This window comes from Sellimonas sp. (assembly GCF_047234585.1).
Classification (GTDB): domain Bacteria; phylum Bacillota; class Clostridia; order Lachnospirales; family Lachnospiraceae; genus Sellimonas; species Sellimonas caecigallum.
On sequence record NZ_JBKSWG010000007.1, the window covers coordinates 1 to 57671 of the forward strand.

Annotated in this window: 46 protein-coding genes (1 of these 46 running past the window's edge); 42 read left to right on the forward strand and 4 right to left on the reverse strand. The window is 43.5% G+C overall.

All coding sequences use genetic code 11. The features are described 5' to 3' along the window. Window positions 1-4: 4 nt before the first annotated feature. The 19 genes from ACLROL_RS04010 to ACLROL_RS04100 all read left to right on the forward strand — a co-directional run bounded on the left by ACLROL_RS04010 (window position 5) and on the right by ACLROL_RS04100 (window position 23245). Entirely contained in the window at window positions 5-871 is an 867-nt protein-coding gene (locus ACLROL_RS04010) for a VirB6/TrbL-like conjugal transfer protein, CD1112 family (protein ID WP_204907636.1), read from the forward strand. Between the two features lie 18 nt (window positions 872-889). Next, window positions 890-1324 carry a PrgI family protein gene (locus tag ACLROL_RS04015; protein ID WP_413067376.1) on the forward strand — a complete coding sequence of 145 codons (435 nt, stop codon included), beginning with the start codon at window positions 890-892 and terminating at the stop codon, window positions 1322-1324. Then, window positions 1284-3671 carry a VirB4-like conjugal transfer ATPase, CD1110 family gene (locus tag ACLROL_RS04020; RefSeq protein ID WP_413067377.1) on the forward strand — a complete coding sequence of 796 codons (2388 nt, stop codon included), beginning with the start codon at window positions 1284-1286 and terminating at the stop codon, window positions 3669-3671. Before ACLROL_RS04015 ends, ACLROL_RS04020 begins: the two co-directional genes overlap by 41 nt. A 3-nt stretch (window positions 3672-3674) precedes the next feature. After that, complete coding sequence (locus ACLROL_RS04025) at window positions 3675-5426, forward strand: C40 family peptidase (protein ID WP_413067378.1); 1752 nt, start codon at window positions 3675-3677, stop codon at window positions 5424-5426. 20 nt (window positions 5427-5446) lie between these two features. After that, the gene (locus ACLROL_RS04030; RefSeq protein ID WP_204907632.1) at window positions 5447-5704 is read left to right on the forward strand and encodes a DUF4315 family protein; all 258 of its coding nucleotides are present in this window, start codon (window positions 5447-5449) and stop codon (window positions 5702-5704) included. Next, on the forward strand, window positions 5694-6395 hold the full coding sequence (locus tag ACLROL_RS04035) for a DUF4366 domain-containing protein (protein WP_413067379.1): 702 nt from the start codon (window positions 5694-5696) through the stop codon (window positions 6393-6395). The genes ACLROL_RS04030 and ACLROL_RS04035 overlap by 11 nt, the downstream gene beginning before the upstream one ends. A gap of 165 nt (window positions 6396-6560) precedes the next feature. Continuing rightward, complete coding sequence (locus ACLROL_RS04040; RefSeq protein WP_413067380.1) at window positions 6561-7607, forward strand: Fic family protein; 1047 nt, start codon at window positions 6561-6563, stop codon at window positions 7605-7607. 296 nt (window positions 7608-7903) lie between these two features. Then, window positions 7904-8704, forward strand: coding sequence for a MerR family transcriptional regulator (locus ACLROL_RS04045; RefSeq protein WP_413067381.1), 801 nt, complete (start codon window positions 7904-7906; stop codon window positions 8702-8704). After that, on the forward strand, window positions 8697-9038 hold the full coding sequence (locus ACLROL_RS04050; protein WP_413067382.1) for a hypothetical protein: 342 nt from the start codon (window positions 8697-8699) through the stop codon (window positions 9036-9038). The genes ACLROL_RS04045 and ACLROL_RS04050 overlap by 8 nt, the downstream gene beginning before the upstream one ends. Before the next feature lie 268 nt (window positions 9039-9306). Further along, window positions 9307-9570 (forward strand): hypothetical protein, encoded by a 264-nt coding sequence (locus ACLROL_RS04055; protein ID WP_413067383.1) that lies wholly within the window; start codon window positions 9307-9309, stop codon window positions 9568-9570. 70 nt (window positions 9571-9640) lie between these two features. After that, window positions 9641-11719: a DNA topoisomerase 3 gene (locus tag ACLROL_RS04060; RefSeq protein ID WP_413067384.1), complete on the forward strand. Its 2079-nt coding sequence runs from the start codon at window positions 9641-9643 to the stop codon at window positions 11717-11719. Continuing rightward, window positions 11716-12315, forward strand: a complete 600-nt coding sequence (locus ACLROL_RS04065) for an LPD16 domain-containing protein (protein ID WP_413067385.1) — start codon at window positions 11716-11718, stop codon at window positions 12313-12315. Before ACLROL_RS04060 ends, ACLROL_RS04065 begins: the two co-directional genes overlap by 4 nt. Window positions 12316-12326: 11 nt before the next feature. Further along, window positions 12327-12929 (forward strand): YodL domain-containing protein, encoded by a 603-nt coding sequence (locus tag ACLROL_RS04070; protein WP_413067386.1) that lies wholly within the window; start codon window positions 12327-12329, stop codon window positions 12927-12929. Further along, on the forward strand, window positions 12929-13135 hold the full coding sequence (locus tag ACLROL_RS04075; protein ID WP_204907626.1) for a transposon-transfer assisting family protein: 207 nt from the start codon (window positions 12929-12931) through the stop codon (window positions 13133-13135). Before ACLROL_RS04070 ends, ACLROL_RS04075 begins: the two co-directional genes overlap by 1 nt. Window positions 13136-13938: 803 nt before the next feature. Then, entirely contained in the window at window positions 13939-14277 is a 339-nt protein-coding gene (locus ACLROL_RS04080) for a TnpV protein (protein WP_243424686.1), read from the forward strand. Between the two features lie 731 nt (window positions 14278-15008). After that, the gene (locus ACLROL_RS04085) at window positions 15009-21047 is read left to right on the forward strand and encodes an SNF2-related protein (protein WP_413067397.1); all 6039 of its coding nucleotides are present in this window, start codon (window positions 15009-15011) and stop codon (window positions 21045-21047) included. Then, window positions 21047-21379 carry a plasmid mobilization protein gene (locus ACLROL_RS04090; protein ID WP_204907622.1) on the forward strand — a complete coding sequence of 111 codons (333 nt, stop codon included), beginning with the start codon at window positions 21047-21049 and terminating at the stop codon, window positions 21377-21379. Before ACLROL_RS04085 ends, ACLROL_RS04090 begins: the two co-directional genes overlap by 1 nt. A gap of 109 nt (window positions 21380-21488) precedes the next feature. Further along, complete coding sequence (locus ACLROL_RS04095) at window positions 21489-21794, forward strand: hypothetical protein (protein ID WP_204907621.1); 306 nt, start codon at window positions 21489-21491, stop codon at window positions 21792-21794. Between the two features lie 56 nt (window positions 21795-21850). Further along, window positions 21851-23245 (forward strand): relaxase/mobilization nuclease domain-containing protein, encoded by a 1395-nt coding sequence (locus ACLROL_RS04100; protein ID WP_204907620.1) that lies wholly within the window; start codon window positions 21851-21853, stop codon window positions 23243-23245. Window positions 23246-23335: 90 nt separating this feature from the next. Here ACLROL_RS04100 and ACLROL_RS04105 read toward each other — a convergent pair whose 3' ends face one another. After that, window positions 23336-23872, reverse strand: coding sequence for a hypothetical protein (locus ACLROL_RS04105; RefSeq protein ID WP_204907619.1), 537 nt, complete (start codon window positions 23870-23872; stop codon window positions 23336-23338). Between the two features lie 207 nt (window positions 23873-24079). Here ACLROL_RS04105 and ACLROL_RS04110 point away from each other — a divergent pair, with 207 nt between their 5' ends. The 8 genes from ACLROL_RS04110 to ACLROL_RS04145 all read left to right on the forward strand — a co-directional run bounded on the left by ACLROL_RS04110 (window position 24080) and on the right by ACLROL_RS04145 (window position 40567). Further along, window positions 24080-24403 carry a helix-turn-helix domain-containing protein gene (locus tag ACLROL_RS04110; protein WP_204907618.1) on the forward strand — a complete coding sequence of 108 codons (324 nt, stop codon included), beginning with the start codon at window positions 24080-24082 and terminating at the stop codon, window positions 24401-24403. 373 nt (window positions 24404-24776) lie between these two features. Continuing rightward, window positions 24777-24971: a helix-turn-helix domain-containing protein gene (locus ACLROL_RS04115; RefSeq protein ID WP_204907617.1), complete on the forward strand. Its 195-nt coding sequence runs from the start codon at window positions 24777-24779 to the stop codon at window positions 24969-24971. Between the two features lie 54 nt (window positions 24972-25025). Beyond that, the gene (locus tag ACLROL_RS04120; RefSeq protein ID WP_204907616.1) at window positions 25026-28448 is read left to right on the forward strand and encodes a hypothetical protein; all 3423 of its coding nucleotides are present in this window, start codon (window positions 25026-25028) and stop codon (window positions 28446-28448) included. Between the two features lie 255 nt (window positions 28449-28703). Next, complete coding sequence (locus ACLROL_RS04125; protein WP_204907615.1) at window positions 28704-31124, forward strand: phosphoadenosine phosphosulfate reductase family protein; 2421 nt, start codon at window positions 28704-28706, stop codon at window positions 31122-31124. Between the two features lie 17 nt (window positions 31125-31141). Next, window positions 31142-35347, forward strand: coding sequence for a hypothetical protein (locus tag ACLROL_RS04130; RefSeq protein ID WP_204907614.1), 4206 nt, complete (start codon window positions 31142-31144; stop codon window positions 35345-35347). Window positions 35348-35358: 11 nt separating this feature from the next. Beyond that, window positions 35359-37692, forward strand: a complete 2334-nt coding sequence (gene pglZ, locus ACLROL_RS04135; RefSeq protein WP_204907613.1) for a BREX-4 system phosphatase PglZ — start codon at window positions 35359-35361, stop codon at window positions 37690-37692. Between the two features lie 22 nt (window positions 37693-37714). Continuing rightward, entirely contained in the window at window positions 37715-39238 is a 1524-nt protein-coding gene (brxL, locus tag ACLROL_RS04140; RefSeq protein ID WP_204907612.1) for a BREX system Lon protease-like protein BrxL, read from the forward strand. 207 nt (window positions 39239-39445) lie between these two features. Continuing rightward, window positions 39446-40567 carry a cysteine desulfurase family protein gene (locus ACLROL_RS04145; RefSeq protein WP_204907611.1) on the forward strand — a complete coding sequence of 374 codons (1122 nt, stop codon included), beginning with the start codon at window positions 39446-39448 and terminating at the stop codon, window positions 40565-40567. A gap of 271 nt (window positions 40568-40838) precedes the next feature. Here ACLROL_RS04145 and ACLROL_RS04150 read toward each other — a convergent pair whose 3' ends face one another. The 3 genes from ACLROL_RS04150 to ACLROL_RS04160 form a co-directional block, all read right to left on the reverse strand. Beyond that, on the reverse strand, window positions 40839-41207 hold the full coding sequence (locus tag ACLROL_RS04150; RefSeq protein ID WP_338042966.1) for a DUF3791 domain-containing protein: 369 nt from the start codon (window positions 41205-41207) through the stop codon (window positions 40839-40841). Window positions 41208-41330: 123 nt separating this feature from the next. Further along, window positions 41331-41885, reverse strand: a complete 555-nt coding sequence (locus ACLROL_RS04155) for an ImmA/IrrE family metallo-endopeptidase (RefSeq protein ID WP_204907610.1) — start codon at window positions 41883-41885, stop codon at window positions 41331-41333. Window positions 41886-41949: 64 nt separating this feature from the next. Then, window positions 41950-42399 (reverse strand): helix-turn-helix domain-containing protein, encoded by a 450-nt coding sequence (locus tag ACLROL_RS04160; RefSeq protein WP_204907609.1) that lies wholly within the window; start codon window positions 42397-42399, stop codon window positions 41950-41952. A 297-nt stretch (window positions 42400-42696) separates the two neighbouring features. Between ACLROL_RS04160 and ACLROL_RS04165 the strand changes: the two genes are divergently transcribed. From ACLROL_RS04165 to ACLROL_RS04235, 15 genes are all read left to right on the forward strand, one after another. Next, the gene (locus ACLROL_RS04165; protein WP_204907608.1) at window positions 42697-43254 is read left to right on the forward strand and encodes a hypothetical protein; all 558 of its coding nucleotides are present in this window, start codon (window positions 42697-42699) and stop codon (window positions 43252-43254) included. Between the two features lie 233 nt (window positions 43255-43487). After that, window positions 43488-43775, forward strand: coding sequence for a helix-turn-helix domain-containing protein (locus tag ACLROL_RS04170; protein ID WP_204907607.1), 288 nt, complete (start codon window positions 43488-43490; stop codon window positions 43773-43775). Window positions 43776-44169: 394 nt separating this feature from the next. Continuing rightward, window positions 44170-44328, forward strand: coding sequence for a hypothetical protein (locus ACLROL_RS04175; RefSeq protein WP_413067387.1), 159 nt, complete (start codon window positions 44170-44172; stop codon window positions 44326-44328). 70 nt (window positions 44329-44398) lie between these two features. Beyond that, window positions 44399-44791, forward strand: coding sequence for a type II toxin-antitoxin system PemK/MazF family toxin (locus tag ACLROL_RS04180; protein ID WP_204907685.1), 393 nt, complete (start codon window positions 44399-44401; stop codon window positions 44789-44791). 89 nt (window positions 44792-44880) lie between these two features. Next, the gene (locus ACLROL_RS04185; RefSeq protein ID WP_204907606.1) at window positions 44881-45096 is read left to right on the forward strand and encodes a DUF6870 family protein; all 216 of its coding nucleotides are present in this window, start codon (window positions 44881-44883) and stop codon (window positions 45094-45096) included. Between the two features lie 150 nt (window positions 45097-45246). Then, window positions 45247-46929: a recombinase family protein gene (locus tag ACLROL_RS04190; protein ID WP_204907605.1), complete on the forward strand. Its 1683-nt coding sequence runs from the start codon at window positions 45247-45249 to the stop codon at window positions 46927-46929. Next, window positions 46930-48636, forward strand: coding sequence for a recombinase family protein (locus ACLROL_RS04195; RefSeq protein ID WP_204907604.1), 1707 nt, complete (start codon window positions 46930-46932; stop codon window positions 48634-48636). It abuts the gene before it with no gap. 1 nt (window position 48637) lies between these two features. Further along, window positions 48638-50194 (forward strand): recombinase family protein, encoded by a 1557-nt coding sequence (locus ACLROL_RS04200; protein ID WP_204907603.1) that lies wholly within the window; start codon window positions 48638-48640, stop codon window positions 50192-50194. A 56-nt stretch (window positions 50195-50250) separates the two neighbouring features. Beyond that, window positions 50251-50880, forward strand: coding sequence for a stage V sporulation T C-terminal domain-containing protein (locus tag ACLROL_RS04205; RefSeq protein WP_413067388.1), 630 nt, complete (start codon window positions 50251-50253; stop codon window positions 50878-50880). 69 nt (window positions 50881-50949) lie between these two features. Continuing rightward, window positions 50950-51318, forward strand: coding sequence for a TIGR04086 family membrane protein (locus ACLROL_RS04210; RefSeq protein WP_087200212.1), 369 nt, complete (start codon window positions 50950-50952; stop codon window positions 51316-51318). Window positions 51319-51399: 81 nt separating this feature from the next. Then, entirely contained in the window at window positions 51400-51543 is a 144-nt protein-coding gene (scfA, locus tag ACLROL_RS04215) for a six-cysteine ranthipeptide SCIFF (protein ID WP_008976445.1), read from the forward strand. A gap of 111 nt (window positions 51544-51654) precedes the next feature. After that, window positions 51655-53064 (forward strand): thioether cross-link-forming SCIFF peptide maturase, encoded by a 1410-nt coding sequence (scfB, locus tag ACLROL_RS04220; RefSeq protein WP_087200300.1) that lies wholly within the window; start codon window positions 51655-51657, stop codon window positions 53062-53064. 25 nt (window positions 53065-53089) lie between these two features. Beyond that, on the forward strand, window positions 53090-55252 hold the full coding sequence (gene secD / locus ACLROL_RS04225) for a protein translocase subunit SecD (RefSeq protein WP_087211865.1): 2163 nt from the start codon (window positions 53090-53092) through the stop codon (window positions 55250-55252). A gap of 58 nt (window positions 55253-55310) precedes the next feature. Further along, window positions 55311-57071: a single-stranded-DNA-specific exonuclease RecJ gene (gene recJ, locus ACLROL_RS04230; RefSeq protein ID WP_087211856.1), complete on the forward strand. Its 1761-nt coding sequence runs from the start codon at window positions 55311-55313 to the stop codon at window positions 57069-57071. Window positions 57072-57193: 122 nt separating this feature from the next. Then, a protein-coding gene (locus ACLROL_RS04235) for a RelA/SpoT family protein (RefSeq protein ID WP_087200217.1) crosses the window boundary here: on the forward strand, window positions 57194-57671 show its beginning. 1841 nt of this gene lie beyond the right edge of the window; the window shows 478 of its 2319 coding nt (coding positions 1-478); it begins with the start codon at window positions 57194-57196; its stop codon lies off the right edge, out of view.

Here is a 57671-nt window from a genome sequence, read left to right on the forward strand (position 1 = left end):
GCCTTTGGACAGCATACTCCAACAGATCACAGACTGGCTGAAAGAAATGCTCATCGGAGCTATTATGGGAAATCTGTCGGGGATGTTTGAGTCCGTCAACAACCAGGTTGGCGAGATAGCAACCTCCGTGGGCAGAACGCCGGAGAGCTTTTCTCCGGAAATTTTTGCTATGGTTCGAAACATCTCCGAATCAGTGATTATTCCCATAGCAGGCTTGATTTTAACCTTCATTGCCTGCTATGAGCTGATTCAGCTGATTATTGACCACAACAATCTGGCAAATTTTGAAACCTGGATTTTCTTCAAATGGATTTTCAAAACTTTCGTTGCGGTCATGTTAATCACGAACACATTCAATATTACAATGGCAGTTTTCGATGTGGCACAACACGTGATAAACGCCAGCGGCGGCATCATAGCCGGTGACACAGCCATAGATGCTTCCGGCTTGGAAGCACTGGAGGAAACACTTCAGGGAATGGATTTGGGTCCGCTGATCGGTTTATTACTGCAATCTTTTGTTGTGCAGATCACGATGTATGCCCTTTCTATCATCATTTTCATTATCGTCTACGGAAGAATGATTGAAATCTATTTAATGGTGAGCCTTGCTCCGATTCCGTTTGCGACCTTTGCGAACCGGGAACAGAATCAGCTTGGACAGAATTATCTCCGTTCACTGCTGGCTCTCGGCTTCCAGGGATTTCTGATTCTGGTCTGCGTCGCTATTTATGCGGTGTTGGTACAGAGCGTAGCATTTTCGGACGATATTATCGCAGATATTTGGGGTGTTATGGGTTACACCGTACTGCTTTGCTTCACTTTGTTTAAAACAGGTACGCTTGCCAAAAGCGTATTCAATGCTCACTGATAGAAGGGAGGTCTTTCTTTGGCAGCATATATCCCCGTTCCTCGTGACCTGACGAGGGTGAAATCTAAGGTGTTCTTTAATCTGACAAAACGACAGCTTATTTGTTTTGGGACAGCGGCGCTCATTGGAGTGCCGTTTTTCTTTCTGCTCAAATCTGCCGGTAATGTCAGTCTGGCGGCGCTGGGCATGATCATCATCATGCTCCCGTTGTTTTTCCTTGCCATGTACGAAAAGGATGGTCAGCCGCTTGAGGTTATTGCACGTCATTTTATTCAGGCGAAATTTGTTCGTCCCAAAATCCGACCGTACAAGACGGATAACTATTACGAAGTGCTGATCCGTCAGTATCAGCTCGAAAAGGAGGTAGAACGAATTGTTTTTCAGAAAGAAAACAAAGGAAAGAGAAATAAAAATGCCCACTCATCTCAGCAGAAAACAGCAGAGAGAAATTAAAGCTGTGATTGAACGGGCGAAAAAGGATAACGGGATTCCGCAGACAGCCCAGCAGTCTATCCCGTTTCAGCGGATGTTTCCGGATGGGATTTGCCGTGTGACAGACAGCTACTACACCAAAACCATTCAGTTTCAGGACATCAACTATCAGCTGGCACAGCAGGAAGATAAAACAGCCATCTTCGATGAATGGTGCAGTTTTCTCAACTTTTTTGACAGCTCCATCCATTTTGAATTGTCCTTCATGAATATGAGTACCGATGCGGAGAGCTTTGAAAAAAGCGTCCGTATCCCATTCAAAAAAGATGACTTTAATTCCGTGCGGGCAGAATACAGCCAGATGCTGAAAAAGCAGCTTTCTCAGGGTAATAATGGTCTGACAAAAACAAAATATCTGACTTTCGGTATCGAAGCAGAGTCCATGCGTCAGGCAAAGCCGAGACTTACTCATATTGAGAATGATTTGCTCAACAATTTCCGCCGGTTGGGAGTCATTGCCAATGCACTGGACGGAAAGGAACGTCTGCGGCTCATGCATTCTATGTTCCACATGGGGGACGACGATAAGTTCTTTTTTGACTGGAAATGGCTGGTGGAATCCGGGCTTTCCGTCAAGGACTTTATTGTTCCCACTGCTTTTGTCTTTAAAAATAACCGCACGTTTCAGATGGGCAGTCTGTACGGCTCCATGTCCTTTCTTTCCATTACGGCATCCGATCTCAGTGACCGGATGCTGGCAGATTTTTTGGATATGGAGTCCAGTCAGATTGTAACCATGCACATCCAGTCGGTAGACCAGACCGCCGCTATCAAAAGTATCAAACGGACAATCACAGAGCTTGACCGCAGTAAAATTGAGGAGCAAAAAAAGGCAGTTCGCTCCGGATATGACATGGATATTCTTCCGAGCGATCTTGCCACCTACGGAAAGGATGCAAAGGCACTCCTGAAAGAGCTGCAAAGCCAGAATGAGCGAATGTTCATGGTGACGTTCCTTGTCATGAATACCGGACGTACAGAGCAGGAACTGGAAAACAATGTGTTTCAGGCTCAGAGCATTGCTCAGAAGCACAACTGCAATCTGCGGCGGCTGGACTTTCAGCAGGAACAGGGAGTGATGAGCAGTCTGCCCCTTGCCCATAACCTGATTGAGATTCGCCGAGGGCTGACTACCAGTTCCGCAGCAATCTTCGTTCCGTTCACCACGCAGGAACTGTTCCAGAGCGACGGCGAAACGCTCTACTATGGTTTGAACGCACTGTCTAACAACCTGATTATGGTGGACAGGAAAAAGCTGAAGAATCCGAATGGATTGATTCTGGGTACTCCTGGTTCCGGTAAGTCCTTCAGTGCAAAGCGTGAAATCACCAATGCCTTTCTGGTAACAGATGATGACGTTATCATCTGCGATCCGGAAGCAGAATATACCGCACTGGTTCAGAAATTCCGGGGACAGGTGGTAAAAATCAGTTCTTCCAGCACCAACTATATCAATCCGATGGATATTAACCTCAATTATTCAGAGGACGATAATCCGGTGGCACTGAAAGCTGATTTTATTCTGTCGCTCTGTGAGCTGATTGTGGGCAGTAAGGACGGTTTACAGCCGGTGGAAAAGACAGTTATTGACCGCTGTGTGCATCAGATTTACCAGCGGTATTTTGATGACCCGAAACCGGAAAATATGCCGATTCTGGAGGATTTGTACAATGCCCTGCTGAAACAGGATGAAAAGGAAGCCCGTCATGTTGCGACTGCACTTGAAATCTATGTCAAAGGCTCCCTTAATGTGTTCAACCACCGGACTAATGTGGATATTCAGAACCGCCTGGTATGCTATGACATCAAAGAATTGGGCAATCAGCTGAAAAAGATTGGTATGCTTGTCGTACAGGATCAGGTCTGGGGACGTGTCACTCAGAACCGCAATGCCGGAAAATCCACCCGGTATTATATTGACGAGTTCCATTTGCTCCTGAAAGAGGAGCAGACTGCAACCTATTCCATTGAAATCTGGAAGAGATTCAGAAAATGGGGTGGCATTCCTACAGGCATTACCCAGAACGTAAAAGACTTGCTTCGCAGTCCGGAAATAGCCAACATTCTGGAAAACTCCGATTTCATCTATATGCTCAATCAGGCAAGCGAGGACAGAGCCATTCTGGCACAGCGTTTGAATATCTCTCCGCATCAGCTTTCTTATGTCACAAACTCCGGTGAAGGAGAAGGGCTTCTGTTTTACGGTAATGTGATTCTGCCGTTTGTTGACCACTTCCCGAAGGATATTGAGCTGTACCGTATCATGACCACAAAATTGTCCGAGGTTTCCAAAGAGAAGGAGGGGTAATTCATGGTGAAACGACCTACCCGCCTTCAATTTACCGAAGATGATCTGTCCAGTGATGCCGTGAAAAAAGCTGCCGGGAAAGCGGATAAAGCCGCAACAAAGGCAGAAAAGGCGGTGGACAGGCTTACTCCTAAGAAGCACCGGAAACTGCGGCAGGAATCGGATATATCTGCTGACCGGACGAAAAAACTGCGATTTGACAAGGCAAAATCAGAAGAAATTCCGCCGAAGCCTTCCGGTATCAAACGGGTTGCAACTCGTGCTCCGGTAGATACGCTGTCTGCTACCGCCCACAAATCCATCTCCAAATATGAGGATGATAATGTGGGCGTACAGGCAGCCCACCAGACGGAACTGGGAGCAGAAACTGCTTATCATGTTGCCAGTCACGCTGCATACAGCCATAAGCTGAAAGCCTATGATAAAGCGGAAAAACTTGTTGGAAAATCTGATAAGGCAAATGTCAACGCTCTGTTTGAAAAGTTCAAAAAAGAGAATCCGGACGCTTCCTCGAATCCCGTTTCCCGCTGGCGGCAAAAGCACAATATCAAAAAGGAATATGCCGCCGCACGAGCCGGGAAAGGCGGAAAAGCCACAGTAAAAGGTGCAGAAAAGACTGCAAAAGGGGCAAAAACGGTAACGCAAAAAATTACAGATTTTTGTGTATCCCATAAAACGACGCTTCTTTGGGTACTGGCACTGGCATTGCTGTTTATGGTGGTGTCCGGAATGTTCTCTGCCTGCTCTACCATGTTCCAGGGCGGCACTCAGGTTGTTCTTGGCACTTCCTTTACTGCGGAAGATGAGGACATTCTGGGCACAGATGAAGATTATACGGCTTTGGAAAATGATTTACGGAGTCAGGCAGATAATATTGAATCCACCCATCCGGGATATGACGAGTACCGTTACTCTCTGGATGAAATCGGGCACAACCCTTATGAGCTTGCGTCATACCTGACGGTCATATTTGAGGACTACACCCGTGAAGAAGTGCAGGCAACATTGCAAAGTCTGTTTGAGCAGCAATATGAACTGACATTGGAGGAAGAAATTGAAATCCGCACACGGACAGAAACCAGAACCGGCACACGAACCCACACTGACCCGGAAACCGGTGAAACATGGGAAGAAGAATATGAGTATGAGGTAGAAGTCGAATACGAGTATTATATTCTCAATGTCACCTTGCGGAATTATGGACTGGGCAATGTGATTCGCTCCGCTGGCTTAACCGAAGATCAGATGGAACGATATGAGCTGTTGCTGGAAACGCTGGGAAATCGCTCCTACCTGTTTGGCGATGACATTTCTTCAGCACCTGGCGGTGGCGGAGAATATACGGATTATGATATTCCAGGGGAAGCTCTGACCGATACCGCATTTGCCAATATGATACGGGAAGCAGAAAAGTATCTGGGCTATCCGTATGTTTGGGGCGGTTCTTCCCCATCCACCAGTTTTGACTGTTCCGGCTTTGTGAGCTGGGTCATCAATAATTGCGGCAACGGCTGGAGCGTTGGCAGACAAACTGCTAACGGACTCAAAAATCTCTGTGACATTATCCCGCCGTCTGAAGCGAAACCTGGTGATCTGGTTTTCTTCCAGGGAACCTACAACACATCGGGAGCTTCTCATGTCGGCATTTATGTAGGCGATGGAATGATGATCCACTGCGGCGATCCGATTTCCTACGCTTCAATTGAAACGAATTATTGGCAGCAGCACTTTTACTGCTTTGGCAGAATCCCGTAAGCTGCCGGAAAGGAGAAGTTATGGGAGCAAAATTAGAAAAGCTTGGTGCGGAGCTTGCAAAAGCACGAAAAAAGAAAGCGGAATGGGATTCCAGGGTAAAGGATTTGGAACGCCGGTATCGTGAAGAGGAGAACTCCGAAATTCATGAGATGGTACACGCCGCCAATCTGACACCTGACCAGCTTTCAGAACTGCTTCGTATGTTTGCAGAAAATGCCGTACCGAAGCCTGAAACCATTCAATCTGTAACAGAGGAGGAAAATGCACATGAAAATTAAATATTTGGGTACTGCCTGTATGGCACTGCTTCTGAGCATTGGGCTGTTTTCTACAACGGCATTTGCCTATTCAGACGCTCCTGCTGAAACCACACAGGAGCAGACGGAGGAAGCAGCAGCCGAGGAAGAAAGTGAGCCGATGGAACCGCTTACGCCTGACGGGAATATGACGCTGGTGGATGATGAGGGCGAACACCCTTCTGCGGGGAAACAGTTCATTACTGTTGTGACGAAAACCGGCAATTATTTCTATCTCATTATCGACCGTGATGATGAAGGCAAGGAAACTGTCCACTTCCTGAATCAGGTGGATGAAGCCGATTTGATGAAGCTGATGGATGAGAAGGAGCTGGAGCAGGTACAGCCTGTCGAGGAAACAACGCCGACTCCTGAACCGGAATCTCAGCCTGATCCGGAACCGGAAATGCCGGAAACAGAGCTTGAGCCGGAAAAGGAGCCGAACCTGCTTCCGGCTATTTTGACCATTGTTCTTCTTGCTGCTGGCGGCGGATTCTTTGCATTCAAAAAGCTCAAGGGTAAAAAAGCGGAAAAAGCACAGGAAAAGCCTGATCCGGATGCCGATTATGTGGATGAGGAAGATTATGGGTATGAGGAATCTGACGATTATTCTGCGGATGAGGATGATGCAAAGTATTCGGATGATGAGGAGGATAACAACGAGCCGGTATAATCAGAACCGGCGGGCAGCCTTCGGGCTGTCTTACATAATGGGAGTATTTTCTCTGATACTGTCCCATAATAAAGAACAGGAGAGAGTTTATCTCCGTCATTATATTGAAATCTCCGTCATTTTAGGGTAAAATGAGGTAGATAAGTTGGAAATGAGGTAGATACCATGCGGCTATTTGATTATAAAAAGGAACCGGAAAAACTTTTGACACCGGAGATCGTGCAGATGGTTTCCGGTATCCATGAACACAAAGGGAAGCAGGAGTTATTTCTGGAAGCCAATATTGACGAACTGAAAACCCTTTTGGAAGTTGCATTGATTCAAAGTACGGGAGCTTCTAATCGTATCGAAGGTATTTATACAACGGATAAGCGACTGGAGGAACTGGTAAGCCAGAAAGCGGAACCCCGAAACCGTTCCGAACAGGAAATTGCAGGCTATCGTGAAGTACTTGCTACCATTCACGAAAGTTATGAATACATTGTTCCCCGTCCCAATCTGATTTTGCAGCTGCATCGGGATTTATATTCTTACTCTCAGAAAGCTGCTGGCGGAAGTTATAAAAATGCGGATAATGTCATTGCTGAAACAGATGCAGAAGGACATCAAAAGGCACGGTTTATTCCGGTTCCGGCATTTCAGACCGCAGAAGCAATGGAGGAACTTTGCAGAGAATTTTGGGAAGCCTGGGAAGCTGATCATATTGATAAACTTCTTCTGATTCCCATGTTTATTTTGGATTTTCTCTGTATCCATCCTTTTAATGACGGGAATGGACGCATGAGTCGCTTGCTGACTCTTCTGCTCTTCTATAAAGCCGGATATATTGTCGGGAAGTACATCAGTATGGAAATGCTGATTGAAAAAACCAAAGAAACCTATTATGAAGCATTGCAGGCAAGTTCAACCGGCTGGCATGAAAATGAGAACAGCTACGAACCTTTTGTAAAATATTATCTTGGTATTACGTTGAAAGCATACAATGAATTTGAAAGCCGTGTAGAACATTTGAAAAACCGCACACTTTCCAAGCCGGAACGAATCCGAGCCATGATTGACGAGAAGGTTGGAAAAATCACGAAAAAGGAAATCCTGGATGCCTGCCCTGACATTAGTAAAACAACGGTAGAACGCACTTTGACGGAATTGGTAAAGAGTGGTTACATCGCCAAAGTCGGTTCGGGGCCGGCTACCGGTTATGTCAGAATCTAAGTTATAGAAATCCTTATCTCCGTCATTAATTGATAAAATGACGGAGATATTTTATGAATGAGGCAGATACCTCTGTTACATAGCAGTCGTACATTTCGGTGTATGGCTGCTTTTATTTTGCTCTGAAGTGATGCAGATAATCCTCGGTACATAGCAGTTGTAGATTTTGGAATATAGATACTTTTACATAGTTTTCAGATTAAATAAGGGTGTAGTAAGATTCTAAAATTTAAAAATAAGATATTGACAGCCGATATCGGCTAATACTATTCTGTTAAGTAGAGGAGGTGAATCGAGTGAAGCGCTTATATACAATAGGTCAGGTTTCAGAATTAACAGGAATCAACAAGCGAACGCTTAAGTATTATATTGAACGGGATATGATCAGTCCTTCTGACAAAAAAGTAGAAGGTGGCAAAGAGTATTGGTTATATAGCGATTCGGATATAGCTAAAATCCGCCAAATTGCTTTATATAGAGAGCTAGGATATTCTGCTGATAAAATCAGAAAGATGATCCATTCTCCTCAGTTTGATTGGCGAGAAGCTATTGACACACAAATTGAAGAATTAAAGGCAAAGAAGAGGCATCTTGAAAATGTGATTTTTGCGGCTGAATTTATGAGGTACGCCAATGAATATGAAGGAAATGAGATAAAATTTGATATTTCCGATTTCGATAACAATATTGATCAGTTTGCTGTTAATACTTTTTCTACAAATGAGGAGGAACTGACCGAACAAAGCTTAAAGAAATTGAGTGATGAAATGATAAACGGGTTGAATATTTCGGATATTCAACAACAGGGGCAAAAAATTATTGAAATGATAGCAAAGCTTGGAAAGGCTATGGATTATGAACCGGATTCTGTAGAAGTCCAAAGGGAACTTTCAAGTATCTTTCTTTATTTTTCAGGACTCTCTGAAAAAGGTGACCTGAATCCTATAGATTTACTGTTTGGCATACGGTTGGTAAGTAATTTGAGCATGGACAGAATTTCCGATGTGATTTTTTCTAAGGAAGGGGCAAACGATTTTCTGTTGAAAGCACTTCAAGTATATTGCAATCGCATGAAGAAAGGAGAAAAAAATGGATAAAATTGTATCAAAAGTTGCTGCATTAGGAGTTCCGGGACTTGTGTTAGTAATTGCGATTGGAGCAACAGGATTAGCTGGGGGTGCTGCTATTACGGCAGCTCTTGCTGCATTAGGACCGGGAGGGATGATTGGTGGAATTGCGACACTTGGGGTCATAGGACTTTTATCTGAAGGAATTGCCAAATACGGTGTAGATGCAATTTTTTCGTCGGTAGTAAAAGAGTTATATAAACGAGGTGAAAGTAAGGAATCTATTCTTAAAAAAATCAAAAAGTATCCTATTTCTAGAGATTTGAAAAGAAAACTTAACGAATCTTTAGAAAAGATACCGTAAGAAGAAAGAGTTATATGCCATATTATTGATAGAAGCAATTTATACTAAGCAAATGAAAGAAAGGGTGAAAAAAATGAGTGAAAGATTCCCGGGTATTGATTGGTATTGTGATCGGTGTAATGCATATTTAAATTCACAGCCCGGATTCGATGATCACAAATACACTTGGAAATGTACCGAGTGTGGACATAAGAATAGTATTTCTTCTGATGATATTTATGAATCAGAGGAAGATTTTAGAAATGTAGATCGTTAAGGTGGATTTTATATGAAACATTTATTTAAAGCTACAAAAATGGGATGGGGAAAAGAGAAAGAAGGCATCTGGTTTGATTCGGATTATTATTCAAAGGAAGATGCTGAAGCAGAATTTAAACCTTATCAGGGAATAACAAAGCAAGGCTACCCCTACACTGGATATAGATATGATGGGCAGGAATACCATGATGTGACCTACCTAGGAGAATTCAGTGATGATGAATTGCCAAATAATGATGGAGAGTTAATAGAGTCAATTTTAAAAAATAAGTAGTTTAGTACATAGCCCTCAGGGATAACACCTTGTGGGCTATTTTTTATTTTCAGGAAAGGGGCAGATGCAAATGAAATTAGTATTGGCTGAGAAGCCATCTGTGGCACAGAGTATTGCTAAAGTGCTGGACGCAACGAAACGTGAGGACGGATACCTGGAGGGACACGGCTACATTGTCAGCTGGTGCGTCGGGCATCTGGTAGAATTATCACAGCCGGAAGCTTATGACGGGAAATACAGCAAATGGACGTATGCAGATTTACCAATCTTCCCTGAGCAGTGGAAGTACCAGATATCCGCCAGTACCAAAAAGCAGTTTGGGATTCTCAAAAAGCTGATGGCAAGAAAAGACGTGGAAAGCCTTGTCTGTGCAACGGATGCCGGACGTGAAGGTGAGCTGATTTTCCGTCTGGTTTATCATCAGTGCGGTTGTAAAAAGCCCTTTGAACGGCTCTGGATTTCTTCTATGGAGGATTCCGCTATCAGAGAGGGATTTGAGCAGCTGAAACCATCAACAGAATATGATGCTTTGTACGAAGCGGCATTATGCCGGGAGCGAGCCGACTGGTTGGTTGGAATTAACGCTACCCGGCTTTTTTCTACCCTTTACGGGCAGACGCTGAATGTGGGACGTGTCATGACGCCGACTCTGGCAATGGTCGTGATGCGTGAAGCTGCAATCTCCGCTTTCAAACCAGAACCTTTTTATACCGTGGAACTGACCTTGCAAGATTTTACGGTATCCAGTGAGCGTATAAAGGAGAAAGACCAGGCAAATGAAGTCTGCCGGAATTGTGCTGGTTCCGTGCTGACCGTCACGAAGGCAGAAAGTAAGGAAAAATCTGAAAAACCGCCTGCCCTGTATGATCTGACCTCTTTGCAGAGAGATGCAAACCGTGTTCTGGGATTTACTGCACAGCAGACGTTGGACTATACCCAGAGCTTGTATGAGAAAAAGTTGGTCACTTATCCACGCACTGACAGCCGGTATCTGACAAGTGATATGGAAAAATCGCTTCCGGAACTGGTGCAGTCACTTTTTCACATTTTTCCGGTGGAGGATGTGGAAAACATCCCTGTTCATGCGGCACAGGTTATCAATGACAGGAAGGTTTCTGACCACCATGCTATTATCCCGACCAAAGAAAGTTCAAAATACCATTTGGACGAACTTCCCAAAGGGGAACTTGCAGTTCTCCGGCTGATTGCCACCCGCCTGTTTTGTGCAGTTGGTGAACCGTTCCGGTACAACGAAAGCGTAATCGAGCTTTCCGATGGCAACTATGTCTTTTCTGCAAAGGGCAAAACCATCGTGCAGGAAGGGTGGAAAAAGTTCTCCGGAAAAGGCAGTGATGAGGAGAAGGATCAGCGAAAACAGCTACCGTCCCTTACAGTTGGCGAGGGATTGAGCGTTCATTCCGCAGAAGTCAGGGAAGGAAAAACCTCTCCGCCCAAACATTTTACGGAAGATACGCTTCTTCAGAGTATGGAAGCCGCCGGTGCGGAGGAAATGCCGGAAGATGCAGAGCGTAAAGGGCTGGGGACACCAGCTACCCGTGCTGCCACAATCGAAAAACTGGTACGGATTGGTTTTCTGGAACGTAAGGGCGATAAGAAAACCAAGCACCTGATTCCCACTCATAAAGGAACTGCCTTGGTGACAGTGATGCCGGAACAGATTCAATCTCCGTCCATGACAGCCGACTGGGAAGAAAAGCTGCTTCTGATTGAGCGTAGGAAATACGAAAGCGAAGCGTTTCTGAATGAAATTCAGGAGATGATTTCCGCACTGGTGCAGACCTATGAAAAGGTACAGGGTTCCGAAGTGCTGATGGCAAAGGAAGTCCGGACGGTCGGCGTTTGTCCGGTCTGTGGCAGTTCTGTAGAGGAACGGCAAAAGGGATTCTTCTGCTCAAACAGGCAGTGCCGGTTCGCATTATGGAAAAATAACCGCTATTTTGAGAGCATCGGCAAGAACCTGACAGCCACAGTGGCACAAAAACTCCTGTCGGACAGGAAAATCAGGCTGAAAGGCTGTAAATCCGCCAAAACCGGCAGGATGTTTGACGCAACAGTTGTCATGAATGTCACAGCGGAAGGGAAAGCGCAGTACAGCATGGAATTTGAAAATGGAGGAAAAACAAAATGATCAATGAGTTTAATCCGGAAGGAAAAGATATTCGTTTTATCGACAGTCATTATAAGGATTTGTTTCATATCCCGGATGGCGGAACCATTCAGGTACACTACTCCGATGATTCGGTAGTCATCAAACCCTGCAAGTTCATTGATGAGTACCATACGCAGATTGGAAATAATGTTTTTCATATCTGCCAGTTTGCAGAACTCCTGGAGCGTAACGGAAGCTATTGTCAGGCGGAACCGGAAATCATGGGGGACGAAGCAGCATGGCAGGTTGGGCGTGACCGGTATCTGGTACTCCAGACCTGTGAGGACGGTTACGACTATACCCTGTTTGACAGGGATTTTCGGGAAATTGATGGCGGTCAGCTGGATAATCCGGAATTTTCCATGCTGGAAGCAAGGACTGAGATTTTGGAGGACTTCGGGCTTCAGATGCGGGAGCTGCGGGCTGAGGTATATGAAGACATTATGGAAAAGGCAGAAGCTGCGGAGCTTCTTGATTCTGCGGAGAAATTATCTGTGATCGCTCAGTTGAAGCAGATTTCAGGACAGCCAGCACCGTCCAAAATGCTGCACAGTTGCGAAGAACCGGAAAGATAAGGGGGATGTTTATGTCACAGGATAAAATTGAACGTTGGAATGAAGTGGACGGCAATCTGGATAATTCGGAAAAAATGCAGGCGTTTTTGGACAGTACCACTGATGCGTATGCAATCTTACAGCTCAGGCACATTGATGAAACGGTATATGAACGCTTTGAATCTTATGATTCTCTGAAACGCCAGGGAAAAGAGCCGGATATTGACCACTATGATGTGGTATATATGGCTCATCTTTCCTCTTATACGGACCAGACTGCTATGCTGGAGGGGCTGTACACGAAATTCAATGTGGATCAGCCGGAGGATTTTCGGGGACACAGCCTGTCTGTCAGCGACATCGTGGCGTTGAAAACAGATGATGTGGTATCCTTTCACTATGTGGACTCGATTGGGTTCAGGGAACTTCAGGGATTTATGAAACCGGAAAATTATCTGAAGAATGCAGAGATGGCTGTGGAGGACGATTATGGGATGCTGGATGGCATTGTCAATAACGGGAAGGCTCCTGTTACAGAAGAACGCTCTTCTGTGTTGGCACAGTTAAAAGAGCGATCCGCTTTGGATGCCCCATATAAGCCTGCGAAATCCCATCCGGAAAGGGAGATGGAGTAATGGATTTGACCAGTGATGAAAAAATGTTGATTATGTTGTACAGCCCAGGGACAAGAATGGGACTGTGCGGAGTATTGAAAGAGATGAAGGAGCAGCTTCAGGATGACGAAACGGAGCTTTTGTCTTTGACAGATTCGGTGCTGAAAAAATTATCCGATATGGATGATGAAGCCTTTGAGAATCTGAACCTTTCTCTTGATTTTTGAAGATTGGAGGGAAACAATGAACGCTAAAGCGAGGTTTTATTCCGGTGTGGCAAGGGAAACCATCAACAGAATTACAGCCAGTCGGGAAAACTGGACTTCTTTTCTGACCACAATGGCTCGGAATTATGAGTTCACCTATCCGGAACAGGTTATGATTTATGCCCAGCGTCCCGATGCTACACTCTGCAAGCCTTATGAGGAATGGAACACTGAGCAGTATCGACGTTATGTGAAAAGATGTTCCAAAGGGATAGCTCTTTTTGTGATGAATCAGGATAAGCCGTATCTGAGATATGTCTTTGATGTGTCAGATACCGGTGTGCGCCGTTCTTCTCCGGCACTGAGCACATGGAAAGTGACCAATGAGAACCGTCCGTATATTATGGAGGAGATGGAACGTATTTTTCAGGTTCCGGCAGAAGGAATGCTGGAAAATCAGCTTGAAAATATCGCAATGAAACAGGCTTCGGAATATTGGACTGATTTCAGAAAACCAATCCTCGACATCGTTGCGAACAGCTTCCTGGAGGAGTATGATGAATATAACATCGAAGTAGCTTTTAAGACCGCAGTGGCAAACAGTGTATCCTATGCAATGTACAGCCGTCTTGCCGGAAATCCGGACGACTACTTCGAGCATGAAGATTTTGTCAATGTATTTGAGTTCAACACACGGCAGACTGTCAACGCACTTGGCACAGCGGTCAATGCAGTCAGCTCCAGAATGTTTGCTGAACTGGAAAAAGCAATCGAAGCCTATGAAAAAACGAAAACCATCGAAAGGAGCCATGATTATGAGCGAAATGACTTACAGACAAGCCGGGGATTATCAGATTCCGGACATCGAACTGAAGAACAGCGAAGAGAAGCCCCTGGGCAAGTACGGCAGGATGCGGAGAGCGTATCTGGAAGAGAACAATCCGATGCTGCTGAACGACCTGATTCTCAGCGAGGAGCTGTTTCCGCACCTTCAGGAGATCGACGAAACAGCACACCGCAGAGTCGAGCAGCTGATGAGCGAGCTGCTGGAGAAGAATCCGGCACCGGACAAAGCGACGCAGCAGATGGCATGGGTACAGCACATGAACAGCCTGAAAGCACAGGCGGAGGAAATCGTGACAGCGGAACTTATCAACAGTTAAGCCTGAACCTTTTCCTTTCTGAAGCGGAACAAATTAACTTTATTGATGAAGCAGAGAGCAAAACGCCCTCTGCTTTTTCTTTCGCTCAAAACGAAATTGACCAGGTGCTTGTCACTGGCGGTAACGAATCCAATCTCAGAATGACGGTGGCGCTGGAATATATGAAGGGAAAATCCACCGAGGAGATAGCAAAGCGTTTGCCGGAACTGTATCGTGGTAGCAATGGGTTCAAACTGGATGGGGTTGAGGTCAGCGTGTGGTTCGACGACCAGTGTATTCATCTTGCCAGAGGAAAAACTGCCCGTTTTGCTCCGTTCCGGCAGGTGGTATCCTGGCAGGAAGCAGCTGAGCGTATCGGAAAGCTTCTGGACAGCGGTGAGTATGCCACCAATGTGGAACTGGAAGAAGCTCCCGGCTACGAACGAACAAAGGTTGCAGAATCTTTCTGGTATCTTTACCATGACCTTTCCGATGAAGCCAAAGAACAGGGTTTTCTGACTTCTTTGCAGGAGATTCGTGGTAATGGATTTCCGAAGGAAACGGCTGCACTGGCTGACAAACTGGCAGACAGGCAGTTCAGAGCCACTTTGAGAGCTGAATATCAGAATTTTTTACAGGCACACAGCGAAGATTCTTCCCTGTTAAGATTCCATTATCACAAGCTGGAACACATGGCACAGCGACTGGATGAGCTTGATCTGCCACTCAGAGAATATCAGAGCACTATGACAATGCCGCCAGTTGTGCGTCAGTTTATCACCGATGATGAAATCAATGCGTCCCTTTCCGGCGGCAGTGGTGTTTCCGGTGGAAAAGCCCGCATCTATGAATACTGGCAGGAAGGACATTCGGCAAAAGAAAAAGCTGACTTTTTGAAAAACGAGTATGGTACGGGCGGTCACTCTCATGCTCTTTCCGGTGCTTCCGGCAGCGCTGAAGATCACGATGCAAAAGGGATTCGCTACACGAAAGACGGTTGTGATAAAGTACAGCTTTCCTGGACACAGGTTGCTTCCCGTATTGATTCTTTGATTTCGCAGGATCGTTATATGGCTCCGGAGGAGATTAAACCGGAACAGCAGGCGGATATTCCGGAAGAACCAGAAGACAGCCCGTTTGTCGAACAGGTAATGCGGGATGCGGAAACGATTGCTGCCGCAGAGGAACCGTATGAAAGATTTTTTGTCATTGATGTTGACCGTGGTTCCAAAATTGCGTATGCAATCTGGGATGACCAGACCAACGATTATTATGTGGACGAAGAAGGCGTTACCGAAGAATTTGACAGCGAATGGCAGGCAAACGACTATTTGCAGGAAGTAAAAAAGGCTGTTACTGCCAGAGAAGCTACGGAATGGGAATATATCGAGCACGCCAAATTTGAAGCAGTGTCTGAGCCGTCTTATCAGGTAGGTGATACCGTCTACCTGGAGGGAGAACCGTACAACATTACCAGAATCGGAACATTCAATGTGGAATTGCTGCCACCGGGCATGGTCTACCCCATTTATCGGGCGGAAAGCAAGGAGAATTTTGAACGCCTTCTGGGACAGGATGAGCGGAATGTCAGATTTCTTTCAGGTGCAGAGCAGGTAAAAGCAGATGTCTCATCCGAATCTGACCATTTTATCGACCATTACTATGTTGTGGAAGATTTGCAGGTTCAGGGGGCGCTTCAGCTCAGAGAGTACGGCACGTTTGAAGAAGCAATGAGGGCATACCAGTTCCTTCCTGCTGACCGGATGAAAGCCCTGGGTGTGCAGAACACAAGAACTCCTCTCCCTGGCAGCCTGGATTTGATTCAGTGCAAAGATGGCGAAGATACAATCGTTCAGGACTATATGAAGGTAGACGGCTGGCAGAATCCTGAGATTCTGAGTTTGGTACAGAATATTGAAACCACAATTCAGACAAAGGAAATCCTGGATGTTCCGGCGGTCAACTTTCATATCACAGACGACCGTCTTGGCGAAGGCGGGGCGAAGGCAAAGTTCCGAGCCAATATGGATGCGATACAGGTGCTCAGGGAACTGGAATCTGAAGACAGGAATGCTGCACCGGAAGAGCAGGAAATCCTTTCCCGGTATGTCGGCTGGGGCGGACTTGCGGACGCTTTCGATGAAAACAAGGCAAATTGGGCAGGTGAGTTCCGGGAACTTCGTGCAGCTCTTTCTCAGGAGGAATATGCGGCGGCAAGAGCCAGTACCCTGAACGCTCATTACACCAGTCCTACCGTTATCCGTGCCATTTATGATGCTGTTGAACAAATGGGATTTGAAAGCGGGAATATTCTGGAGCCTGCAATGGGAATCGGAAACTTTTTCGGAATGCTGCCGGATACCATGCGAAACAGCAATCTGTACGGTGTGGAGCTGGATTCCGTCAGCGGGCGTATCGCTCAGAAACTTTATCCCAATGCGGAAATTAGGGTGGCAGGATTTGAAACTACCGACCGTCGTGATTTTTATGATTTGGCAGTTGGCAATGTTCCCTTTGGAAACTACAAGGTTGCGGATAAGCCCTATGACAAGCTGGGATTTTCGATTCACAACTATTTTTTCGCCAAAGCCTTAGACCAGGTGCGTCCGGGCGGTGTAGTTGCCTTTGTGACCAGCCGTTTTACGATGGATTCCAAAAACTCCGATGCTCGCCGGTATATTGCACAGAGAGCAGAACTGCTGGGAGCAATCCGTCTGCCTAATAATGCGTTCAAGGCAAATGCCGGTACAGAAGTGGTATCTGATATTATCTTTCTTCAGAAGCGTGACCACCCGGTGGATATTGTACCGGACTGGGTTCATCTGAACACTACACCGGATGGATACACCATGAACAGCTATTTTGTGGAGCATCCGGAAATGATTCTTGGTGAGCTTTCGGCGGAGAGCACACAATACGGCAAGGATGAGCTTACAGTGCATCCCCGTGAAGGTGCGGAGCTGGCGGAACTGCTTCATAAAGCTGTAGCTCAGATCGGGGGCACTTATACGCCAGTGGAGCTTACCGAGGAAGCTGGCAGTCAGAAAAAAGAGCAGCTTACGATTCCAGCTAGACCGGACGTGAAAAATTTCTCTTACGCTGTGGTGGATGGTGACGTATATTTCCGAGAAAATTCCGTAATGCGTCTGGTAGAGCTGAATGAAAAAGCCAAAGAGCGTGTCTGCGGTATGGTAGAGCTTCGCCGGATTGTCAACGAGCTGATTGAATATCAGCTGGAAGATTATCCAGATGAGATGATCCGGAAAAAACAGGAAGAGTTAAACGCTGCCTATGATGCTTTTACCGACAAAAACGGGCTGATCAATAACCGTGCCAATGGTCAGGTCTTTGCGGATGATTCTTCTTACTATCTTCTGTGTTCACTGGAAAACATTGATGAAGACGGCAATCTGAAAAGCAAGGCGGATATGTTCACCAGGCGGACGATCAAACCGGAACGCCGGATAAGCGGCGTTGATACTCCGTCGGAAGCACTGGCGGTTTCCATTGGTGAGCGTGGCAAGGTGGATCTGCCTTATATGGCGGAACTTCTGGGGACTCCAGGCGAATATGATTCCATCAAAGCAGAGCTGAAAGGAGTTATCTTCAAAGACCCGATGGCTCCGGACGATGCGGTTTCCGGCTGGCAGACCGCCGATGAATACCTTTCCGGCGATGTACGAAACAAGCTGCGTATTGCTCAGATAGCGGCACAAAACGATGCTTCTTTTGAAATCAATGTACAGGCATTGCAGAAAGCACAGCCGAAAGACCTGGATGCTTCCGAGATTGACGTGCGGCTGGGGGCGACCTGGGTTTCTCCTGATTATATCCAGCAGTTCATGCAGGAAACCTTTGAAACTCCATTCTATCTTCGGAAAAATATTGAAGTAAAGTATTCCGAATTTACTGCGGAATGGAGAATCACCGGAAAAAGTTCTCCGGGCTATAACGATGTGGCGGCATATATGACCTATGGAACCGAAAGAGCCAATGCGTATCGTATCCTGGAAGAAACGCTGAATCTGAAAGATATTCGTGTCTATGATACTGTCGAGAGTGCAGACGGAAAACAGAAACGTGTCCTCAACAAAAAGGAAACGACTCTGGCACAGCAGAAACAACAGGCAATCAAAGATGCGTTTCGTGACTGGGTGTGGAAAGACCCGCAACGCCGGGAAGATTTAACTCGAACCTATAATGAGCTGTTTAATTCGACCCGTCCCCGTGAATATGATGGAAGTCATATCCGCTTCGGTGGCATGAATCCCGATATTACCCTTCGGGAGCACCAGAGGAATGCGATTGCTCATGTACTTTACGGTGGCAATACCCTTCTGGCGCACGAAGTAGGCGCAGGAAAAACCTTTGAAATGGCGGCTTCCGCTATGGAAAGCAAGCGTCTGGGACTGAGTCAGAAAGCGTTGTTTGTCGTGCCGAATCATCTGACTTTACAGTGGGCAAATGAGTTTCTGCGGCTGTATCCCAGTGCAAAACTTCTGGTAGCGACAAAAAAGGACTTTGAAACGGCAAACCGCAAAAAATTTTGTGCGAGGATTTCGACCGGTGATTACGATGCGGTGATTATCGGGCACAGCCAGTTTGAAAAAATCCCGCTTTCTCCGGAACGGCAGGAACGACAGCTCCGGGAACAGATTGACGAGATCGAAAATGCGATTGCAGAGCTGAAATATCAGCGTGGCGAAAATTTCACGATCAAGCAGATGGAAAAAACACGGAAATCCCTGGAAACAAGGCTGGAGAAACTTCTTGCCACTGACCGCAAAGATGATGTGGTAACCTTTGAACAGCTGGGGGTTGACCGCCTGTATGTGGATGAGAGTCATGCGTTCAAAAACCTCTTTTTGTACACAAAAATGAGGAATGTGGCAGGTCTGTCCACTTCGGAAGCCCAGAAATCTTCGGATATGTTCATGAAATGCCGCTATATGGATGAACTGACCGGCGGGCGTGGCGTGGTCTTTGCGACTGGCACTCCCGTGTCCAATTCCATGACCGAGCTTTACACGGTAATGCGTTACCTTCAATATGATACACTCCAGAAGAAGAACCTGACGCATTTTGATTGCTGGGCATCTATTTTCGGTGAAACAACCACTGCCATCGAACTGGCTCCTGAAGGTACGGGATACCGTGCCAGAACCAGGTTTGCGAAGTTTTTTAATCTGCCTGAGCTGATGAATATGTTCCGGGAAGTGGCAGATATAAAAACCTCCGACCAGCTCAATCTTCCTGTTCCGGAAGCAAAGTTTGAAACCGTTGTTGTTCAGCCGTCCGACTATCAAAGAGACATGGTAGCAGAACTTTCCGAGCGTGCGGCGGCGGTACACTCCGGCATGGTAGACCCATCGGAAGATAATATGCTCAAGATAACGTCAGATGGAAGAAAGCTGGGGCTGGATCAGCGTCTGATGAATCCGCTTCTTCCCGATGACCCAAACAGCAAACTCAACGCCTGCGTCCGGAATGTGCTCCGTATCTGGGAAGAAGGGAAAGAGGGCAGGCTGACACAGCTGCTGTTCTGTGACCTATCCACTCCGAAAAACGATGGGAATTTCAACGTTTATGATGACATCAAAGCAAAACTGATTGCGGGAGGTGTTCCGGAAAATGAGATAGCATTTATTCATGATGCCGATTCGGAAGCGAAGAAGAAGGAACTGTTTGCGAAAGTTCGTACCGGTCAGGTGCGTGTACTGCTTGGCAGTACGCAGAAAATGGGAGCCGGGACAAACTGCCAGGATTGCCTGATTGCACTCCACCATTTGGATGTGGGCTGGCGTCCTTCTGATATGACACAACGAAATGGGCGTATTATCCGTCAGGGAAATCAAAATAAGGAAGTACAAATTTACCAGTACGTCACGGAAGGAACCTTCGATGCGTATCTTTACCAAACTCTGGAAAACAAACAGAAGTTTATCTCGCAGATTATGACATCGAAATCACCCGTCCGTTCCTGTGATGATGTGGATGAACAGGCATTGTCCTATGCGGAGATCAAGGCTCTGTGTGCCGGAAATCCGCTGATTAAGGAAAAGATGGACTTGGATATTGATGTGGCAAGGCTGAAGGTTTTGAAAGCTGATTATCAGAGCCAGCAGTACCGGATGGAGGATAAGCTCCTGAAATATTTCCCGGCAGAGATTGAAAAGCAGACAGGTTATGTTCATGGGTTTGAAGCAGACAACAAAACAGCGGAATCTCATCCGCAGATTACTGATGGATTCTGTGGCATGGAGATTTTGGGAAAACACTATTCAGAAAAAGCGGATGCCGGTGAGATGATTCTTGCCGCCTGCAAAGAGATGAAAGGGACTGAGCCAATCTCTCTTGGAAATTATCGTGGCTTTCAGATGGAGCTTTCATTTGACAGTTTTCAGTATGAGTTTGATATTGTCCTGAAAGGCGCTGTAAGCCATCGAGTACCGCTTGGAACTGATGCTAGGGGAAATATCATTCGACTGGATAATGCTCTTTCCGGTATTCCGGAGAAGATGGAAAATGCCAGAGACAGGCTGATAAATCTCTATAATCAGCAGGAAGCAACAAAAGCAGAATTGGGTAAACCATTCCCACAGGAAGCGGAACTTGCTCAAAAGAGTGCTCGTCTGGCGGAACTGGATGCGGCTCTGAACATGGAAGATACGTTGCCTGAACATGAGGAAGTGGAGTATTCGGAAAAGCCGTCTGTTCTGGCAGACTTGAAATCCAGATCAGAGCACGTTCTTCCGTATCGTGTATCTGCGGGGCGTGAGGAGGTGCTGTAATGGGCAGACGGGATCAGGACGTTCATTTTCTGGCATCCAAAGAAGAAGTACAGAGAATCCATGAAAAAATGGATGAGCTGGGTATTCGGAGCATGGGAGCCTACCTTCGGAAAATGGCATTGGACGGATACTGCATCAATCTGGATTTGCAGGACGTGAAAGCACTGGTTTCCCTTCTGAGAAGATGCAGTAACAACCTGAATCAATATGCCAGGAGAGCCAATGAAACAGGCAGCATTTATGAATCTGATATCAGAGATTTGCAGGAACGGCTGGAGGAAATCTGGGACGACATGAAGGAGGTGCTGGTTCGTCTGTCCAGTATTCAGTAATCAAACATGGGCTGCGGCATGAAAATGCAGCAGCTGTACATATTGACATCGTTGTGTTTCGTTTTTCAAAACAGTATAATAAGAGTAAGAAAGAAAGGGGTGTGCTTCTATGAGATTCCTGAAATTTTTATTGAAAATCATTTTAAAGCTGATTGTACTGCCGGTATTGTTTGTTCTGAGTCTGATTTGTTTTCTGGCAAAGCTTGCTCTGGATGTTTCATCTTTTGCCATAGGAGCACTGATCCTGTACATCATCGGATGTTGCATCTACTGCGTTTTTCAGTCCCTGTGGTTGCAGCTTGCTCTGCTTGTGGGAATTGGGCTTGCAGTATATGCGGCATTGTTTCTGTTTGTTTTGTTTCAGGAAATCGGGGAACGAATCAAAGAGAACCTGCACGATTTTATTTTTTCATAAAGCTATCGGTAAGGCTGCCTGCGGGCAGTCTTATTTTTTGAGAGGATGGTGAGAAGATGGCGGCAACAAGACTGATTGCCCTTCATGTAAACAAAGGAAAAACGGTGGCACAGTGTCTGGCAGACCGTACAGATTATTCCCAGAACGCAGCAAAGACGGATGACGGAAAGTATATCAGTTCCTATGAATGTGACCCGAAAACAGCTGATGAGGAGTTTCTTCTGACGAAGCGGCAGTACCAGCATATCACAGGCAGGCAACAGAAAAATGACATCATTGCGTACCAGATACGACAGTCTTTTAAACCTGGGGAGATTACACCGGAAGAAGCGAACCGTGTTGGTTATGAAACAGCAATGCGATGGACAAAAGGAAAACATGCCTTTATCGTGGCGACGCATATTGATCGGTCGCATATCCATAACCATATCATTTATAATTCAACTTCCCTGGATTGTACTCGCAAGTTTAAGAACTTTTTCCTTTCCGGACTTGCGGTTCAGCGATTAAGTGACATGGTTTGTATTGAGCATGGATTGTCGGTTATTGAGCCGAAGCCATATCGGGAACGGGTAAAAAGGACAGTCTTCCCCAAAAAGCGTTCCAAACGGGATGAGCTTTGTGCGACGATTGACCAGGTGCTGAAAAAGAAGCCAAAAGATTTTTCTGAATTTGTTCTTCAGCTTTCGGAGTTGGGATATGAATTTAAGGATGGGAAGAACCCGGCTTTCCGGCACAGCGGAGAAAAGAGCTTTCTTCGTTTACGCTCTCTTAGAGACGGATACAGCCTGGAGGATATAACCGCAATACTGTCAGGAAAGTCCGTTCAGAAAACTCCGAGAGCCAGCAAACAGGTTCACACGCAAAGAGAATTTAACCTTCTGATTGATATTCAGGCAAAGCTGGCTGAAGGAAAATCGGCGGGCTATGAACGCTGGGCGAAAAAATATAACCGCAAAGAAGCTGCCCGTACCGTTTGCCTTCTGAAGGAAAAAGGAATTGGCAACTATGAAGAACTGTCTGCATTGGCGGAACGTCTGAGTCAGCGATTTGGAGAATTGTCCGAAATCATTAAAGCTGATGAAAAGAGAATGGTTGAGATCGGAGCGTTGCAGACGCACATCAATAACTATTCAAAGACTCGACCAATATATGAAGCCTACCGTAAATCCGGATACAGCAAAAAGTTTTTTGAAGAACACCGGGAAGAGATTCAGATTCATAAAGTCGCAAAGCAGGCGTTCGATCAGCTGCCTGGGAAAAAGGTTCCGTCCAGACAATCACTGCATGAGGAGTACAATCGTCTTTTGACAGAAAAGAAAAAAGCCTACGCTGAATACCGGCAGGTACGAAAGGATATGCAGGAATATCTGACTGCGAAACAAACGGTGGAGCATATCCTTGGAATGGATCGGAAAAAGAAAGAGGAACAACAGCGGAAAGAACGCTAAAATAAAGAATGCCACAGATCGCATTTCAGTTTCGTATGCGGTCTGTGGCTGCTTTTTTCGTGGAAAATTGTATGCGGTTCCAAAAAGAAATCAGATAAACTCCTCATCGTCATCCAGGTTCAAATGTTCCAAATACTGCGGAGAATAAATCTGCGCTGCCAGTTCTTTGATCTCATCAGAGTAATCAGCAACTTTTATTTTGTCATACAGATGGAACAGGAATGTGATTTTCAGAAGCCCATCGACGGTATCAATCGAAACCTCATGGGCTTTATCCATCATGACAGCAAGGCAGGTACGGTTTCCGGCAAGAGAGTCTATGATAAGACCATGACCGTAGTAAATCAGGGAACCAGTTAGATTTTCTTCGTTAATCTCAAGGGTAACACGTCCCCCCTGTATGCGAGCGGTATCGCACATAATGGAGTAAAAAGTGTTTGTCCATAAGTCCCAGAGTTTTTCGTTTTTACGTTTCTGGTACTGTGACTGTTTTAATTCCACAAGCTCAATGCCGAGCTTCATTTTCTGATACTGCTCTTCTGTTGGCGGACACGGATTTGCTTTTTCGCTATTTAACTCGGCTTCTTCCTTTTCAAATTCTGCGATGAAATCAACCTCTTTTTTCATTCTGCCTCCTTGGTTGTGATAACACCGCTGACGTTACATTGCTGAATTATCAATCTTAAAGGTGGGTTAGCGGTAGAATCATAAATATATTTTGATATTAGTGATTATACTACTAATACGGAGATGAATAAAGCGAAATTTCATTTTTACAGTACCAACGTCAGCTCCCGATTCATAATAAAATAGTCAGTGAAGGGAGGACGTGAAATGGCTGATACACAACAGTATGATGAGTTTATTCGTTCTCGAATTACAGAGTTACGAATGTCCAAAGCTGTTTCAGAGCATCGCATGAGCCTGGATTTGGGAAAAAGCGGTTCATATATTCGTGGAATAACAAGCGGAGCCGCCCTGCCGTCACTCAAAGAATTGTTTAATATCATTGCGTACTTTGATATGACACCAGCGGATTTTTTCGCTCCATTACAAGAGGACGAATCTCTTTATCACAAACTCTGCGAGCAGCTGAAAAGTTTAAGTGACGATGATTTGAAGAAGGTCGCCACTTTTATAAATTGGATCGCAAAATAGTTCGGTATGTAATTAACCTGAATGGCTTCGGCTGTTCAGGTTTTTTCTTTTTCTTCAAGTCCAAATGAAACCTGTGACCTGAATACAGGTTATGAAACGGTCAGAATGACCGTGCAGCCGACATCGGAGATGGCGTTCAAAGGGGATTGGGGACGTTGCCCCAACAAGCAATTTTTGAAAATTGAGCCAGAGGCGAAATTGAAAAAATGAGTGAACCTGTACAGGTTTACACTGCTTGCCAATTTGTCATCTCACTTTATTTTAGCAAGTCTCTTGATTTCGTTTAAACGAATTGACACTTCGCTTATAGCACAGTATAATGTAAAGTGGTGTCATTATATGATAATTGTATAGTAGTAGGAGGAATGATTCTATGAACGGTTATATGACAACGAAAGAAGCTGCTGAAAAGTGGAATATCACAGTAAGGCAAGTACAGAACCATTGTAAAAGTGGTCGCATAACCGGTGTAATGAAAGTCGGAACGAACTGGTTAATTCCTGAAGGTACACAGAGACCCAAATATACTTTTGTGTGTGAATGTGACAATAAAGATGCTACTAAATAGAAAGTAGTTATATTATTAGATTATTTTGAGAGACTATAGCTGGAAGTAAATTGGGTGGCACTACGAATTCCGTGGGACAAACAGGAAACAGCATTGCTTATTGATGCGTATCTAAGAGTGAAAGGTAAAGAGTTGTCTCAACAGGAAGCAATAAAAGAAGTATCAACACTTCTTAGGTGTCGAGCGATTCTTTCTGGCATTGAGATAGATGAAGTATTCCGTAATGAAAACGGAATTTCTATGCAGATGAAAATTGTCGGTGGTTTGGTTGATGAAAAACCTTCCGGTTTACATAATGCAACAAAGATGTTTGCAGAAATGGTCGCCTTATATAAAAACAGGCGATCGGAATTTGATGAGATACTAATTCAAGCGAAAGGAGAATGTACCGTGCAAGTCAATATCCAGGAGAATTTCTTTGCGTGGCTTTCTTCAAGAGTCTCCTCGGCGCAACTTTCTGAATTTTATATTGTTTGCAAGGACTTAGAAGCCTTTTGCCTAAACAAGCACATTTTGGCTGTGCCATTATTTGAAACAACAGATTTTGAAACATTACAGTACGTTAAAAATACGATCCAAACAAATAAGATGTTTCAATTTAAGTACTTCCGTCAGATTGGAAAAATGAAAAAAGTCATGGAGTATTACTTGGCATTTCTCCGTGAGAATCCTGTTCAAAAAGCAGTGCCGATTAATGCCACTAAAGAAGATGCTGAAGCTATCAGCACTAAGCCTACGGAGGATGCTGATACAAATCATATAGTTTCAACTATAGAAGAAGTTATAACTATAGGAAATGAAAATGCGATTTCTGAATCGAACAATATTATTTCTACCAATGTAGCTGAGAATAAAACCAATACTCTCATTTGGAATTTTGCAAATGAGAGAATAGACTTTACTTTTACTATTCCTATTGAAGTTTCTTATTTTGATGAAAAAAGAAAATGTCATGGATGGCAAAATGTGTTCGTATGTATCATTGAGTTTTTACAGGAGGACTATCCTGCCATTATTCGAGGAATGGTTGGATATTATTTTGCTGGAGTCGGTAAAGTTATTTTTACTGGTAGAGCTGGTATTGATAGACTTAGTAAAGCTGAAAAAATAAATGATGGTCTGTATCTCGAAACAGATTGTACACCTGATGAAATTGTTACTATATTGCACTTACTCATGAGCAAATGCAATATGGATTACGATAACATCGAAATCATTTATGAAAAAAAACAGGGTAAGCATTTATCGGTTGGGACAGATGATTCATTAGAATTACCTATTATCGAGGAACGCACCCAAAACAGACATATTGAAACAGAAAATAGAGTGATTATTACCTCCGTGTATGAGGGAAAGTCAGCTTTTGAGAATTGGCTTATATCAGGTGCAGGTCTTGCAGAACGTTCGGCTCAGAGCTATAGCTCTGCTGTAAATGTTGCAGGACAGTATTCTGTAAGATTAGGATTTTCTGAAAAAGAACTGTATTTCATTTTGGATGCAGAACAAGTATATCAGATTAACATGAAACTTTTGGCTAATCCTGAGTTTGCACAGTTGAATGAAAGTCAGCATAATCGCTATCGTGCTGCTTTGTCAAAATACTGGGATTACTGTAATGCTCTTGCTGGAGGAATAACTATAAAAGCTCCAGTCAAATCTGCACCAGAGCAAAAAGATGAAGTTACGAAAACTCGCATTGCTTTTATTGCTTGGGCACAGGAACAACAAATGCAGAAAGCAGCTATTTTGGCATACCTGTCCGATATTAATAAATGCAGTGAATTTGCAAAGGAACATGATTACATAAAAGAAGAACATTTTCTTCTTATAGAAGATGCAAATGTTCTTGAGCGTATATTTTGGGAAATGCGAAAGGACAGCAGATTTGTTGAGTTTATCAACGAGCGACAGAAGCGACCTATTTCCGCAATGAATAAACTTATTGCCTTCCGCAGAGCAACTGGAAATAATGCAATAGTTTCTCCTGTTTCAACATTGCAAATAGAGCCAGTAGAAAAAACGGAACAGCGACCGATTGCATCTGAAATAGAAGTTGCTGTTAATCCACAGGTTAAAGAACGATATACCGCAATATTGGCAGAAAATTTTGTGGATGGTTTTAGACCTGGAAAAGCAATCGATCGCAATCGCTTTAGAATGTATTATTTTGATATGTTCGGACAGGAACTGACCGAAGAAGACGAGCAGCTGGTTCATACGTTGATAAGGATTGGTAGCCTTCGTGATGAGCGTATTTATGTAAAAGATGACATGGAACAAAAAGATCTCATCGAAGAAATCAATGAGACAATCATGGAAACCTTTAAGGAGGGGGCTTCGTGTATTTACTTGGATTGCTTGTTTGAGAAGTTCCAAGAAGAACTAGCAGAAATACTTCATGTTTATAATGTTAACTCTTTGGAAAGTATTCTGTTTAGTTCCCAAAAGAGAAACTATTTCAAACGATACAACTATCTGTTTGGATATAACAAAGAACCTGCCCCTGCCAAAGATGTTATTGAGTATATGAAAAAATCTCATTTACCAGTAATTTATTCTGAAATAGAAAGTAGTCTTTGGTACATACCATTGGATAAAATTAAACACACATTAGTTACGACGCCAGGAATAGTGAATGTTGCACCTGAAGCATATTTATATGCCCCAAACCTGCCTGTTAGTGGAAATGAATTACAAAAGATTGCAGAGTTAATAAGCCATGCTTTGTTACAAAGAAGCTACATTTCTGATGTGGAACTTATGCAGCTAATTGAGGAGCATTGTCCGTCCGTTCTTATGAACACACCGGATTATCCAATGTGGGGACTTCGCAATGCACTTGCATATCTTCTTCGAGAAAGGTTTTCATTCAGAGGTGCAATCATCAGCGATAAGGATGAGGAAATCAGTATGGCAGAAGTCTTCTCAGACTTCTGCCAGCAATCTGAACATATTACAGTCGAAGAACTTAAAAAATTTGCAAATGAGTTGAATACTGTAATTTATTGGGATTCTGTGTATGGCGAAATGGTTCGAATAAACCAAAATGAGTTTATTCGTCGGGATCAAATCCATTTTAATGTTGAACAGACGGATGCTGTTTTAGATAGTCTTGTTCGGAGTGAATATACGCCTATTAAAAACATCAATCTGTTTCTACATTTTCCGACAATAGATGTTCCTTGGAACAATTTTGTTTTGGAAAGCTATGTTGCAAACTATAGCAAAAAATTCAGATTGCTCCATGCAAGCTATGCTGCTACTGATTGCTGCGGCGCCATGGTTCGACAAGAATCAGGTATTTCTGATTATAGAACACTAATTGTTGATGTCCTTTCAAAGAATACTGGTTGGAAAACTAAAAAAGATGCCCTTCAGCTATTAGTTGATTTGGGTTATCAGCAACGAAGAAGTTATAGCGATATTGAAAAAGTAATGCAGGAAGCAAAAATTCGCATGAGCGTGCAAAAAAAATAAGAGAATCGGAGGAACTGGTTATGGGCAAGAAAATCATGATGTTATCAAAAATCAGTCCATGGCATTTACATCTCATCAGTCCCATTGTTTCTACCATAAGAAAGAAAAGATGATAATAAACAGGGAAGATTCGTGAATTTAGTACGTTTTTATGGGAATATATTTGATTTGTTTGACGAGGTAGTTTCTCTTGAAGGAAACTTGATAATAGCAGCTCGAAAAGAGTAACAAAAATATAGAAAAGAGGACACCATCATGTACCAATATATATGGGATGCGGAGACCGGTGGACTACTACTTACAACTGAAATCTCTAGATTTAGTAAGGAACCCCGTCCCGTCTATTATAAAGAACTAGATATCCTTGGTTTTGACCGGTATTGGAATTATCCAAAGGATGATAGCGCACCACTAATGTGGGCAGAAGCCAATAATTACATATACAAAGGACGCACTGTAGCAAGAACAAAGGGCGGTTCCGTTTATACAGCACCAGAGCTTGTTATTCTGGATTCCCCTGAACCTGATAATGGAGTGTTGGAGTTTGTTGATATCGAGGCAATGGTTCAAAAGAATCAAAATCTTTTAGAAACATTGACCCAGGAAACGATTCAAAAAATATATAATGTTTACCGTGAATATAAAAATAAAGTTGACATATTTTACGTTGCGTTTAGCGGTGGAAAGGATAGTGTTGTAGCACTTGATTTGGTTCAAAGGTCACTACCACATGACGATTTCCTTGTTTTATTTGGGGATACACGAATGGAGTTCCCTGATACATATAAAGTCATTAAACAGATTGAGCAGTATTGTCAGAAGCAAGGAATAAAGTTTTACAGGGCACAATCCAAATTGGTTCCTTCTCAAACATGGAAGATATTTGGACCACCGTCTACTACGAGCAGATGGTGTTGCAGTGTTCATAAAACCTCTCCGCAGATCAATTTGCTGAGAAAGATAACAGGAAAGCATGACTTTACAGGGATGGCATTTACAGGTATTCGTGCAGAAGAAAGTTTGACTCGAAGTGAATACGATTCTGTGAATGATGGAAAGAAGCATAGTGGTCAGCTAAGCTGTCATGGTATTCTGGAGTGGAGTTCTGCGGAACTGTTTCTTTATATTTTCGCAAGAGGACTTATCATAAACGAAGCATATAAGAAAGGTAATTCTCGTGCAGGGTGCCTTGTGTGTCCGAACTCGTCTGGACGACATGAATACATCAAGAGAACGTGTTATCCGACAGAAACCGACAGTTATTTAGAAATGATTGTTTCTACAAGCGGTAAAACAAACTATAGCTCTGAGGAAATGAAAATGTTCATCGATTCTGGTTACTGGAGAACCAGAAAATCTGGTAGAGAACTCAATTTCGGGCATGACTGCTTTGAAGTAAAGTCTGACGCAACTCCTCCGACGATCACAGTTTACAAAACTCAGTTTCGTTGGGAAATGTGGGCAAAAACAGTTGGCGAGTTTTATCAAGCGGAACCTGATTTGTATATTATCAAATATTTGGATAAACTGTACCAAATCAAACTTGAAAGAACTGACATAAGCATTTCTTTCTTGCTGTTGAATTGTACAAAGAGCAAGGATGATGTCAGGTTCTTCTCACTATTCAGAAGCGTTATTGTAAAGACGCTATATTGCATTGGCTGTGGTGTATGTGAAGCAGAGTGTAAGAGCCATTGTATTGATATGTCAAATGGCATAAAAATCGGTGATAATTGTACTCACTGTCACAAGTGCCATGATATACATGAACATTGTTTAAGATACAATTCAATTAGAAATAAGATTTCGGAGGGGAGAAAGATGACTGGATTAGATAGGTACTTTAGCTTTGGTGCTCGTGCTGAATGGATGAATATTTTCTGCAACTATGATTGCGGTGCGGAATTTTGGATGTCTGATGGTGATGGACTGGTAGCGAATAAAAAGAAGGACGCATTTAAAAATTTCGTTCAGGATGCCGGTCTTGTTGTGTATGATAAAAAAGCAGAAGGAGACAAATATTGTAAGTGTGTTCCTACCGCAGTAGCAGAAGCTGTATGCAAAATTGGTGCAACAGAAGATGCTGCATGGGCTTTGATTTTGTGTAATCTTGTTTATACTCCAGCATATAACTGGTTTGTTAATAATCTGAAGCTGGGCGTTTCTTATACTCCGGACTCCATTAAGATGATGCTCTCCGATGTCATGGAGAATGACTTGAAGGGGCTTGGTAAAAGAAATGTTGTGGATGCTTTCAAAATTGTCATGGACAAAACACCTCTCGGTACCTCTCGCATTTTTGCTGAATGTGATGTGGAGGAAAAGATTAGTGCATCTGGTAAGGAAACCATCACCTTAAACTCTTTGGTGAGATGTGGATGGGATTCTCCGGATGCCAGAGTAATTCTGTATAGCTTGTACAAATTTGCTGAAGCCTGTGGTGACTACTACCAGTTTACACTCGAAACATTGCTTGATGATTCTATTGAGCGTGATGGAGTAAGTCCTACTCGTATTTTCGGGTTGGATAGAGAATGTATGATTCGCATTCTGAATGGACTTACAGTAAACTATCCTGAGTTTATTTCTGCATCCTTCACTCTTGACCTGGACACTATTACTCTACGTCCTACTGGTTCTGAGTTAACTTCTGAAGATGTATTGCGACTGTTCTAAATAAGGGGGTATGACGCATGGCGGGCAAAAAACTTTATAGGGACTATTTTAATATAGACCCCAAGTATTATGCGGCAGTAACCGCAGATTTGATTGAAAGTGGCATGGTAAGCTGGAAAAGTTTTTATCCTCACGATACTTTTGTGAAGCTGCTTGAAAAAACTCATACGGTATTGTCCGGTAAAGACCCTCGCTCTCTTTGGGTTGAAGGGGCATATGGCACTGGTAAGTCACATGCTGCACTTACTGTAAAATCTTTGCTGGACGCTACAGATGAAGAAGTAAAAGACTATTTTAATGACTACGGTTTAAGCCAAGATCTCTGTCAAAAGATTATCGCAGATAAGAATGATGGTCTGCTTATTACCATCCATAGAATAGGTTCGGGTTCTATTCGCTCCGATCAGGATTTGATTCTTGCAGTTCAGGACAGTATTATGTCTGCCTTGGAGAAGAATGGTATCACTAACCGTGGCGAAGCATCTCTGCGTGTTGCGGCACTCAAATGGTTAGAGAAAAAAGCAAATCGTGACTATTTCAATACTTTGATTGCAGAGGAACAGTATGCATGGACTTTTGGCGGTAATGATGTAGACGCTGTTATTGATCGCCTGCAAAATGGCACACCGGCACAAATTGCCAAGACAATGAGAGACATTATTACCGTTGCAGAAGACAATGGTATTACTGCTTTACGTCTAGATATTCAAGGTATGGCAAACTGGATTAAGAATATTATTTCTGAGAACCAGATTAAGGCTATCCTGTTTGTTTGGGATGAATTTACCGAGTTCTTCCAGAACAATCCAAACTCCCTTACTGGTTTCCAGACTTTGGCTGAAATCAGCCTTTCCCATCCTTTTTATTTTATGATTGTGTCTCACGAAAGTAGAAGCCTATTCTTGAATGCTGAAACAGCAAAGAAGATTCTTGACCGTTTCGTACCTCCTGTAAAAATCGAATTGCCTGAAAACATGGCATTCCGTTTGATGGCACAGGCGATGAAAACTACTCAGGATGTAATGCTTAAGAGTGAATGGGAAGAATATAAAGGCGAATTAACTGATGATTTGGCTAGCGTATGTAGCTACATTACCTCCAGCATAAAAAGCACGTCTACTCTTGGGCAAAAGACAGTGCTGTCCGAACAGGAATTGAAAGCCATCGTGCCGATTCATCCTTATGCTGCTTTGTTGTTGAAGCACCTATCTGTTGCTTTTAGCTCTAACCAAAGAAGTATGTTTGACTTCATTATCAGCAATGATATGACAGACGCAAAAGCATTCAAATGGTTTATCAACAATTACGGTCCTCTAGATAGACCAAATCTGTTGACGATTGATATGCTATGGGACTTCTTCTATGGAAAGGGACAGAATGGATTGAATGACGATGTCCGTGTCATTTTGGACTCTTATAGTTTGCTGCGTTCTGATAAGATGACACCTGATGAACAACAGGTACTGAAAACCGTACTGCTTTTGCAGGCAATTTCTCTCCGCATTAGCGATGTAGAACTTCTGAAACCTAACGAACAGAATGTTGACCTTGCTTTCTCCGGTACAGGTTGGTCAAAAGGTAAGGCACGTTCTATTGCTGAAAAGCTCGTTCGTGATGGAATACTCTTTAAGCGTACTGTCGGTGGTGGTAAGTCTGAATACACCATTGCCAATAGCACAGGTGATGCAGCAACAATTAAAAAGCTGAAAGATACCGTAATTAGAGAAACCAAAACCCAGGATCTGATTACCAATGCGGATTTAATTGATGCAATTACACTGCCTCCTGCAATCAGCGGTAGATACATTCTTAATGGTGCTGCTTATGGTAATTTCACACCGGCTGTAGCTAAACTTACCGCAACATCTCATTCAAATCGTTTCTCTGTTCTTGTGACTTTTGCTCTGAATGACGATGAAGCAGCACAAGTAAAGAGCCAAATTATTAGTGGAATCAAGGCGGGAAAGCATGACATTATCTATGTCGATGCAAGTCTTTCTCCTATGGGCAAAGACCTGTTTGAGCAGTATGTGGAAAGTATGGCGTATAGCCGTTATTATGCACAGAATGATAAGCATCGTGCTGGTGAGTTCCAAAAGCAGGCAGTAAATTGCCTAGCTGATTGGAAAAATAAGATTGCCAGCGGCGCATTTATGTTGTACAGCACAGATTATCCAAGTGGAAAGCGATTAGCAAATATCACCGCTTTGCAGGATGAGTTTAGCCTGATTAATCATCAGAAATATTATTATGGTCTTGAGAATTATGATGTAAAGCGTGATCTGTTTGTTGGTAGCGCACTTGCCCAGGGGGCAGAGTGTGGTGCGACGCAAACCTTAAAACAAACTTTCAAAGAGCCAAAATTGGAAACTGCTCTTGCTGGTGCATGGGGTGTGGAAAACTATTGGGAAGATCCAACTAAGCGTAGCTTGACTATTGTTCAGATTAAGATAAAGGTCGAGGAGTTAATTAGGAAGGGCTTCGATTCGCCTTCTGGTCGTGTCTGCATTTCAGATATCTACGGTGAACTGGAGCAAGCACCTTTTGGATTTAGGGCTACTAACCTTACAGCCTTTGTGATGGGATTTGTTCTAAAAGAATATGCAACTGCGGACTATTTCTGGAGCAATGGTTCCACCAGCGAAAGTATGTCTGTTGACAAGATGAAGATGGCGATTGCTAACGCCATGAAACAGACAGTGTCCCCTAGCAGGAACTATAAGCCGGAATACATTGTTGAAATGAGTGCAGAACAGCGTTCCTTCTTGAAATGTACTTCTGAAGTATTTCGTATTCCTATGACTCAGTGCGGTTCAATCGAGAGTGCGAGAGATCAGGTGCGAATTAGTATGAAAAAGCTCTCGTTTCCGATTTGGTCTGTAAAGTCCATTCTAGAAACTGTAGAGACTCGTACGCCTACGACAATAATCGCTACAGTAATTGATGATTATTGTGGTATTGCTAATACCGCAAACAGCTCCAAGGCTTCTGAAAGTGATCTTGCTGATTCAATCGGTCGCTTGGTTATCCAAAACACTTTTATTACCGAAGATCTTACTCGTTTGCTTACAAACGATATGTGTAGAAAGGGTATGTTGGCATACATTGATGCATACCAGAACGGTGTTTTGAAAATTCTTGCAGCTCAGATTGGTGATGGTGGGGAATATCTCGATCAGGTAAAACAAAAGTTCAATGCAGATGCTGCAAACTGGGTTTGGAATACCGAGACGGCAAACGATAAGATTAATGATGTAATTTTAGACTATCGTATTATCGCTGAAAGCGCAAAAAGTATTCCTGCTTGTTCTAGTATTAGAGATGTTGTTAGTGGTTGGAATAATCGTACAAATAACATTAAAATCGCCTTTGAAGCACTTAAAAAATATACTGGCGATTTGACTCTTTTCCTCGAAGAGCTGTATCGTATGAAGAAGACAAATTCTTTGTCTGATCAGAACAAAGAGCATTTTTACTCTCTCTTGGTTTCACAGAGAGATGCATTTGATGAGTTTTACAGTGATCAAATTCCTTATTTCAGAACTGTCGCTGAGATTTTTGTTGATGGAATGGACACCGATGACATTCTCAAACTGTATCAGGACATTCCTGCGGGACAGTTTACAAAGTCCTCTACCGAGTACATGACTTATATTGAGAGCGCTGTTAAGGAATTTCTTCAGAATCAGGCTAAAAAGCGCTTGAAAGATTTATGGTTGGAAAAAACTGGAACAAAAAATCCTCGTGATTGGTCTGCAAGATATGACACTCCTATTCTCTGTATGCTTGATGATGAGGAGCGTCCTGAAGGCAAGGAAATCTTTGCAATTATGATGGAGAACTCTCCTTCTGAGGTATCCATTAACCGTGCTATTGCATATTTGAATCGTGTAACCTATTTTGACAAACTTTCTAATAGCGAACTCAGAGATAAATGCTTTATGAGTCGGGTTGTTGGTGATTATGCTCTGATGCTGGATGATGCTCAAACAGTCCGTGAATATCTTGTTGCCCATGTAACTGTACACCAGTATGACTGGATGGACAACTCTACCGTGCAAAACCAGATTAGAATGCTTGCAGAAAAGAAATATAAGACTGGTGGTAGCGAAAAGGTTTGGTCTGTTGTCGAAAAAATGGATGCAACAGAACTTCGTCGCTATTTGAAAGACTTGATTACTGACAATGTTAAGGTAGGTATCGAAATACTTAAAAATAAGTAAGGAGGGCGTTGATGTACTGCAAGACTGTAAATGAATGCTTTCAAGAAATAAATGCATATTGTGCTGGCGAATCTTGGGGACAACCTTTATTAGTTAATACGGAAAACTTTAATGATTTTCAGACCGTTCTTCAACGCTTGGAAGCTGATGCCAATAAACAGTGCGTATTTGTTTCTCAGTTTACACAGAAAAATGGCTTACCGATAATTGATGATGCTATTGCAAAGATAGTCGGAAAGGATACCTTTGTATTGGTGGGGACATCTCAAGCAGTTATGCTCAGAAATGAAACAGCTGTAGATGCACTTGTTGATGAATTACTCGGGTTAAGTATCTCCGGTCATGCGATTGTTTTGTTGAGCCATTGTAAAAAGTTCATTGATCGATATTTGCAGAGAGATCTTCGTTATGACCGTCGAGTTATTCTCGTGGCGGGGAGTCCATCTCCTCTTCCTCAGATAAAACTGACTGACAACGAAGCGGTGTGTGTGGGTTTCAAGCCTCTGAATGGAATCCAGGGATTATTAAAATACATGGAGAAAATGGATGATAATAGGCTTCAGGCTCATCCAACCCTGACGGTGCTGACTAATTTCAAGACCACACTTTTCAGACAGTCCTTATACTCTGTCTCTGAAAGTACAGGGATCTATGATGCTATCTGTCAAAAGTATCCGGACTTAACTCTTACTAAAAACAATTATGGAACACAGGAACAATGGAGTTGGCTGCTAGAAGTAATGAAAGATGTCGATACTTTCTCTGCATTTGTATGTTCTCACTTTGGAGCAACGACTAACTTAATTGCCCATCTGGATAGCGTACTTGAAAGTGACGACAAAAATATGCTTTGGCTTTTATGGCTTGCTATGCAAGTGTTTGGTGTTGGTACAAATAAGTATGTTGCTCGTATTATTTCTCATGCTGACTCTGTAGATGTGTTTGAGCGTTCTTTATATAATGAACTTCTTGATATTAAATATGACGATCCATTGTTTGATATATATTATGCAGAGAGAAAGAGAATTCTTGATAATATTCCTGAGAATCTGCCTTATATCGACGATTATTGTGATCAGATTGGTAAGTATGAGAAGTATGCAGTCCGCTATTTGACTTCAACAAGCGAAAGGGAACGATATGAACTTGTAAGATGTCTGTCTATTTATGATTATAGCGAAGAAGAAGTTTCAGAGATTCTCAAAAATGGTTTCCCTGATATTTACTGTTATATGCAACCTTTTACTTTTGACGTGCTTAACACCAAATTGCCTGATGCAGATAGTCCTTTGCGGAAAGAGCTGACAGATTACTTCATACAGTATAAACAGCAGAAGTTAACCAATCGTATTTATGACGATTTTATCACCAAGGTGGATAATCATGCGGTTGATAGACCTTTTATGAAATTGCAGCCAAGAAGCAGTATCGTTTCTAAGCTGGATAAGAATAAAACAGGGTTCTTCTTTTTTGATGCTTTAGGTGTCGAATATCTCGCTTTTATTCAAAGTAAATGCGAAAGATATGGTTTGGTTTTTGAGGTCTCTGTTGGGCGCTGTGAACTACCTTCTATTACTTCGGAAAACAAGGAGTTTGAGAACACTTGCCCGAATGTAAAGAAGATTTCTGATTTAGATGAGTTGAAGCATCACAGCATGATATACGATTATGAAACATGCCCTTATCCGATCCATTTGTTCCGAGAACTCGAAATTATTGATACTGAACTGAGACGAATTCAGACTCAGCTCGCACAGGGAACTATTGAAAAAGCGGTGATTCTCTCCGACCATGGTGCAAGTCGTTTGGCTGTACTGTACGGAAAAGAATCTACATCTAATATCGAACTTAGCGAAAAAGGTGTCCATAGTGGAAGATGTTGTAAAATAGACGATGACCCAAATCTTCCCCAGGCATCTTATGAAGATGGCTATGCAGTTCTTGCCAACTACGAAAGATTCAAAGGAAGCCGTGCTGCAAACTTGGAAGTACATGGTGGTGCCACATTGGAAGAAGTTCTTGTTCCAGTTATTACATTGGTTAGAAAGCCTGACAATATTACCTATTGTTTTGTTGAGCCTGTGATTAAGTATAAGATGGGACAAGATGCAAAAATCACGCTGTTTTCCAATATGTCGATGAAACAACCTCGTATTCAGGTGAATGGCATTTTCTATAATGGTACATTTGTAGGAGATAAGAAACACGCAGAATTCGTTATGCCTGAACTAAAGCGTACAAATTCCTATGAAGCTTTCGTTTATGATGGTGACAAGAATGTTGGTGTAACACTCAGTTTCAGAATTGAACGAGCCACTAAACAAAAGAATCTATTTGGACTATAAATAAGATTGGAGGGGATTCTTAGTGGATGAATTTGCCGTAAAGATAGGTACAACAACCGATAATTGTCTTAATTCTGAGAAAAAACAAGGGGGTTATAAAGAGGGAAACGAAGATTTTATCAATCGTCTGAAAGATGCTTTTGATACAATGGTGGTGTTTAAAGACCTTCAACAAAATAATTTTATTTCTTCTTTTAAGCTTCCGTCTTTTATGCGAGACTATGTAATAAAAAATTTTCAGGATGATGACGGTGAGGTTGATGTAGACGGAGCAACAGATTTTATCAGAACTTATATTCCTAAAAAGGAAGACTGGAAAAATTTAAAAAATAGAATTATTAACAATAATGAAACGATTAAAATTTTGGCAAAAGTATGCGTCGAAATAGATATTCGTACAGGAGATATTTCGTTTTCTCTTCCGGATTTTGGTCTTGGATATAAAGACACAACTATTCCTCGAGATGTTTGGGACGCTTGTAGTGTCAATCTATTGAAAGCAGAAGAAAACTGGGGGATTATAGAACTTGGTTATCAGTATCCATATGATTCTAAAACACCAGGAAAGATTAAATTAATAGATTTTATAGATTTTTGTCCGTATGAAACTGACCTCGAAGAATATAAAACTGCACGTGAAAGCTTTTCTTTGGATGAGTGGCTTGATATTGTTCTTTCTGCTGTTGATTATAATCCTGCTGGATACGAGAATAGGGCTCAAAAGTTATCAGTTATTCAGCGGTTGTTACCGTTCGTAGAAAAAAACCTGAATTTGATTGAGCTTGCTCCTCCAGGTACTGGAAAATCATATTTATTCGGTCAAATTAGTCGTTACGGGTGGCTCGTTTCGGGAAAAGTTACACGTGCTAAATTAATTTACGATATTGGCAAAAAGGCAGATGGTATTGTAGCCTATAAAGATTTCGTTGCATTAGATGAAATTCGAGAAGCAGATTATATGAAAGATACTGAGCTTCATTCTGCTCTTCAACAGATTATGGAGAACAGGAAGTATAATGCCCCCGATGGACATGAAGTAAATGTTGATGCTGGCATCGTGTTCTTGGGTAATATCTCTGGTAGTGCAATGGATGAATATAGTAATATGTTTTTAGAACTGCCTGAGCCATTCCACAGAGTTCCTTTTTTAGACCGTATACATGGTTTCATCAAGGGATGGGATTTGCCAAGAATGAATGATGATTTGAAAGCATTTGGTTGGGCATTGAATTCTGAGTATTTTTCGAGTATTATGCATGAATTAAGAGATGATCCCTCATACCGAGCGATTGTTGATGCTCTTATCGATATGCCGCCTAAAGCAGATACTCGTGATACGGAAGCAATTAAGAGAATCTGTACCGCATACCTGAAGCTGCTATTCCCGCATGTTCGCAGACCTCAGGACATTACTTCTCGTGATTTTAATCGTTACTGTTTACAGCCTGCAATGGATATGCGAGCAATTATTCGTATTCAAATGGGTATTGTTGATGAAAAAGAAGCAGGCAAGACGGTTCCGAGCTTTTCTGTAATTGATGCGTAAGGTAAAAAAAATATCTTGTGTTTCTTGCGGGAAGGAAGCACTTGAAAAGGACGAAATTGGAATTAACAAGAAACTATTAGGGGAACAGGTAGAAACCTTTTACTGTATGGATTGTCTTGCTGATTATCTTGGAGTATCGGTTGAGGATATTTTGGATAAGATTGAAGAGTTCAAGGATCAAGGTTGCAAACTGTTTGAGTGATAATTATGAAAGTGTACGTGGATCATGCAGCAACAACACCATTAGATATAGATGCATTTAATGCGATGAAGCCATTCCTTCTTAATGATTTTGGAAATGCTTCACAACAATATTCCTTTGCACGGACAGCAAAAGCTGCATTGAAAGCTGCTCGTGTAACAATAGCAAAATGTATTAATGCAGAACCTGAGGAGATCTATTTTACATCAGGTGGAACAGAAAGCGATAACTGGGCTATCAAATCTACCGCCTTCGCTTTCGGAAATCACCGAGCAATAATTACATCTCAGATTGAACACCATGCAATTCTCCGCTCATGCCATGCTGTGGAGCGTATGGGGATTCCAGTGTTTTATTTACCGGTAGATTCAAGTGGTGTTGTCCAACCAGATATCTTGTCAGAGTACATTGATGATAGCACAAAAATGGTATCTATCATGTATGCCAACAATGAAATAGGAACCATACAGCCGATTAAGAAATTGTGTGAGATCACTCATTCCAAAGGAGCATTATTTCACACAGATGCAGTGCAAGCGGTTGGACACATCCCGATTGATGTGAAAGAACTTGATATAGATATGCTTTCCGCCTCGGCTCACAAGTTTAATGGTCCCAAGGGTATTGGCTTTCTGTATATAAAGAAAGGAACTCAGATTGCTCCTTATGCAGATGGCGGTGCACAAGAATTTGGAATGAGAGCCGGTACAGAAAATATCGCATCCATTGTTGCAATGGCTGTAGCATTAGAAAAGAATTGCAATAGGATGAAATCAGTTAGTGACCATCTGATAGGATTGGAAAAGTTGATGACATCTTTGTTGAAGAAAGCCGAGTTAGATTTTATTAAAAATGGAAGTCCCAAAAAAATTCCAGGAAATATAAGCCTTTCTTTCAAAAATGCTGAAGGAGAAATGCTCTTACATAGACTTGATTTAATGGGAATAAGCGTCTCTACAGGTTCTGCTTGCGATAGTAAGAATACGCAGATTTCTCATGTTTTGGAAGCTGTTCATGTATCAGAGAACTATGCCAAAGGAACAATACGAATTTCCTTGGGATATGAGAACACTGAAGAAGAAATATTCTATATTGTGCAGTCTTTAATGAAAATTCTGAAACGCTAATCTATGTAGTATAGGCTTTTAACAGGGTGCGGCGAATAGATTGACGGCACTGCTGCCCCCCCCAATAATGCCGTTAAACCGCCGATAAACTGCCGGAAAATGTAAGGATGTATTGGGAGATATCGGAAAAGAGGACGGGCTTGCAGGTGCATTTCACTGAAAGCAGATTGGTGACAATAGTTCCAATAACGCCACATGTAGCATTGATGGTGTTAAAAAGCAGACCTATCCAGTGTGCTGGTGTGGTCTGCTTTTTAAGTCCTGAAGCATTTTAAATTTTACCGTCATATTCCGAAATGAGTTCTTCCATCAGATATTCATCGCTCATGCAATGCAGATTGGATACCCTTTCACTGATTAGGCGATAGGTAACCGAATGATAGAAGCAGTCCAGAGCGTCATTTAAAGAAAGTTTTTGCCTTTCGGAAAAACGTTCAACGATTCGAGCGTATTTCTTTTGCAGTAAAACAGGATTAGCGGTCATATCGGTCGGTCTTCGGGGCAATACGGTCAACACAATGCTGTTTTCCTTTATAACAGCGATAATATCATCAACAATATAGTCTTTGCTCTGCGTATGTAGCATTTCATACTCTGGTATGATGTAACCGGACAGTATATTGTTTTCTTCGGTCAGCATCTTATATGTTTCTTCAGCATTTTTTTGAGCCGGATTGCAATATTCTCAATACAGAACACAGCAAATTCCAGCTCTTTCAGGTTCTTAATTTTAACATCTTCTAAAATGGCACTAATCCATCCGTTATTCATATTCAAAACGGGAACTATCATCATAGGCTCCCAAATCTTCTTTCAAAAAATCAGATTTCCGGATATACATGGAATCTACCCGTTTTCCTTTTTCGTGGAGCAAACTGAATTTGTAGTCCAGCAATGCAGCCGGTACAAAAAGCCGTTGGGCTGTTTCAAAGAAAGAGTATTCGGATAGATTTTCCAGGACTTCGTTATCGTCAAGAAGAAGTTCAGCAGCAAAGAAATTGGCTTCATCTTCTTCCAGGGAACTGCCGTCCAATACTTCCATTTCCTGAAAACCTTTCATCATGGCGATTTTGGTATGAAGCACTGCGTGTCCCAATTCATGAGCGATCAAGATGCGCTCCAGCACTTCATTGACGTTGCTGTCAATCACAATATTCTTTTGTCTTGACTGATAGAAGAAAAATCCCTTTAATTTCTTTTCCATGTTATAGAAATGAATTTTTATCCCTAAAGCCCGACAAAGCTCATAGGGATCTTTGGTATCATATTTCTTTACCAGCTTTTCGACTGCTTCAATAATATGTGCTGCGGTTCTCACTTGCTTCACCTCCAAATCGAGCACAGAACCCATTATGATAAACGAGAAAAGATGCTGTCAGGCATCATTCTGTTTTTCTATGCTTTCTGTACTTTTTCGGAGTGAATTTTTCTCTGGCATTCTTTTTGGAGTCCATATACACCGACATAAGAGCCTGGAAAAATACATCTTTGGCTTCTTCGTCCAGATCGCCGCCGGCAAACAGTGAACTTACACGTCCCAATACTTCCTGAGCTTCCTTTGCACCTTTTGAGCCGAATTTCTCCCGTGCTTCAGCAATGAATAAGTCCTCTTCTCTATGGATCTGAGTATTAGATTCCTGGTCGTCCAAAAGGTACGAAACAGAAATATTCAGTGCTTCAGCCAGTTTTCTGATGTTGCTTTTACGAGGGATTGTTCCGAGCTGTTCGTAGGTATAGAGAGAGCGTTCAGAGATACCTGTCATCTGAGCAAGCTCCGTCTGAGAAAGATTCATTGCCAATCGAGCTGCCTTTATTTTTTCGCCAAATGTCATTTCCGATCCATCCTTTCTAAAAATTTTTCGTAACTTCCGATTAACCATTGACAAACTTCCGAAAATCAGTATAATAGGAATTGATTAAAGAAGTTTAACTTCGATATAATTGTATATCAGAAGTTACAGGAAGTCAAGAACTTCCGATGAAAACTTCTGATTATACGCTCCGTAGTATAAGCAGAGCGAGTGATAAATGGTTATTTTGCCCATGATCCGGCATTTTCTTTCCCTTTGGCTGAAAATGGGCTTAGAAAGGATATAGTACATATGGTATAGATTTGAAAGGAGATTGCTATGAGTAGAAATAGTACACAGGCGTTACATAATATACGAATGCTGTGCCGGATACAGCAAGTGGATGAAAAGATTCTGTATGAACGGTCCCGACTGATTCTGTCGATTTATCGGGATGTTTGCTGGTCAGCAATCGGACGAGCTGAAGAAGTTCATGAAGATTTGATTTATAATTGCAGTTCCGGCTTGGATGGTGCTCTTGTCTATCTGGAAACTTTTGCTCCTGACGAAGCAAGAGAACGATTTGAAGAACGAATCCGCAGCCTGTTTGAAACGAGATGGCTTATTGAACTGGTGGATAATGCGATGGGACGAGTCAGGGATTACCCTTGCCGGGGAGATTTGTATTGTGTAATCCTGTCCAAATGTTATATGAGCCGATTCAAATATAAAGAAGCAGAAATGCTGGAAATTATGAATATGGAACGGAGTACCTATTACGACCGTAAAAAAGAAGCAGTTTTACTGTTTGGTTTATCTCTTTGGGGAAATTCGATTCCCATGTTGAAACAGCTTTTGCTGGATACAGAAAATGAGGAAAACGATATGGGATTATAAAAAAGTCCGATGAAAGTCCGACAAAATCCCGATGGTTTCCCTACTGAAAGTCCGACTTGATAGATGCTAAGATTGGTATGCTGGGAGATCGCAGCATACGAAACTGAATAAATACGTTTGCCTCGTGCCAATGCGGTACGGGGCTTTTTTGATGCCGTCTTCCAGACATTTGCATGAAAGAGAACCAGAGATTTCCTCCGGTTCTTTTTTTGCGCCGTCAAGGAGGAAACGGTATGTATTTTGACCCGAAAGAATGCGGAAGAAGAATTGCAAAATTGAGAAAAGAAAGAGGACTGACACAGGAACAGCTAGCGGAAAAGCTGAATATCAGCACCAGCAATCTTGGAAAGCTCGAAAGAGGATTGCAGGGTCTGTCTATCGACTTGCTGGTTGAGATCAGATGCTTCTTTGATGTTTCGACAGACTACATATTACTTGGAGAAGAGATTCAGCGTCAGGAAATAGTTGCAGATATAGATGCTGTTATTGCCAAGATGATTGCTCTGAAGCATAAAGTCTGAAAATCCACCGTACCACGGTGGGTGAACCGCCGTACAAGGTCATAAAAAGTTGAGTTCAGAACAGGTACAATGTAGATACAGCCAAGGAAAACGGCTGGATGTACCTTGAAAACAGAATACTCACTCATCAAACACGTTCCTGTTGCCGGTGCGAAAGCATCAGCCACATCAGCAATACGCCAGGACGATTTCGATCAGAAACACAGAGTCACTTATTTTGTCTGTTCATTCTGAGGGTCAGAGCGAGAACTATTGGCTTGTAAATATCGGATTGCTTCCGGTACGGCAATGAAAGCAACAGGTATAATGATACTTCTGCCCAGCCACAGCCTTGTGAAAACAAGATCACGCAATGGGGGCAGCCCGGTGAGAACCACGGGGAGGTTGGATTCCTATGGAGCTGGTCAGCAGCCAGCCGTTTGATGACTTCCCGGCAAGATACAGCTCTTGCCGCCCAGGGGTGTCGAGGACAAATATGGGAGCGAACGCAAATAAAGGGAACCGTGCATTTGACTGCCGGTTCCCTGTACATAGTAATTTTTATCGTTTATAGACCACAAAATTATTTTTGGCGGATTTTATCGACTATAAATTTATTTCCGGTAAAGGAGGAGCTGCAGGTGATGAAACAAAATTGGAAGTACCGCAGAGGTGATCTTTACATGGCAGACCTGTCCCCTGTATGTGGCTCAGAGCAAGGCGGTGTCCGTCCGGTGATCGTGATTCAGAACAACACCGGAAACCACTATTCTCCGACTTTGATCGTGGCTGCTATCACAGCCCAAAAAGAGAAAAAGGCAGGTCAGCCGACCCATTATCTGCTCCGGGACAATCCGGCGCTCTCCCGTTCTTCGGTAGTGCTGCTGGAACAGCTCCGAACGATTGATAAGCATAGAATCGAGCGATATTTGGGAAAGATAGATCAAACAGAAATGCAGAAAATAGATTCTGCACTGCTTGCCAGCCTGGGTTTGAAAAAGTATCTCATCTGTGAAAACAATGGGCAGAACTTTTAAAGGCTCTGCCTATTCTTTTGCAGATGATGTTTTCTGAATAGTTCAGGAAATTTCTGGCAATAATGATGAAGTAAGGTGGTGAAAGGTAAATGGAAAAAGAAAATGAAAACATCAGTCAGCTGGTAGACATCAGAGATGTAAAAATTGACCGTTCTCTGCCCAGTGAAGAACGGATTAAATCTTTCATTGAGCAGATCAAAAATCCGTATCAGTTTAAAGTGGGCGATACGGTAGTGAAAGTATCCTTTGCGAATACGCAGAACACCATTACAGATAATTTTATCAATATGATTGCCACAATGTAGAGCATTTTATGGAAGAAATTGGCGGGTTACTTTTGAGGTGACAAACTGGATTTCCACATTGAAATATGGTACGATTGCAGTGGACAAAAATCAGCGGAACTCCGGTTTGTTTTCGGCTTCTAAACGAAAATCAGACAGGAGTGGCGAACTATGCAAAAATTTATAGACATGACTTATCATGCCGCCATCTACCTGAGATTATCGAAGGAAGATGGCGACTTTTCTCAATTAGGAGAAAAGAAAGAAAGTAACAGTATTGCAAATCAGCGTAAGCTGATTAAAGACTATTTGAAACATCACCCGGAAATCATTCTGACACAGGAGTTTTGTGATGATGGATTTACCGGTGCAAATTTTGACCGCCCGGATTTCCAGCGAATGATTGAGCTGGTCAAAAAGAAGGAAATTGACTGTATTATCGTCAAAGACCTTTCCCGATTCGGTCGAGATTACATTGAGTCAGGAAAATACATTGAGAAGATTTTTCCGGCTCTCGGAATCCGTTTTATCGCAATCAATGACAACTACGATTCCGCAGCAAACCAGCAGGCAGGAAATGAAATTATCCTTCCGTTTAAGAACCTGATCAATGATTCCTACAGCCGTGATATTTCCATCAAAGTCCGTTCCAACCTGGACATCAAAAGACGGAACGGTGAATTTGTCGGCAATCATGCGATATATGGGTATCAGCGGTCAGAGGAAAACAAGAATCAGCTGGTCATCGACAAAACCGCAGCTCCCGTTGTGGAGAGCATTTTCCGGATGAAGATTGACGGATTCAGTCCGGCACAGATAGCTGACCGGCTGAATCAGGATGGAGTTCTTTCTCCATATGAATATAAAAGGCACTGCGGTTCCAGGTATCAGTCCGGATTCCGCAAGCAGGCTCGGACAGTCTGGAGTCCGGTAGCAATCTACCGGATTTTGAAAAACGAGATGTACACAGGGACTTTGGTACAGGGTAAGACCACAACTCCGAATCATAAGGTCAAAGTTCGCAGTACAAAGGATGAATCGGAGTGGGTGCGGGTAGAAAACGCTCATGAAGCGATTATTCCACCGGCAACTTTCGATATGGTTCAGAAACTGATGCTGGAGGACAGCAGAAGCCCTGTTGGAGGGGAAGCCGTCCATTTGTTTTCCGGAAAAGTTTTCTGTGCCGACTGCCACAGCTCCATGATCCGGAGAAAAACAAAATCGCATGGAAAAGAGTATGTGTATTTTATCTGTGGAGCCAACAAGCAGAATAAAGAGATATGCTCTCCTCACAGAATCACGGAACAGGCAGTCTATGATACGGTGCTGGCAGTGATCCAGTCGCAGGTGTCACTGGCGCTGGATTTGGAATCCGCCTTAAAAGAACTGGACGGCATTTCCTGGGAACGTCGTGAACTGGAACGGATTGAACGGGGAATTGCCCGACAGGAAGAAGTCATTGAGTACAACAAGAAGATGAAGGCGATGGTTTACGAAGACTTCAAGATGGAAGTCATCACGCTGGATGAGTATAAAATCTTAAAAGCGGACTGTGACCAGAAAATCCAGGATGCAAATGATTCGATTGCCCATTTGATTGGCAATCGGAATAAGGTAAATTCCGGTCTGACCGGACAGCAGAGCTGGCTTTCTCAGTTCCGGAAATATCAGAACATTCAGGAACTGACCCGCAGAGTGGTGATTCATTTTGTGGAACGGATTGAGATTACAGCGGACAAACAGATTTCGCTTACGCTGAACCACGCAGACCAGTTCCAGGCGATACTGGAATTTTTGGAAGAATATCAGGGACAGCAGAAAAATGTACAGCCTGTGGAAAAGGAGGTGGGATAATTGGCAAGAGTTGCAAAACGCCGGGAACGGCAGGGTGTTCAGCTCCAAAAGGCTGAATCCGGCATCAAAGTTTATCAGACAGCGATTTATGCTCGATTATCCCGTGAAGATAACTTAAGCAATTCTGATTCCATTGAAAACCAGATTGCGTTGCTGGAGCGATACATTGACGCCCGACCTTATCTTCAGCTGGCTGATATTTTTGCAGATAACGGATTTACCGGTACAGATTTTGAACGACCGGAATGGCAGCGTCTGATGGAAGCGGTTCAACAGAGGAAAATCAACTGCATTATCGTAAAAGACCTGTCCCGTCTGGGCAGAAACTACATCGAAACCGGCGAGTTTCTGGAAAAAATCTGTCCGTTCTTCGATATCCGCTTCATTGCGGTCAATGACAATTTTGATACGGATACAGCGGAAGCCAACGGGCAGCTCTCAGTGTCGCTGTCGAACATTATCAACGATTATTATGCCAAAGATATTTCCCGAAAAGTAACATCGGCTTTGCGGAGCAAGATGGAAAAGGGAGAATATATCGGCTCATGGGAAAAATACGGGTATGTGAAATCACCGGAGAACAAAAATCAGCTGATCGTGAATCCGGAAACTGCACCGGTAGTCAGGATGATTTATCAGTGGCGTTCCGAAGGCATGAGCTATATGGGAATCAATAAAAAGCTCAATGATATGGGAATCCCTTCTCCTGGTCAGTACAAGGCAGACCGGGGGATTGTCACCAACAATAATCAGAAGCCCCGGAAGATTCTCTGGAACAAGCACATGGTAACGGACATCCTGAAGGATATTACTTATCTGGGGCATCTGGCACAGCGGAAAACAACGCAGTGTTTATATGCTGGGATTCCGTTCAGCCGTACAGAAGAACAGGACTGGATACTGGTTGAAAATACGCACGAAGCGATTATTGAGCCGGAGCTGTTTGAAAAGGTACAGGCGATCAACGAGAAAGCTGCGGCGGCACAGAAGGCAAACAGAGGGAAATATGACCACCTTCCCAAAGCAAAAAACATTTACGGGAAGAAATTTACCTGTGCGGACTGCGGCTCCGTGATGAAGCTGGTACGTTCCTTCAGCACCAATAAAGATAAGGTATATTTTACCTTTAAGTGTCCGGCTCATGAAGAGCATGGAGCAAGAGCCTGCACTGCCAAACGGATGCGGAAAGCCGATGTGGACAAAGCGGTGCTCAGCAGCATCAAGGCACAGTTCGAGCTGTTTCTGGACTGCCGGGAAGCACTGGACAGCCTGCTGAAAGCCAAAGAGAAACAGGTGAAAAAGGCTGGAAAGTCAGACCAGGCGAAGGAACTGAAAAAACAACTGGAGAAAAAGAAGTCTGTTTTTTCCGGGCTGTACCGTGACTTGCGGGAAGGACTTATCGACGATCAGGACTATGCACAGACCCGTGAAATCCTGATGGAGGACATCAGCCGCCTGGAAAAACAGATTGAAGAACTGAAATTTTCAAAGGCAGAATATGAGGAGCCGCTTCAGGAAGCAAAAATCTGGGAAGCGCTGATTGAAAAGTACGCTCATGCCGAGGAAATCAGTGAAGAACTGGCAGATGCCATGATTGAATCCATGCAGATGAACGGGGATAATTCCCTGAGCATCCAGTTCAGGTACATGGACAGCTTCCAGGCAGTTCTGGATACTGTCAAAATACTCAGGAAGGAGGTTGCGTAGGATGAAAAAGTGTATTGCGGTTTATCTTCGTCTTTCACTGGAAGATGTGGATAAACGGACAAATCAGGCAAAGGATGAAAGCAACAGTATTGCCGCCCAGCGTCAGCTGATCCAGCGGCACATTGCCCTGAATCCCTACCTTTCCGGATTGCCACAGATGGAATTCTGCGACGATGGTTTTTCGGGTACGAACTTCCAGCGACCGGACTTCCAGAGGATGATTGACCTGATCCGGGACGGAAAGATTCAGATTGTGATTGTCAAAGACCTTTCCCGTTTCGGACGTGACTACCTGGAAGTTGGCGATTATCTGGAACACATCTTCCCGTTTCTGGGAGTCCGGATGATTTCCATCAATGACCACTACGACAGTGAACAGAATCTCGGTAATACCGCTGGGATGGACGTCGCCTTCAGAAATTTGATTTACGACTACTACAGCAAAGACCTTTCCAAAAAGGTAAAAACGGCAATGCGGGTGAAGCAGAGGGATGGCGGTTACGTCTCCTGCTGTCTGTATGGGTACAGGGTACTGCCGCAGGAAAAACACAAAATGGTCATTGACCCTGAAACCGCACCTATTGTTCGGAGAGTGTTTGAGGAAATTATTGCAGGTAAATCCACAAGTCAGGTGGCAAGAGAACTGAATGCGGAAGGCGTTCCGACACCGCTTGAGTATAAGGGGGTTCGGAGAAAAAATCAGTCTGACAAAAAACCTCTCTGGACACATCAGCGGATTCTTGAAATGCTGAGGAACATCAAGTACACCGGCTGTATGGTCAACCACACCCGTGAGAGCAGGAAAATCAGGGACAAAGCTCAGTACAGGGTTCCAAAAGAAGAATGGATCATCCATGAGAACGCTCATGAAGCCATTGTTTCGATGGAAGAATTTGAAGCGGCGAAAGATGCTTTGCGGAAAGTTCGTCCCTATAAAAAGAAAACAGAACGGGATGTTTACCCGTTTTACTGTGCTCACTGCGGCAGAAAGCTTCAGAAAACCTTCGGGAATGATGTGCATTTCTACTGTGCAACACCTTATTGGAATGAGGAAGAACATTCCTGCAAAGAAGTCCGCTGGGATAAAACAAGGATTGAAGAAGTGGTTCTGGAAGCACTGAAAGCACAGATCGCCATGATGACCGTTCAGTCCCGTGGAAAATCCAAAGCGGTTCAGCCAAAGGGGACAATGCTCAGACAGAAGCTGAAAATACTGACAGGCGAGTTGAAGTCCGGCGACAGTCAGAAGGTTCAGAGCTATTTGGATTACCGGGAAGGTCGCATTACCAGAGAAGATTTTATTGCACTCCGGGCACAGCGTGAACAGCGTGCCAGGGAGCTGCAAGAGGAAATTGCCCGAACCGAAGCGGAGTACCAGGAATATCTGGACGCTGAGGAACAGGCAAAAAAAGAAAGAGCGATTACCAGGAAAACGGATTCCCTGGATGAAGAATCGCTTCGGGAAATCATGTACGATGCAGTCAAGAGAGTGAATTTTGTGGACGGTCAGAACATTGAAATCGTCTGGAAATTCGATGACCTTTTTCGTACAGCATAGGAACTGATTTCATGGATTTTGCGGAAAATTACGGCTTTTAGCCTTATAATCACACAATGGGTACCGCAAAAAATGAGTTTTTTCGACTTCCTCGAAAGCCCGAAAATGCCCATTTTATCAGGGTTTTCGAGGATGCCGAAAAATTTTTTTGCACTTACTTGACACAATCAGATGATCTGGGGAGGGTAGTCATTCCCAAAGAAATCAGAAGGACACTCTGTATACGGGAAGGCACTCCCCTTGAAATATTTACGGGAAGAGAAGGGGAGATCGTGTTGAAAAAATACTCTCCTCTTGGGGAAATCCACTCTTTTGCGGAGCAGTACGCAGAAAGTCTCTCGCAGACGGCAGGGCTCCTTGTTTGCATTACGGATATGGAAAAGATCATTGCAGCCTCGGGGGCAGGAAAAAAGGAAATGTTGGAAAAAGAAATATCGGAAGAGCTTATGGATGCGGCGGAAGGGAGAAGACCGATAATTGCAGAAATCGGCCAAAAAGAGTACATTGCGATATCTAAGGCAGAACAGATCTCCTATCAGGAGGAAATCATCTATCCAATTCTATCAGGAGGGGATGTCATCGGAAGCGTCATATTTTTGAGCAGGGAAAAAGGAAAAGAAAGGGAAGTCCGTCAGAAACTTGCCGCATGTGCGGCAATGTTTCTCGGAAGTCAGATGGAAGCGTAAAGGCATTTGAGTCATAAATCCCGAAAAAGCATCATACAATAGTCTTAGAAAAAGGACAAGGAGGGTGTGATGGGGAAAAGTCAGAAAACAGGGATTATGCGCATCTTTCAGGCATTGTTGGTATCTTATGCCATCACGGCGCTGCTGCTTCTTGTATTGGCGGTGCTTCTTTACAAACTGAATCTTGATAAAGGAAAAGTGTCGGCAGGTATCATAGGAATCTATGTAGTTTCCGCCTTTGCAGGAGGATTTTTGCTTGGAAAACTTCAGAAAGTCAAAAAGTTCATATGGGGGCTTGTATTAGGTATTCTGTATTTTCTGCTCCTGTTGCTCGTCTCGTTTGGAGTGTATCACACGTTGCAGGGAGATGTGGTCAATCTTTTGACGACACTTGTACTTTGCTCGGCAGGAGGAATGCTGGGAGGTATGTTTTCTTGAGAAGGAAGAAAAAAATACTTTAAAAAGAGAGGGCAGTATGCTATAATATCGAATAGCATAAACCAAAGGAGGAAACAGGAAATGAAACACATTAAAACATTAAATACACAGACTTTAAACAACACAATGAAGAAAGGCGGATGCGGAGAATGTCAGACATCCTGCCAGTCTGCATGTAAGACATCCTGCACAGTAGGAAACCAGACCTGCGAACAGAAGAAATAAGCAGAAATCATACAGGAAAATTTTCACAGACAGCGGCTGACCGGTCGCTGTCTGTTGATGTTGCAAGAAAATCTCAGAAAAAATATCGATAAACAGAAAGGGGTACCGTTTGTGATTCACCAGTACCAGAACAACGGATATAATATTGTCCTGGACGTCAACAGTGGATGCGTGCATGTTGTGGACCAGATGGGATACGATGTGATCGCCTGCCTGGACAGATTGTGTCAGGATCAGACTGCGGAGACGATCCAGTCAGAAGAAACGAAGAAAGCAGTGCTTGAAGAGCTTTCAGATAAATACAGCGAAAAAGAACTTCTCTCCCTGCTTCCGGATTTGGCCGAATTGGCAAAAGAAGGACAGCTTTTTGCACCAGATACACATGAGTCTTGTATCGGGGAAGTTATGAAGAGAAAGACGGTAGTAAAAGCTCTTTGTTTACATATCGCTCACGATTGTAACCTGGCATGCAAATACTGTTTTGCGGAGGAAGGGGAATACCACGGAAGAAGGGCACTTATGTCTTTTGAAGTTGGGAAAAAGGCGTTGGATTTCCTGATCGCAAATTCCGGCAGCAGAAGAAATCTCGAAGTGGACTTCTTTGGCGGAGAACCGCTTATGAATTGGCAGGTTGTAAAAGACCTGGTGGCATACGGAAGAGAGCAGGAAAAGAAATATGACAAGCATTTCCGCTTTACGCTGACTACGAACGGAGTGCTTTTAAATGACGAAATCCAGGAATTCCTGAACAAAGAGATGGATAATGTGGTCTTAAGTCTTGATGGACGAAAGGAAGTCAATGACGCAATGAGACCGTTCCGGAACGGAAAAGGAAGCTATGATCTGATCGTGCCGAAGTTTCAGAAGCTTGCAGACAGCCGCGACCAGATCCGCTACTATGTGAGAGGAACATTTACGAGAAATAATCTGGATTTTTCAAAAGATGTGATGCATTTTGCGGATCTTGGATTTAAACAGATGTCTATTGAACCTGTGGTAGGAGACGAGACAGATCCGTATGCGATCCGCAAAGAAGATCTTCCGCAGATTTTTGATGAGTATGACAAGCTTGCACAATATATGATCCAGCGGGAGAAGGAAGGCAAAGGATTCAACTTCTTCCATTTCATGATCGATCTGGAAGGCGGACCGTGCATCGCTAAACGGCTTTCCGGATGCGGATCGGGAACGGAATATCTTGCAGTGACGCCTTGGGGAGATTTCTACCCATGCCATCAGTTTGTCGGGGATGAGGACTTCCTGATGGGCAATGTGGATGAAGGGATCACGAAGCCTGAGATTGCCGAGGCGTTCCGTGGATGCAATGTGTATTCCAAGGAAAAATGCAGAAACTGTTTTGCAAAGTTTTACTGCAGCGGCGGATGTATGGCAAATGCATATCATTTCGAAGGATCTCTCAATGAGGCCTACGATATCGGATGTGAGATGGAGCGCAAGAGGGTTGAGTGTGCCATCATGATAAAAGCAGCGCTTGCGGACTTGGGAGAATCCGAAGCGTAGAAGCAGAATGGAAGGGTGTGAAGACATGAAGAAAAGCGGAGGGATAGCAAGTCTCTTTGTCGTGGCGGCTTTGATCGTGATACTGGGATTCACGACTCTTGTCGGATTTGGCAGCCGCAATACCGGCGCGATGGAAAACATCAAGCTTGGACTGGATTTGGCCGGAGGTGTCAGCATTACGTACAAGGTAACGGATAAAAATCCGACGAGTGAGGAAATGCGCGATACAGTCTATAAGCTTCAGAAACGTGTGGATGGGTACAGTACAGAAGCAACGGTGTATCAGGAAGGCGATGACAGGATCAGCATCGAGATACCTGGGGTAAACGATGCAAATGCCATCCTTACGGAACTCGGAAAGCCAGGTTCTCTGGAATTTCAGACAGAAGATGGAGAGACGGTTCTTTCCGGAAGTGACATCAAGACAGCGGAGGCAAAGACGGGGCAGAATCAAGACACTGGTGCCGCAGAATATATGGTGGAGCTTCAGCTGAACGAAGAAGGAAAAGAAAAGTTCGCCAAGGCTACAGAAGAAAATATCGGAAAACAGATCGCTATCATCTACGATGGAGAGACGATCAGTTCTCCGAACGTAGATGAAAAAATCCCAGATGGAATGGCTTATATCAATGGAATGTCAAGCTTTGAGGAGGCGGAAGAACTCGCATCTACCATCCGTATCGGCGGATTGAAGCTCGAATTAGAAGAACTCAATTCTCAAGTGGTAGGGGCGCAGCTCGGGGAAGAAGCAATCAGTACAAGCCTGAAAGCAGGTGTGATTGGTCTGATCATCGTTTTCATCTTCATGTGCGTGGTTTATCTCCTGCCGGGGCTTGCATCCAGTATTGCCTTATTGATTTATACTGGGATCGTGCTTGTACTTCTGAATGCATTTGATATCACGCTCACACTTCCGGGGATTGCAGGTATCATCCTGTCTATCGGAATGGCGGTAGATGCGAATGTCATTATTTTTGCACGTGTGAGGGAAGAAATCACAGATGGAAAGAGTGTGAAGTCGGCATTGAGACTTGGATTCCAGAAAGCTCTTTCTGCCATCGTGGACGGAAATGTCACAACGCTGATCGCAGCGGTTGTGCTCTGGCTGAAAGGAACAGGGAGTGTCAAAGGATTTGCTCAGACGCTGGCCCTTGGTATCGTTGTGTCTATGTTCACAGCACTGGTAATTACCAGGATGATCATCAATGCGTTCTATGCCATCGGAATCCGGAAGGAAAAATTCTATGCGAAAGTGAAGCCGGCAAGAAAGCCGATCAATTTCCTTGGAAAAAGAAAGATTTTCTTTGCCGCCTCCATTGCGGTTATCGCTGCTGGCTTGATTGTCATGGGTGTGAACGGCGCAAGAGGAAAAGGAATGCTGGAGTACAGTCTGGAGTTCCAGGGAGGTACGTCCACAAATGTTACTTTTAATCAGGATTATTCCCTGGAGGAGATTGATTCCAAGGTTGTTCCTGTAGTGGAAAAGGCAACCGGAGATGCGGAAGTACAGACACAGAAAGTGCGTGATACCAATCAGGTCATTATCAAGACAAAAGCACTTGATCTGGAAAAGAGGGAGGCTCTGGATCAGGCTCTGGTGGAAGAGTTCCAGGTAGATGAATCGAAAATCACGTATTCCAATATCAGCTCTACTATCAGTTCCGAGATGAGACAGGATGCGATCATCGCAGTTGCGATCGCAGCAGTATGTATGCTCCTTTACATCTGGTTCCGGTTTAAAGATATCCGATTTGCGACAAGTTCCGTTGCCGCATTGGTTCATGATGTACTTGTGGTACTTGTATTTTATGCAGTGTCAAGGATCAGCGTGGGCAATACTTTCATTGCCTGCATGCTTACCATCGTCGGATATTCCATCAATGCGACTATCGTTATTTTCGACCGCATAAGGGAAGAACTGAAGACGAGAAGAAGAAAAGAGCCGCTTGCAGATATTGTCAACAGAAGTATCACGATGACATTGACAAGAAGCATCTATACATCGCTTACGACATTTATCATGATATTTGTGCTCTTCGTTATGGGTGTAAGTTCTATTAAGGAATTTGCACTTCCTCTGATGGTAGGTATCGTGTGCGGAGCGTACTCTTCTGTATGTATCACGGGAGCGCTCTGGTATGTAATGAGGACAAAAATCGGAAAAAACAGAGAAAAAATAACAGCGTAATCAGAAGGGGATGCAGTGGAAACGGCATCCCTTTTTGTACAGGAAAGAGGTAAAGAAGATGAAAAACTGGGTTCTGCTCAGGAAGGGCGGCAATTTTACAGAGCTTGGCAGGTGGTTTGGTATTCATCCGAGGACGGCGGCTCTTATCAGGAACAGAGATATCATCGGCGAAGACGCCATGGATCGTTACCTGAATGGGACGATAGCGGATCTTTACGACGGAATGCTTATGAAAGATATGGATAAAGCAGTGGAGATCCTGAAGGAAAAGATCACGGAAGGTCAGAAGATCCGTGTCATCGGAGATTATGACATCGATGGGGTCAATGCGACATATATTCTTATGGAAGGTCTGGAAGGCCTTGGGGCAGAGGTGGACAGCGACATTCCGGACCGGATCAAAGATGGGTATGGGTTAAATAAGGATCTCATCGACCGGGCGCTGGACGACAACATCGACACTATTGTGACATGCGATAATGGAATTGCCGCAAAAGAAGAAATCGCATACGGAAAAGACATGGGGATGACGATCATCGTGACAGATCATCATGAAGTGCCTTTTGAAGATCTGGAAGAAGGGAGAAGATATCTGATTCCGCCGGCAGATGCAGTTGTAGATATCAAGAGAGAGGACTGTCCGTATCCGTTTAAAGGGCTCTGTGGAGCAGCTGTCGCCTACAAGTTGATAGAGGCGCTTTACAATGCCATGGGGAAAGATCCGGAAGATGTGGATTATCTTATGGAAAATGTGGCAATCGCCACAGTGGGAGACGTCATGGATCTGACAGATGAAAACCGGATTTTTGTCCGCCAGGGTCTCGATATGCTGAAACAGACGAAGAACTACGGATTGGCAGCGCTTTTCGAGTGTACTGGGGTAGACAAAAACCATCTTTCTTCCTATCATATCGGTTTTGTGATAGGGCCATGTATCAATGCCGGAGGACGGCTGGATACTGCTAAGAGAGCTCTGGAGCTTCTCAGGGCAAAAACAAAAAAAGATGCGGATATTCTTGCAGGAGATCTCAAAGCGCTCAATGACAGCAGAAAGGCGCTGACTGAAGAGGCAGTAAAAGATGCCATATTTCAGGTTGAGACAACCGGTCTGAAAGATGACAAGGTGCTTGTCATCTTTCTCCCGGAATGTCATGAAAGTTTGGCCGGAATCGTGGCGGGAAGGATCCGTGAGCGGTACTATAAGCCTGTCTTTGTCTTGACAAAAGCGGAAGAAGGTGCAAAAGGATCGGGAAGGTCCATTGATGCGTATCATATGTACGAAGAGCTGAGCAGATGTAAAAATCTGCTGACTAAGTTCGGAGGACATAAATTGGCGGCAGGTCTTTCTCTGCCGGAGGAGAATATCCTAAAGCTTCGCAGGGAACTGAATGAGAATACGACAATGACGAAAACGGATATGACGGAGAAAGTTCTGATCGACATGCAGCTTCCGCTGGAGGAAATACAGGAAGATTTCATTGAGGAACTTTCCCTGCTGGAACCATTCGGAAAAGCAAATGGGAAACCGGTCTTCGCGGAGCGGGGACTGGAATTCAAAAAGGCTCGGATACTTGGAAAAAACAGAAATGTACTGAAATTTGAAGTGTGCGATACAAAAGGGACGTACATAGATGCAATGTTTTTTGGCGATCCGGAGGAATTTTTTGGATATCTTTCGGAAAAATATGGGATGAATTCCAAAGAAAGGTTATTAAACGGCTGTACACCGGGTATGCTTATGGATATCACATATTATCCGGGAATCAACGAATATATGGGCAGAAAAAGTCTTCAGATCGTCATAAAAGATTACAGATAGCGACAGAATGATTTGAAACTTTGAAAAAATAATGATATACTAGTTGATATCTCCAAAATTGAAACCAGGGAATTGAGGGTAAAACAGGCATTTTTACATATTAGAAAAAGGAGGGGAATGATATGGCAGGAGAAATCAGACCGGAAGAAGTCACGATGGAAGTCAGACAGGGACTCAGGATAGTGGATGGCCATGCGGTAAAAGAACCTGCAGATTATCAGGACCCGGATGAGTTATATCGTTATCTTATCGGACACATACGCAAGTACCACCCGTCAGCCGATGTCTCCTTGATCGAGAAAGCATATGGGCTGGCCAGAGACAAACATAAAGATCAGTTTAGAAAATCGGGGGAGGCTTACATCATCCACCCCCTCTGGGTAGGAATTATACTTGCACAGCTTGAGATGGATAAAGAGACGATTGCGGCCGGGATTCTTCATGATGTGGTAGAAGACACAGACACGACAAGGGAAGACATCGAACGGGATTTTGGAGCAGAAGTTGCACTGCTCGTGGATGGAGTCACAAAACTGGGACAATTGTCCTACTCTTCCGACAAGCTGGAAGTTCAGGCGGAAAATTTGAGAAAGATGTTCC

What these genes read in the sequence shown, in the direction of transcription:
- ACLROL_RS04075 (WP_204907626.1), top strand. Translation starts at nt 12,929, where the DNA reads ATGGATTTGACCAGTGATGAAAAAATGTTGATTATGTTGTACAGCCCA.
- ACLROL_RS04170 (WP_204907607.1), top strand. Translation starts at nt 43,488, where the DNA reads ATGTATTTTGACCCGAAAGAATGCGGAAGAAGAATTGCAAAATTGAGA.
- ACLROL_RS04105 (WP_204907619.1), bottom strand. Translation starts at nt 23,872, where the DNA reads ATGAAAAAAGAGGTTGATTTCATCGCAGAATTTGAAAAGGAAGAAGCC.
- ACLROL_RS04130 (WP_204907614.1), top strand. Translation starts at nt 31,142, where the DNA reads ATGGCGGGCAAAAAACTTTATAGGGACTATTTTAATATAGACCCCAAG.
- ACLROL_RS04145 (WP_204907611.1), top strand. Translation starts at nt 39,446, where the DNA reads ATGAAAGTGTACGTGGATCATGCAGCAACAACACCATTAGATATAGAT.
- ACLROL_RS04200 (WP_204907603.1), top strand. Translation starts at nt 48,638, where the DNA reads ATGAAAAAGTGTATTGCGGTTTATCTTCGTCTTTCACTGGAAGATGTG.
- ACLROL_RS04070 (WP_413067386.1), top strand. Translation starts at nt 12,327, where the DNA reads ATGTCACAGGATAAAATTGAACGTTGGAATGAAGTGGACGGCAATCTG.
- ACLROL_RS04095 (WP_204907621.1), top strand. Translation starts at nt 21,489, where the DNA reads ATGAGATTCCTGAAATTTTTATTGAAAATCATTTTAAAGCTGATTGTA.
- ACLROL_RS04115 (WP_204907617.1), top strand. Translation starts at nt 24,777, where the DNA reads ATGAACGGTTATATGACAACGAAAGAAGCTGCTGAAAAGTGGAATATC.
- ACLROL_RS04210 (WP_087200212.1), top strand. Translation starts at nt 50,950, where the DNA reads ATGGGGAAAAGTCAGAAAACAGGGATTATGCGCATCTTTCAGGCATTG.
- ACLROL_RS04025 (WP_413067378.1), top strand. Translation starts at nt 3,675, where the DNA reads ATGGTGAAACGACCTACCCGCCTTCAATTTACCGAAGATGATCTGTCC.
- recJ (WP_087211856.1), top strand. Translation starts at nt 55,311, where the DNA reads ATGAAAAACTGGGTTCTGCTCAGGAAGGGCGGCAATTTTACAGAGCTT.
- ACLROL_RS04085 (WP_413067397.1), top strand. Translation starts at nt 15,009, where the DNA reads ATGCCGCCAGTTGTGCGTCAGTTTATCACCGATGATGAAATCAATGCG.
- ACLROL_RS04030 (WP_204907632.1), top strand. Translation starts at nt 5,447, where the DNA reads ATGGGAGCAAAATTAGAAAAGCTTGGTGCGGAGCTTGCAAAAGCACGA.
- ACLROL_RS04040 (WP_413067380.1), top strand. Translation starts at nt 6,561, where the DNA reads ATGCGGCTATTTGATTATAAAAAGGAACCGGAAAAACTTTTGACACCG.
- ACLROL_RS04180 (WP_204907685.1), top strand. Translation starts at nt 44,399, where the DNA reads ATGAAACAAAATTGGAAGTACCGCAGAGGTGATCTTTACATGGCAGAC.
- ACLROL_RS04060 (WP_413067384.1), top strand. Translation starts at nt 9,641, where the DNA reads ATGAAATTAGTATTGGCTGAGAAGCCATCTGTGGCACAGAGTATTGCT.
- ACLROL_RS04185 (WP_204907606.1), top strand. Translation starts at nt 44,881, where the DNA reads ATGGAAAAAGAAAATGAAAACATCAGTCAGCTGGTAGACATCAGAGAT.
- ACLROL_RS04050 (WP_413067382.1), top strand. Translation starts at nt 8,697, where the DNA reads ATGGATAAAATTGTATCAAAAGTTGCTGCATTAGGAGTTCCGGGACTT.
- ACLROL_RS04100 (WP_204907620.1), top strand. Translation starts at nt 21,851, where the DNA reads ATGGCGGCAACAAGACTGATTGCCCTTCATGTAAACAAAGGAAAAACG.
- ACLROL_RS04150 (WP_338042966.1), bottom strand. Translation starts at nt 41,207, where the DNA reads ATGCTGACCGAAGAAAACAATATACTGTCCGGTTACATCATACCAGAG.
- ACLROL_RS04110 (WP_204907618.1), top strand. Translation starts at nt 24,080, where the DNA reads ATGGCTGATACACAACAGTATGATGAGTTTATTCGTTCTCGAATTACA.
- ACLROL_RS04160 (WP_204907609.1), bottom strand. Translation starts at nt 42,399, where the DNA reads ATGACATTTGGCGAAAAAATAAAGGCAGCTCGATTGGCAATGAATCTT.
- ACLROL_RS04175 (WP_413067387.1), top strand. Translation starts at nt 44,170, where the DNA reads ATGGAGCTGGTCAGCAGCCAGCCGTTTGATGACTTCCCGGCAAGATAC.
- secD (WP_087211865.1), top strand. Translation starts at nt 53,090, where the DNA reads ATGAAGAAAAGCGGAGGGATAGCAAGTCTCTTTGTCGTGGCGGCTTTG.
- ACLROL_RS04125 (WP_204907615.1), top strand. Translation starts at nt 28,704, where the DNA reads ATGTACCAATATATATGGGATGCGGAGACCGGTGGACTACTACTTACA.
- ACLROL_RS04205 (WP_413067388.1), top strand. Translation starts at nt 50,251, where the DNA reads ATGGGTACCGCAAAAAATGAGTTTTTTCGACTTCCTCGAAAGCCCGAA.
- scfA (WP_008976445.1), top strand. Translation starts at nt 51,400, where the DNA reads ATGAAACACATTAAAACATTAAATACACAGACTTTAAACAACACAATG.
- ACLROL_RS04190 (WP_204907605.1), top strand. Translation starts at nt 45,247, where the DNA reads ATGCAAAAATTTATAGACATGACTTATCATGCCGCCATCTACCTGAGA.
- ACLROL_RS04055 (WP_413067383.1), top strand. Translation starts at nt 9,307, where the DNA reads ATGAAACATTTATTTAAAGCTACAAAAATGGGATGGGGAAAAGAGAAA.
- ACLROL_RS04065 (WP_413067385.1), top strand. Translation starts at nt 11,716, where the DNA reads ATGATCAATGAGTTTAATCCGGAAGGAAAAGATATTCGTTTTATCGAC.
- ACLROL_RS04080 (WP_243424686.1), top strand. Translation starts at nt 13,939, where the DNA reads ATGACTTACAGACAAGCCGGGGATTATCAGATTCCGGACATCGAACTG.
- pglZ (WP_204907613.1), top strand. Translation starts at nt 35,359, where the DNA reads ATGTACTGCAAGACTGTAAATGAATGCTTTCAAGAAATAAATGCATAT.
- ACLROL_RS04035 (WP_413067379.1), top strand. Translation starts at nt 5,694, where the DNA reads ATGAAAATTAAATATTTGGGTACTGCCTGTATGGCACTGCTTCTGAGC.
- ACLROL_RS04090 (WP_204907622.1), top strand. Translation starts at nt 21,047, where the DNA reads ATGGGCAGACGGGATCAGGACGTTCATTTTCTGGCATCCAAAGAAGAA.
- ACLROL_RS04020 (WP_413067377.1), top strand. Translation starts at nt 1,284, where the DNA reads ATGCCCACTCATCTCAGCAGAAAACAGCAGAGAGAAATTAAAGCTGTG.
- ACLROL_RS04165 (WP_204907608.1), top strand. Translation starts at nt 42,697, where the DNA reads ATGAGTAGAAATAGTACACAGGCGTTACATAATATACGAATGCTGTGC.